We start from the raw sequence: 57,671 nt of genomic DNA, 5'->3' as shown, positions 1-57,671 counted from the left end.
AAGGGATCATTATCGGTAAACAGGGTGCCTTGCTTAAAGAAGTGGGGAAACGTGCCCGCCATGATATTCAAAACCTGTTAGGTTCCAAAATCTTCATGGATCTGTGGGTTAAAGTGAAAAAAGACTGGAGAAATCAGGATCGAGTTCTGCGTGACCTTGGCTTTGGCCGCGACTAATCGTCGGAATTGTATCCAGTAATTGCAACACATAGTTTACCTTGCAAGACTCCATCCTATCTGGTAGAAGCAGACGTCATTTCCGAAGAGAGGATGAAATTCCGATGCGAGATTTTTCGTGGAAGGTTTTTGCGATGACGGGGGATGTGGAATCCTATCTGTTGTATGCCGAGGCATGTAGCTCAGTGGGACAGGAGTCGGAACCTGCAAGGGAAGTGATTGAAGATGAAGAAGCCGAAGGTTAATTGGCTAATTCGGGAATGGTTAGGTGACGAGGCATGCTATACAGGGTGGAAGGGATTGTCATCCGCAGCATGGACTACGGCGAGGGAAACAAAATCATTACGCTTTGCACCGAAAGCGGCGGGAAAGTAGGGGTACTCGTCCGCGGTGCCAAAAAGCCCAAAAGCCGACATGCTGCACTGGTGCAGCCATTTACGTACGGTCAATATGTATATTTTCGTAACACCGGTCTGGGAACACTAAACGCAGGTGAGATCATCGAATCTTATCATGAGCTGCGTGAAGATCTGATTAAGGCCTCCTATGCATCTTATGCTTGTGAACTGTTGGATCGTGTGTTGCAGGATGAAGAGACAGGTACGTTCTGGTTCAAACAGTTGAAAGCCTGTCTTCAGGCGTTGAAGGAAGAGAAAGATCCGGTCGTCATCACAAGCCTGTATGAAATGAAAATATTACAGGCAGCCGGGTACGGACCTCAGCTTGATGATTGCATTTCTTGTGGTCACGAGCGTCCGGATGAGCAATTATTTGTTAGTCCAAGGCTTGGAGGCGTTCTGTGCCGTGCTTGCAAACACTTTGATCCTCCGGCGATGTCCGTGAGTCCGAAGGCGTTGAAACTCTTGCGTCTGTTTGCACAGCTGGATCTGCAAAGGCTTGGTAATATATCGGTTAGCGAAGGCACCCGGGATGAGATCAAAAAGATCATGCGGGCCTTTATGGATCATCAACTTGGCTTGAATCTAAAATCCCGTTCTTTTCTTGATCAAATGGAAAAGTACGGGATTTGAGTCGTCTTGATGTGAAATAAGTAATATATCTTGACTTCGTACTTATTTTTATATATTATGAACTATAATTTCTCTTTTGGAGACATGCATTGAACGAGAAAGTAGGAGACTTGATTTATACATTCAGGAGCAGAAGAGGTCGGTTGACCTTACTAATCTTGTGTGAGCGAGCCGGGGATGGTGGGAGCCGGGTTGAATCGGTCTGTGAAACGGCACTCGGGAGCATGAATGACACGGAAAAGTGGGCTTGAATGAACAGGATCTCTGTTTATATCTAAGCCAAGTAGGGTGGAACCGCGGGAATAGCTCTCGTCCCTATGTCTGTATAACAGGCGTAGGACGAGGGCTTTTTATTGTCTGTACCGTTCTAGGCTTGTTCATCACAAACCATCGAAAAGGAGCATGATTATGAATTTTCAGCAGATGATTCTCACGCTGCAACAATTCTGGGCCGCGCACAACTGTATTATTGTTCAACCATATGATACGGAAAAAGGGGCAGGTACGATGAACCCGATGACCTTTTTGCGTTCGCTTGGACCCGAGCCTTGGAAAGTAGCTTATGTAGAGCCGTCCCGCCGTCCTTCGGATGGTCGTTATGGAGAAAATCCAAACCGTCTCTATCAGCATCATCAATTCCAGGTTATTATCAAGCCTTCGCCAGACAATATTCAGGAGATTTACCTGGAAAGTCTGAAACAGTTGGGTATTGATCCGCTCAAACATGATATTCGGTTTGTTGAAGACAACTGGGAGAACCCTTCCCTCGGCTGTGCTGGTCTTGGCTGGGAAGTCTGGCTGGACGGTATGGAAATCACCCAATTTACGTATTTCCAACAAGTCGGTGGAATCGAGACGAATCCGGTAGCAGTTGAAATCACGTATGGTATGGAGCGTCTTGCTTCATACATTCAGGAAAAAGAAAATGTGTTTGAGTTGGAATGGGTAGACGGAATTACATATGGTGATGTGTTCCGTCAGCCTGAATTCGAACACTCCAAATATACGTTTGAAGTATCTGATGTCAAAATGTTGTTTACGCTCTTCAACATGCATGAAGAGGAAGCGAACAAGGCTATGGCACAGAATCTGGTTTTCCCGGCATATGACTATGTGTTGAAATGTTCCCATACGTTCAACCTGTTGGATGCGCGCGGAGCAATCAGTGTAACGGAGCGTACTGGGTACATTACCCGTGTCCGTAATCTGGCTCGTCAAGTGGCTGCAACATATGTGGAAGAGCGTGAGAAGCTCGGCTTCCCGCTGATCAAGAAAGGGGGAGCTGAGCATGTCTAAGGATCTGTTATTTGAAATTGGTCTGGAAGAAGTGCCTGCACGCTTCATGCGAGCAGCAATTGAACAGCTGCAGGATCGTGTCGTGAAATGGCTGGATGCATCCCGCATTTCTTACGGTGAAGTGAATGCCTATGCCACACCGCGCCGATTGGCTGTTTTGATCAAAGATGTTGCCGAGAAACAGGAAGACGTGGAGGAAGAAGTTAAAGGACCTTCCCGTAAAATAGCACTCGACGACAGTGGTAACTGGAGTAAAGCTGCACTCGGATTTGCCCGTAGTCAGGGAGTTGAACCGGATCAGTTTACATTCAAGGAACTGAGCGGCGTGGACTATATCTACGCGACCAAGAGCAGTAAAGGCGTTGAAACCTCATCTGTGATCGGTCAGGGTTTGCTGGCTATACTGCATGCCATGACGTTCCCGAAATTCATGCGTTGGGCTTCGTATGATTTCAAATTTGTGCGTCCGATTCGCTGGATTGTTGCTCTGCTGGGCAGCGATGTTATTGAATTGGAAGTTGCAGGTGTGAAGTCTGGCAATGTAACACGTGGACATCGTTTCCTCGGAAAAGAGGCGATCATTTCGGATCCCGCTTCGTATGTGGAAGTGCTTCGTTCCGAGCATGTCATTGCGGATATCAAAGAACGTGAGCACATGATTGTATCCCAGATCCAGGCACTGGCTGCCGAGAAGAAATGGGATATTGCGATCAAGGAAGATTTGCTGGAAGAGGTCCTGTTCCTGGTTGAGACACCAACAGTGCTGTTCGGAACATTCGAATCTTCATTTTTGAATATTCCACAAGAGGTACTGATTACTTCGATGCGTGAGCATCAACGTTATTTCCCGGTGCTTGATAATGATGGACAATTGCTGCCATACTTCGTTACGGTTCGTAACGGCGGTAGCGATTCACTGGATGTCATTGCAAAAGGAAACGAAAAGGTACTTCGTGCACGTCTGTCTGATGCCAAGTTCTTCTACGAGGAAGACCAGAAGCTGGAGATTAAGGATGCATTGTCGAAACTGGAAAGTATCGTCTTCCAGGAAGAGCTGGGAACGGTTGGAGATAAAGTTCGCCGTATTCGCAAAATTGCGGATGGTCTGGCTAGCAAGCTGCAAGTACCAGCCGATGTAGCCGAAGCGGTGAATCGTTCTGCGGATATCTGCAAATTCGACCTTGTTACACTTATGGTGGGAGAATTCCCTGAACTGCAAGGTGTGATGGGTGAGGATTATGCCCGTAAAGCTGGTGAAAAAGAAGAAGTGGCCAAAGCGGTATTTGAGCACTATCAGCCACGATTCGCTGGAGATAAATCTCCTGCTTCGCTCGTTGGTGCTATTGTGAGTGCTGCGGATAAAATGGATACAATTGTAGGTTGTTTCTCGATCAATATTATTCCTACAGGATCTCAAGATCCTTACGCGCTGCGCCGTCAGGCAGCAGGGATCGTACAAATTTTGCTGGATCACAATCTTCCGCTGACATTGTCCGATGTATTCGGCGTTGCACTTCAAGTGCATGCTCAGATGAACCTGTTGAAACGTGCGGATGAAGAGGTTCGTAAAGATTTGCAGGACTTCTTCGGTCTTCGTGTGAAAAAACTGTTGTCGGAAACGGTCCGTTATGATGTTGTGGACGCAGTGATTTCTTCCGGATTTGATGATATCAGCGCGGTAGTTCCAAAAGGTGAGGCACTCATGGCAGCTGTCCAAACGGGAGATGCCTTCAAAACAACCGTCGAATCCTTCAACCGTGTCGGTAATCTGGCTGCCAAAGCATCCAATGCTTCGGTACATGCAGAACTCTTCACAGAAGAAGGAGAGCGCCAGCTGCATGCAGCATGGAGCAAAACCAATGAGGAATATCGTCAGGTATTGTCTCAGCATGCTGCTGCTGAAGCGCTCGCGATTGCATCAGCTTGGAAGGAAGCTATCACCGTATTCTTCGATTCGGTTATGGTTATGGCTGAAGACGAGGCTGTGCGTGCGAATCGTCTAGCATTGCTTGCAGCCATTGACCGTGATCTGAAAGCTTTTGCTGATTTCTCCAAATTGGTCTGGTAGTCGGGTCCTTTTCTGCTCTGAGTGGACAGATCTGCGGCAAAGCATAAATTCAGTATTAAAGAAGGATATATGAGGGTATAAATATACGGAACGGATTGTGAAAAATTTATATTTACAGCCGTTCCGTATTTTAGCCTTTGATTTCCATAGACCGGTCAGAAGGATTTTGACTGGCTGGGGTCGTATATTACAATATGCAGCTATTTTATGAAACCGGGTGGTCTGGCTTTGAGTGAGTTGAATGTACGCCACATTGTTGTGGATGGTGATGCTTGCCCGGTCAAGGCTGAGATCGCAGAAACAGCTCTCCAATTCAAAGTTCCTGTATTGATGGTTTCTTCATTTGATCATTTTCTTCAGGGCGGAGAAGGAGTGCGTACCGTTCAGGTAGATCGAAGTGATCAGAGTGCAGACCTTTACATTGCCAATCACATCAAGCCATACGATGTGGTCATTACACAGGATTATGGACTGGCGGCGCTCGCACTTGGCAAACGTTGTTATGTTTTATCATTTCGTGGTCGTGAATTTAATGATCGTGACATTGATTTCATGCTGGATTCCCGTCATACTGCCGCCAAAGCACGAAAAAGAGGACATTATGGAAAAGGCCCAAAGCCTTTCACAGAGCAGGATCGGGAAATTTTTCAACATAAACTGACAAAACTTTTGAAAGATTTGCAGGAGAATGTGTAAGTTTATCGAATAATATTTACGTGTTAAAGAGATGAAGGTGGACCAAGATGAGTACCGGACAAGGCGGTATACCCGAAAGCATTATTGAATCGGTGTTACAGCAGCATGATATCGTCGATACGGTGAGCCGATTTGTACATCTGACCAAACAGGGGAAATATATGAAAGGCCTCTGTCCTTTTCATTCTGAGAAGACGCCTTCGTTTACAGTTACGCCTGAGAAACAAATTTTCTATTGCTACGGTTGCGGCACGGGTGGAAATGCCATCAAATTCAGGATGGAAATCGAAGGGTTATCCTTTCCCGAGGCTGTCAAGACGATGGCAGAAGAAAGCCACATTTCAATGGGGGACTGGCAGGGGCGTGAATCGGCTCATGTTAATCCAGAAACCGAACGTTTATTGGAAGCATATGAGCTTACCGCGAAGCTGTATCATTTCTTATTGAAAAATACAGAGCACGGTAAAGTGGCTATGGAATATTTACGCTCACGTGGGTTTAGCGACAAACTCATTGACCAATTCCAGATTGGCTATGCGCCTAATCGCTGGGATACCTTGGTACAATTTCTGGAAAAGCGCGAATTTCCGCTTGAAGAGATGGAAAAGGGTGGTTTACTGTCACAGCGAAACGAAGGTCAGGGTTATGTGGACCGTTTCCGAGACAGGGTCATGTTTCCGATTAACGGCAGGAGCGGAAAGCCGATTGCATTTGCAGGTCGCATTTTGGGAGACGGGCAACCGAAGTACCTAAATTCACCGGAAACCCGGTTATTTAACAAAAGCCGTGTTCTCTACAATCTGCATCATGCCAAAAATGCAATTCGCAAACAAAGGCAGGCCATATTGTTCGAAGGGTATGGGGATGTTATCTCCGCCTGGGATCAGGATATCCAGAATGGTGTAGCGGCAATGGGTACCGCGCTCACTGAGAATCAGGCATTGATGCTTAAAGGCATGTGTGATGAAGTCATTGTATGTTATGACGGTGATCGAGCTGGACAGGCTGCGGCGCTCAAAAACTTCCCTATACTCGAGGAAGCTGGGTTACAGGTCAAAATTGCTCTGATTCCGGATGGACTCGACCCGGATGATTTTATCCGCAAGCATGGTGGCGAACGGTTCCGAAACCAGATTGTGGACGGCGCCGTAACGACTACAAAATTTAAGCTTATAAACCTTAAAAAAAACCATATACTGCTAGAAGGCGGCGGACAAATCGCTTATTCCAAGGAAGCGGTGAAACTTATTGCTCCATTGTCTTCTCCTACAGAACGGGAAGTATATCTTCGGGAACTGGCTGCGGAAGTGGACGTATCATATGAAACACTGAAGCAGGAGTGTAATGAAGAACGGGAGGCCATGAAAAATAACCTCCAGTATGGGGATAATAACCCGAAAAGGTGGAATAATGGTAGGCAACAAAATAGGCAGGTGCCTACACCCAATCTGTTGCCAGCTTATCACGCTGCTGAACGCAAACTGCTTGCCTGGATGCTTCAGGATGATGAGGCTGCCCAGTACGTGAATGAGCATCTTGGTGAAGCTTTTAACTTGGATGATCATGCAGCTATTGCTGCTTATCTATATGCCTATTATGCGCAAGGCAAACCGTCGGATACAAGCCGTTTTATGTCTTCACTTCATGACGACCGACTGGAAAAGACGGTCAGTTCAATCTCAATGATGGATGGTCCAGGTGAATGGAGTATTCTAGCACTTGACGATTGCATCAGGGAAGTGCTGAAGTATCCGCGTAAGAAAGAGTACGATCTGAAAAAAGAAGAAATGATTGCTGCAGAGCGGGCAGGTGATTCTGTACGCGCGGCACAAATTGTACTTGAAATGATTGCCCTAGAGAGACAGTGAACATCTGAATGTTGGATGTTTCTAGGGAGGAGGGAGTCGAGTTATGGCGAATGATCAGCATACTGAATTAGAAACAGAATTGACGCTGGATCAGGTTAAAGATCAATTGATTGAATCAGGTAAGAAAAGAGCTTCGTTGAACTACAAGGAAATTATAGAAAAACTCTCCCCGTTTGAGCAAGATGCAGAGCAGATGGATGAGTTCTATGAACAACTGAGTGACCTGGGTATTGATGTCGTGAACGAAAATGATGAAGAGGTAACCCTTCGCCCTAGTGAAGATTCCGAGAACAACACCAGAGAGGGAGACGATGAATTCCACTTTGATGATGATCTGAGCCTTCCACCAGGAATCAAAATCAACGACCCTGTTCGGATGTATCTCAAAGAAATCGGTCGTGTACCTTTGTTGTCTGCGGATGACGAAGTGCAGTTGGCCAAACGGATTGAAAACGGGGATGAAGAAGCGAAACGTCGTTTGGCTGAAGCTAACCTTCGTCTCGTGGTAAGTATCGCCAAGCGTTATGTTGGACGTGGCATGTTGTTCCTGGATCTGATTCAGGAAGGTAACATGGGTCTGATCAAAGCGGTTGAGAAATTCGACCACAAAAAGGGTTATAAATTCAGTACGTATGCGACATGGTGGATTCGCCAAGCGATCACCCGTGCGATTGCGGACCAAGCACGTACGATTCGTATTCCTGTGCACATGGTGGAGACGATTAATAAGCTGATCCGGGTATCCCGTCAGCTGTTGCAGGAACTTGGGCGTGAACCGACACCGGAAGAAATCGCTGCCGAGATGGATCTGAGTGTGGAAAAAGTTCGTGAGATTACGAAGATTGCTCAGGAACCGGTTTCCCTGGAAACACCGATTGGTGAGGAAGATGATTCCCATCTGGGTGATTTCATCGAGGATCAGGAAGCATTGGCTCCGGCGGATGCTGCTGCTTATGAGTTGCTAAAAGAACAGCTCGAAGATGTCCTGGATACATTGACTGAGCGTGAAGAGAACGTGCTTCGTCTGCGTTTTGGTCTGGACGATGGACGTACAAGAACGCTGGAAGAAGTGGGCAAGGTATTTGGTGTTACGCGTGAGCGTATTCGTCAAATTGAAGCCAAAGCTCTTCGCAAATTGCGTCACCCTAGCCGCAGTAAACGGCTTAAAGATTTCCTCGAATAACATCACTATGGGAGACTTTCCGCAAGACGCTTTAGCGGCGGCGGGGTCTCCTTTATTTTTAAATTGAACATCTAAATTTCTTGGTTTTGGTAATTCATCCTTGAAATGTTTTATTGGATTTCATTTTATCGCTTTTCGTTGTTCAATGCAAATCAATAAATTAAATGAATGGTGTAGGTGCTTCATGAAACTTTCGAATCGATTACAGCGGATACATGATCAAATTCCCGAAGGCAGTCGCTTGGCTGACATTGGCTCAGACCACGCTTTGCTTCCAGTTGCGGCAGTACGCAGCGGGAAAGCAGCAGGTGCAGTAGCCGGAGAAGTCAACCCAGGCCCTTATGAAGCTGCACGCAAGCAAGTCAGCGATGCAGGCCTGAAGGAACGAATTACAGTACGTCGTGGAGATGGCTTGGATGTCATCTCTGCAGGAGAAGTGGACGTTATCACCATTGCTGGTATGGGAGGAGCACTCATTGCCTCCATTCTGGACCGTGGCCTCTCCAAACTGGATGAGGTCAAGCTTCTTATTTTGCAGCCTAATGTTGGTGAGGATATTCTCAGACGTTGGTTGTTGGAGCATCACTGGGTGGTCGTTGCAGAACAGCTGCTTGAGGAAGATGGCAAAGTGTACGAGATTATTACAGCAATGCCGCAAGAACTCAGTCCGATCGCCAATGAGGAAGTGTATCGCTCACGTCCGCTTGAAGGCGGAGTGGAATTGACATCAGATTTGCTGCTGCGCATGGGGCCTTATTTAACAGACCGTCCAACGGATGTGTTTTTTGCCAAATGGGAGAGCGAAATCGTCAAGCTGCAAAGTGTCGCGCAGTCCATCTCCAAATCTGATCAGGAGTCTTCTCGGGACAAGGCAGCTGAGGTGGAGCGTCTTATTGTGAACTTGAAGGAGGTACTCTCATGTTTGCCAAAGGTCAAACTGTAATTCAATTGATGGAGCAGCTTGCTCCCAAACATCTGGCTGTGCCGGACGATCGGATTGGTCTTCAGCTTGGCAGTTTGCAAAAGGAAATTACGCACGTTCTTATCGCACTTGATGTTACGAACGAAGTTGTAGACGAGGCCATTCGGATTGGAGCCAATCTGATTATTGCGCACCATGCCATCATTTTCCGTCCGGTCAAGTCATTGAATACCGATACACCCATGGGGAAACTGTATGAGAAGCTAATCAAGCATGATATTGCGGTGTACATTAGTCATACCAATCTGGATGTGGCTGAAGGCGGCATGAATGACTGGATGGCCGAGGCCATTGGTATTGAGAGCAAGGAATCACTTGAGGATGTACATACAGATCATTTGTTCAAACTGGCTGTATTTGTACCCCGTACCCATCATGAGCAGGTACTCCAGGCGGTTCTCGAAGCGGGTGCTGGCAGTATTGGGCAGTACAACAAGTGCAGCTTCAATACGGAGGGCACAGGTACTTTTGTACCGGGAGAGGGGACACAACCTTTCATCGGTACAGAGGGGCAGATGGAGCGTGTAGAGGAAATGCGGATTGAGACCATTGTACCGCAGAGTCTGCGCAGCAAGGTTGTACAAGCAATGCTTAAGGCGCATCCGTATGAGGAAGTGGCCTATGACCTGTATGCAATGGATTTAAAAGGCCGTACGCTGGGTCTAGGGCGCTTGGGACCACTCAAACAACCAAAGACACTCGGTGAGCTTGTGGAGGTCGTTAAGGCCCAACTGGATGTGCCATACGTTAGGGTAGTAGGCGATCTCAATCGGCAGATCAAAAAAGCAGCAGTGCTTGGAGGCTCAGGTAGCCGTTATACTCTTCCTGCACGGTTCAAAGGTGCCGATGTCATCGTAACTGGAGACATTGATTATCATACGGCTCACGATGCGCTGATGGCGGGTATGTGTATCATCGACGCCGGGCATAATGCCGAGAAAATCATGAAACCGAAAACTGCGGATTGGCTGCGCTCACGTTTGGAAGACAAACGTTATGACACGCAAGTGACTGCATCGGAGGTAAATACGGAAGTATTCCAATTTATCTAAAAGCACTCGGGTTCAATGCTTCCTGTAAGATTAAGCTTGTTTGTAAACTAAAATGCCTGTATACTATGTAATGTTGTTCGGAAAGCTTGACAGACAATCGCTGGTGGCCTTCGTTGCCACGAGAGGAAAGTCCGGGCTCCACAGGGCAGGATGCTGGATAACGTCCAGTCAGCGCGAGTTGAAGGATAGTGCCACAGAAATGGACCGCCGATGGCCGGATTTTCCGGCACAGGCAAGGATGGAACCGAGGTGTAAGAGACCCCGAGGAACGCTGGTGACTTCGTTCCTGGTAAACCCCATCTGGAGCAAGACCTAATGGGACACAGTCGACTCTTCGGAGAAGGCAGCCTTAGCCCGAGGTGTGTCTAGGTTGGTCGCTTGAGCTGTGCAGCAATGTATGGCCTAGATAGATGATTGTCGCTTGTGGTGGGAGGGTAGTTCCCGTCTGAACCACGAAGAGCACAGAACCCGGCTTACGGTAAGCTTTCCTAACTACAACACAACAGTAACAAGTGCAGTCCACTATCAGTCACGGGCAAACAGAACGTTTGTACCTGATGTGCCAGACTGATCAGAAGGACGCGATTAAACTTCAAAAGAATTCCTGCACTTGCAGGTCATATAAATAAGGCGTCAGACTTCGAGCTTTCTCGGGTCTGACGCCTTATTTTTGTGTTATTTGTTGGGATGAGAAATGGTTCCTAATGATACAGTGGATGACAGTTCGTTACAGTGTAACTACATTATCCGACTGTAATGATGCATGCCAGCGTTGAATGGCACGATCCATACGCTCTACAGCCTCGGGAAGCAGATCTGGATCCGTATGAGTAAAGTTGATCCGCATACGGTTCAGCTCCGGTGTACCCGCGTAGAAAGAATCCCCTGGCACAATACATACTTTTTCCTGAATTCCATAGGTAAACAGATTGCTGGCCAGCATGCCCTCAGGCAGTTGCAGCCATAGGAACATTCCGCCTTGCGGTGAGTTCCAAGAGATACCTTCCCACGATTTTGCAGCCATGAGAGTGGTCATTTTTTTCATCCGTTGTTCATAATCCTGTGAAATATTGCGAATATGGCCGTCCAGATCGAAAGACTCCAGCAGCGCATGAAGTGCTCTTTGGTCGATGCTGCTGGAATGCAAATCTGCCCCCTGTTTGGCGCGGGCAGCTATTTGGATAACATCCGGAGCAGCCAGTATCCAGCCAGTGCGGAGGCCTGGAGCAACTGTTTTGGAGAATGTGCTGGTGTAGATGACATTGGATGGACCCTCATAGGATTCCGCATCCAGTTTCGCCAGTGCAGGGGCATCTAGTTGTTCCGGTTTAAAGCGGATTTCACCATAAGGATCGTCTTCCAGGATCAGTACCCCATATTTCCGGCACAGGTCTACGGCTTGCTGACGTCTGGCGCGACTCCATACTTTACCTGACGGGTTGGAGAACGTAGGGTTAATGTAAACGAGCTTTGGACGATGCAATTGCAGCTGTTCCTCCAGTGATTCAGGCAACATTCCGTCATCATCACAGGCAACACCGTGCGCCTCAGCCTGATAGGAATGAATGACTTGAAGGGCAGCCAGATAGGTTGGTGATTCAACTAGCACGCTGTCGCCTGGATCGAGCAAGATTCGGCACACCAGGTCAATGGATTGCTGGGAACCTGTAGTCAGAAGCATATGATCAGGTGAAGCGGGAATGCCCTTGGATTCAAGACGTTCTGCAATTTTGGCACGTAGTGGTCGGAAACCTTCCGTCTCTGCATATTGAAGAGCCGCTGAACCACCCATGAATACCTTTTCGTATGCGTCACGGATGGCTTCAAGCGGGAATGATGACTGGGCAGGTAAACCGCCGGCTAGAGAAATCATTCCAGGCGCCTGTGCAGCCTGTAACATGTCGCGAACGACAGAGGACGGGGTATTTTGTGCCATTTTGGACCAAGGGATATTCATATTATTCTCATCTCCTGTTATTCACTGTTATACTGATATTATAAACTATAATAGACGGACTGCAGTATAACAGTAAAATGCTGATCATAACAGTTGGGAGGGTGCATGTGTGCATATTGAATTGAAACGGGGAAGCAGCACCAAATTGTATGTTCAGATTGCCCTTACACTTGCTGACCGAATAAGGTCTGGACTAATCGAGCCTGGAACCCGTCTGCCGTCGGTTCGTAAAATGACGAATGATCTGGGCGTCAGCCTCGTCACCGTGTCCAAAGCCTATGCCGAGCTCGAAGCGATACAGTTGGTTACGTGTTCCCAGGGGAAGGGTTGTTATGTACGGGGGGCGGATGAGCTGGAGATAATAGAGGATATGGAGAGGACTCACCGCACTCATGCAAAAAATGAATCCAGCACACCTTGGAACTGGCAGATGGCCCTTGTGGATTATTTGCCCCGAGCTCAGCTCTGGAGACATTTTGATGCATCTCCACAAGTTAGATATGAGCTGCATATGTCGGCAATTCAGCCTGAATTGTTGCCAACGCGAGAGATTATCGATAGTGCGTACCGGCTTTCCTCGGATCATCCAGAGCGCATGGCTGCCTACGGGTCTTTTCAGGGAGATCGCGAACTGCGTCAGACGTTTTCCGGGCATTTTGCGGAAAGAGGTTTGCGGGTAACGCCCGAACGGATGCTGATTACGAGCGGTACCCAGCAGGGAATCGATCTTGTCGCGCGTACGTTTGTTGGTCCTGGTGACGTCGTATATATGGAAGCACCAAGCTATACCGGAGCAATAGATGTGTTTACAAGCAGAGGAGCAAAGATTATTACGGTGCCGATGGATAACGAAGGTATGCGTATAGATCTGTTAACCCGGTTATGTGATACATACCCGCCCAAGTTGATATATACCATTCCTACGTTTCACAATCCTACAGGCATCACGATGAGTGCCAAACGGCGTGCGCAACTGCTTAATCTTGCTCAAAGTTATCATTGTCTCATCCTGGAGGATGATCCGTTCGCCGATCTGTATTTCCGTGATCCTCCCCCTGCTTCCATTAAATCCATGGATGGGACGGGGCATGTGATATATATCAAAAGCTTCAGCAAAGTACTGTCTCCAGGCTGCCGTGTGGCGTGTGCGGTTGCAGACGGAAGTGTGCTCACCCGACTTGTTGCAGCCAAATCCACTGCGGATCTCGGGAGTCCGCTGCTTACACAAAAGGCCTTGCAATCGTTCATACAGCATCAATACAGTGCGTATACAGCGCGATTGAGGGATGAGTTATATTCCCGGCTTCTTGCCGCATCAACGGTACTGGAGGAACATGGTTCTCCCGGGATGTACTGGACTTTGCCTGGTGGTGGACTAAACTTGTGGCTGCAATTGCCTGATGGTTTGGATATGCGTGAACTGCACCGCCAGTCGCTTGCCGCAGGTGTTTCCTTTTTACCTGGCTCTGCCTGTTATGTAGGGGAAACGGATACGGCGAGTCTGAGGATCTGCTTCACGGTTACGAATCAGGAGCTGTTATGTGAAGGTCTACGGGTATTATGCAGGGTTATTAAGAACATTACCCCTCAACAGGGTGGGGCTAAGGCGGACAGGCTCCCGCTTATTTAATTTTTGGAACACGGACATACATCCAATCCACATTGGACCCAGTGCAATACGTTATAGTATCACTTGAAAGGGAGTTGGTTTGAAATGAACCATTTCTGTCCACCGCTTTGTCCGATTGTTTGTGACCCAATCCAGGTTGTTGAAGATTACTACATCCCACAAATCGTACCCGTAATTCACCCGATCGAAGTCATCAAAAAACATCACTGTGTGCCGATCCATCATCACATGTATCCTGTCGTGGTCAAAGAAGAAGATCCTTGTTATGTTTCAAGCCACAACGGTAAGAAAAAATCCGTGAAAAAATCAAGCAAATCCCGCACAACTTCTCGCAAGCGCTAGTCGCAGTGGGTGCCCCGGGGAAATAGGTAAACATACCAAAGAGCAGCATACGCCCCGGGGCGCAGCTGCTTTTGTTTTTTTTATATCCAGTGTACGGTTATTGTTTGATGTACTTTTTCATTGTATTATCCATTTGCTGTCTCACATGTTGTGGCCAGAATTGAAGTGGGGCACTGTTGCCTGAGGCCGCCTCCAATGCTTTAAACACATCGATTTGACCATAACCGAAATACTTGTCATGACCTGGGTCTCCGAGATCTATGACGCTTTGACGCATGAGATCCATGACTTCTGTGTTGGTCAGATCAGGATTGAGTGAGCGAATCAAGCCTGCAAGTGCCGCTACATGGGGGCTTGCCATCGACGTTCCGGACAAGGCTGCATATTGGTTGTTCGGATACGTACTTGCAATGCTGGAGCCTGGAGCCGTCACATCGACGTAATCCCCGTAGTTGGAATAGGAAGCTTTGTTCATGTCCGCATCCGTAGCGGATACCGCAAATACTTCTGGATAAGCGGCAGGGTATCCCGGTCGCTCCGTATTATCGTTACCGGTCGCTGCAATTAATACGATGTCGCGATCAAAAGCGTATTTGATAGCATCATGAAGAAATTGGGCATCTGCGTAGTTACCCAGACTCATGTTAATGACCTTGGCTCCATGATCAGCGGCCCAAATGATGCCTTCTGCCACAGCATAGGTTGTGCCTGAACCCGAATTGTCGAGCACTTTAACAGGTAGTACCTTGTTATACCAGCTCATGCCTGCTACACCTTCGTTGTTATTCACAACAGCGCCGATGATGCCTGCTACATGTGTACCATGGCCTACGTCATCAAGTGGTTTGCTCGCTGGATCGACAACGTTATAACCTTTCAGCAGCTTGCCCTTCAAATCAGGATGAGTCAGATCGACGCCGGTGTCTACTACGGCAACGATAACATCCTTGTTGCCCTTCGTAATATTCCAGCCACGGTTAGTCTCAATGGCGGGCAGGTTCCATTGGTAGTCGGAGAACAAAATATCATTGGGCACGGTTACATCTTTTTGTTCAGGTACGGTTTCATTGGTTAAATACATGTAGTGGGGTTCCATATACAGCGGATTCCATTTACGTTCAAAATAAGCATGTAATTGTTGATAATTCATATTTTCTGACCGAAAAACATACGTGTATCCAAGCTTGCGTGCCGATTGCGTCCGCAGGTCAGATTTAATGATGCGCATATCCCGTTCACCTGGATCCTGACGGAAACGGATGACGATTTCATTTTCGTAAAAATGGCTGGCATTGGCATTATCATGTCCTGTTTTTACAGTGATTTCTTTAAGGGTGTCAGGGTGCACAGACTCGATTTTGAATTTACCTTCACGAGGATAAGGGATCATGCGCAAATTTTTGCGCTGATGCTGTTCCACGGCATTCAGTACATTTTGGCTAAACAGAGCGATGACGGCACGTTCTCCATCCTTGGAGGGCTGCGCCATAACAAAAAACTTTTCCTTGCCGAGAGGAAAGGAAGAAGATTCGAAGCTTTGACGTTTGCTCACAGCTTTCTTGGCCAGGGCGAGAGAATGTTCCAGCTTTTGCTGTTCCATCTTGCTTCCTTTTGCAGCTGTTTTGTCAAAATGCCGACTGCGTGATCCTTTGGTATTCATTACATCAATAGAGCGAATATGATCATGTGTTTGTTGTAGCTCTTTAACGTATTGACTTATTTGCACATCGTTCATTTTGGAGGTCTTCTCAAGCATGATGTTAAGGTGCTGTTTGGCATCCGCACGGGTCAGCAGATCGGTTGACTTTACATCCTGAACTTTAAGACGTTGTTTGCTCGCATGCTCCTCGTGTGGAGAATCGGGCATGGCACTTGGAGCAGGAACAGGGCGATTGGACGTCGGAAGCAAAAGCGTCAAGGCAAGTGCGCCCGCACCTGCGGCAATGGCCCAGTTAACCCATTTCGGTCTGGACATAGGGGATGGAACCTCCTCGTTTATTTTGACAATCATCTTACAGTGCTCTGATTTCATCGTTGTCACTGGATATATCTATCGTTAGGAAAAGCGGCTATTTTTATGCAGGTGAACATCAGGTGAGCTGTGTGTAATGGGCATGTTCAGGGACAGAAAGGGAAAGCCTGATTAAGGGATACCGCTCGTCATCTTTTTATGGTAGGATAGTACCTGAGAATTCAAGGTCAGGGGAGAACCTCCCGTTGGCCGATCTATATGTAAGGACTTATTTAAGGGGGAGCTACCTTTATGTCAGCAGCCAATGTACAGAAAACATGTGAGTCAACTAGGGAAAAGTTAAAACCGGCTATCGATCGGATCGAAAAATTTTTGAATGAAAATGCCTTGCCTGAACTGGATCAGAATCAGACGGAGGAGTCATCAGCCTTCTACAAAGGATTTCTTTCGGATCTCCGTCATTTGCTCGTTTTTTCTGAAGTTTCTTACGAAAAACTTGGCGTTGTGCTGCGTCGTGCCAATTTTGATGTCGATTTTGCCGAAAAGGCTCTCTATAACACATACCATCAAAGCATAAACAGCTTTTTTTATCCTAAAAATGAATGTTACTCCGAAGATGGTAGATATGCTTACACTGGTCAGGATGCGATCCGATTCCGTGATAAGCCGATTCGTGCAGTACGTGATGTCATTCTTGAGATATCGAAAACGTACGAAGAATTGCGCGATGATTTGGCCTTTTATGAAAGTGACTACCTCACGCAGCGTCGGATGCAAAATCAACGCAATCACGCGTAAATACATTTTTTAACTTATATGCGAATTGGACAAAACCGCCCTTGTGGCGGTTTTTTTGCGTGTTCTTTCAACTGGCATCGCGGATAAAGGATCATGTCATCATCTGGCATTTCGTTGGAGAATAGCCGATTTACGGTGCGGAGACAATAGATGTCGAGGTGATAAAAATGAGCCAAGAGAAGCCGATCGTCAAATGCAGTGTTGCTAACTGCCACTTTTGGGGAGAAAACAATTTCTGCCAGGCTGATGCCATCATGATTGACATTGACCAACATGCCACCCGTCGCTTACATGAGGAATTTGCCGGAGAGACCTTTGATTCTGATCATCATGATCATGCCCGTACTTCATCTGCAACTTGCTGTCACACATTCAAACCGAAATGAGCAGTCATTCCCATTTATATGGAGGTGCTTTGCATTGAATAATGACCGTAGAGATGATCACCCGTTGCAACGTCCAAAAACGACTCCGTTAGATGAAAAGCAGCGTCAGCGTGTAGACTATCCAAGACGTAGCCACAGGGAAGAGTATGGTGCAGAGGTAGCGCCCCCAACAGGTTCTATTCGAACAGAACCTACGGAAAGAACCGATCATACCCCTGTGAAGCGTGAAGATGACGACGGTGTCATGAAATCTACTGGCCGAATCTCCGGATATATGGGTCTGGCCTTTGGTATCGCATCCTTATTTATGTGGTCCATTGTCCTTGGTCCAGCTGCAGCGGTACTTGGTTACTATGCTTACGTCAATGGCCGGAAAACGGCGGGTGCGTGGTCCATTGGACTTGGCGCAGTGGCAACACTTAGCTATTTCTTCATGATTCCATTCGCCCGTTAATAAAGCAAAAACATGATCTGATTATCAGTACAAAAAATGATAACCGAACTGGATATGAGTTGGTTATTTGCAGCCTTCTGCTTCCACCTTACTTAAGGGGTGATTGCAGAAGGTTTTTTCGCATATACGCAATGAAGTTGTAAAATCGGTCTATTTTTTTGAAAACAATGGAACCTGCCTGTAAAATAATGTAGAATAAAGTCATAATCTACGTTTACATTATACGGGAGTGAATATAACTCATGCAGATTGATCCGCGCGCGTCGCGGCAGTTGCTGGAACTGCAATTGTCCAATAGTCTCAACGAAACAAATGCATCGGATGGAAACTCCGCTTCAACAGTGGATTTTGCCAGTATGATGGACGGGCTGCTCGGTACGAATTCAAATACTTTGAACAATACGAGTAGCGTAGGCGAAGACGTGAATTCTGCTGCGGTCTCCAAACGATCCAATGACGGTCTGTTGTGGCTGCAACTGGGCAGCATGTATAACCCGGATGCAAGTTCTGTTTCTTCCTCAAACAGTAATGAGGTTTCTTTATCTTCCCTGTTAAATACTGGAGCAGTGGATTCGGGTGCATCTGTACCTACAGATTTTGAATCTTTGATTGCCTCAGCGAGCGCCAAATATGGGGTGCCTGAATCTTTGATCAAGGCGGTTATTGATACAGAATCCGGTTTCAATCCGAATGTAGTGTCTTCCGCAGGTGCCAAAGGACTGATGCAGTTGATGGATGGGACGGCAGCAGGGTTGGGAGTAAGCAACGCTTACGATCCCGCTCAAAATATAGATGGTGGAACCAAATACCTTTCTCTCCAGCTCCAGCGTTTTGGTGGCGAGGTGAAGATGGCACTTGCTGCTTATAATGCCGGACCGGGACGGGTTTCGAGTCTGGGTGTATCGAGTGACGCTGAACTGATGAGTGTACTTAACCGCCTCCCTTCGGAAACACAGGCTTATATCTCCAAAGTGGAGAAAGCACAGTCGAAATATTCGGTATAAATGGTATAGACCAAAGAAATGGCAACACAACAGTACGCCCAGGAAGAGATCAAACGCGGGAACAGCAGTCTTAAATGTGCTTAGTTCCTGTTTGGTCTTTTTGTGTTGAGCGGGGATCGTGTTACAATGCTCACTGTAGATTCCACAACGAACAGACAAGGAGGGGAACCTCATTTGAAATATTTTGATTATGCAGCAACGACGCCTCCTCATCCGGATGTCGTTCGTACAATGGCCGAGATTATGGAGGCGCAATATGGGAATCCGTCATCGATACATGGATATGGTGAGCGAGCCCATCAATTGTTGCGCCGAGCGCGATCTGGTTGTGCCGCCGCAATTGATGTGAAACCGGAAGAAATCGTATTTACCTCAGGCGCAACTGAGAGCAACAATCTTGCCATTAAAGGGGCGGCATTACAGTATCAGTCTCGGGGCAAACACATCATTACAACTGCAACGGAACATGCTTCAGTTTACGAGAGTTTTGTGCAGCTACAGCAGTGGGGATGGGAGGTCACTTGGCTTCCCGTGGATTCCGATGGTCTGGTTAGCGCCCAGCAGGTAGTGGATGCCATAAGATCGGATACGGTGCTTGTGAGTCTGATGCATGTGAACAATGAAACAGGAGCGATACATCCAATTGCTGAAATCGGTGTACGACTGAAAAAGGAAGCACCAAAGGTGCTTTTTCATGTAGATGGTGTGCAGGGTTTTGGCAAGATGGAAGCTAAACCTGCGGCATGGGGCGCGGATCTTTACAGTTTGTCTGCTCACAAGATTCGTGGTCCCAAAGGAGCTGGTCTTCTCTACGTACGAAGTGGAGTCGAGCTAACGCCTTTACTGTCAGGGGGTTCCCAAGAGCAGGGACTAAGAGCGGGTACTGAAAATGTACCTTTGCTTGTGGGTATGGCGAAGGCGATGCGTCTCGCTGCGGAACGTCAGGCTGACTTTGCACAGCGTACAACGATTTTGCGAGATCGTATCATGGAGGTCATAGATACTATTCCCGGACTTGTGTTAAATAGTCGTAAGGAGGGTGCGCCGCACATTGTTCATTTTTCCTATCCTGGAATGAAGGCAGAAGTGGCGCTGCATACCCTTGAACAACTTGGAGTAACTGTTTCTACACAATCTGCCTGCTCTTCGCGATCGGCTGAACCCAGCAGGGTATTGCTTGCCATGGGCAGGGATAATGTTTGTGCTGCTGGTGGATTGCGTATTAGTCTTGGAGATGAACATACAGAAGAAGATGTGGCACTGCTGGAGCAGGCTTTACATCAGATGGTGGCGCAGCTGCGCCCGTTGGAAAGGCGGATGTGATTTTAGATGAAATATGATATGCTGCTTCTCCGTTTCGGAGAGTTTATGTTAAAAGGAAAAAACCGTGCCCGGTTCGAAAAAACAATCATCACCCAGGTACGTTCCCTGCTCAAACCTTATCCAGGTGCAAGTCTGCGGAAGGAGTTTGGACGGTTGTATGTTGATCTGGGTGGCGAATCTCATACAGAGCTGATCCCTGTGCTGAAACGAGTATTCGGCGTTATGTCGATCAGTCCGGTTAAAGTGACCCCATCGGAGACTGACCAAATCGTGGAGACAGCCGTTGCTTTTATGGATGAAAGAGAGTCTGAATTCAAAGACGGTACCACGTTTAAAGTTAATGCACGGCGTGTTTGGAAAGAGTTCCCCAATTCTTCGCATGAAATGAACCATCTGGTAGGTTCTCCGATTCTTCGGAAATTCCAGCAGTTAAGCGTCGACGTGCGTCAACCTGACATTGAACTGCGCGTGGAAATTCGGGATCAGGGTACGTATATCTTCAGTGAGGTGATTCCGGCCGTAGGCGGGTTCCCTCTTGGCACAAATGGAAAAGCGATGCTGTTATTATCGGGTGGCATAGACAGCCCTGTAGCGGCATGGTCTTCGATGCGTAGAGGCCTGGAAGTGGAATGTGTACACTTTTACAGTTATCCGTTCACAAGCCAGCGTGCCAAAGAAAAGGTCATTGATTTGGCGCGTGCACTTGCTGATCATGCAGGCACAATTAAGCTGCATCTGGTTCCTTTTACGGAAATTCAAACTGCATTTACCCAACTGGGACAGGATAACTTGATCATCACACTGATGCGCCGCTCCATGTTACGTATTGCAACCAAGCTGGCTGAACGTGAGCGTGCGCTTGCACTGATTACCGGAGATAGTCTGGGTCAGGTAGCGAGCCAGACCCTGCCAAGCATGAATGTCATTGGACGTGCGACGGATCTGCCGTTGCTGCGACCACTTGTCATGATGGACAAACAGGAAATTATAACTTTATCCAAACAGATCGGGACGTATGATATATCGATTCTGCCATATGAAGACTGTTGTACTCTTTTTGTACCGAAATCCCCATCCACCAATCCGAATCTTCGCATTGTGGACAAGATTGAAGCAACCATGAGTCAACTGCCGGAATGGGTGGAGCAGGCGGTGGAGCAGACAGAAACAATTACGCTTCATGCAGGCGAGAATTTTATGGTAACCAATCAGCAGAATGAAGTTAATGACATGAAAGAAGAGTGGTTCTGAGGAACCGTATTCTGGATTGAATAACATAATAAGGACTATGTTATCTTCTTGAAGAAAAAGGACTGCCGATGTATTATCGGTCAGTCCTTTTTTTATGGTTGTGTTTGATGGGAATCCCATTTAATAAAGCTTAGGAATAGGAGTGCTGCCGTTCTCCACCTGGTTTATTGCTGCTTGCACGTTTGCGATATCCTGCAAATACGACACCAGCAGTAACGAGAACGATAAATAAGATTCTCAGTGCCGGATGCTCAGTGAAGAAAGGTACAAGACGCTGCTCCTCTGTGATCATGTTTGAAGCCGTATACCCAAGCACGATAGCTCCAAGATAAATGATCCAAGGGAAATGGTTAATTAATTTGATAAACAACGTACTGCCCCACACGATAATAGGTACACTGATCAGCAGTCCGAGTATAACAAGCACCAAGTGCTGCTGTGCTGCACCAGCAACGGCGATGACGTTATCCAGTCCCATGGCAGCGTCTGCGATGACAATCGTTCGCACGGCTACCCAGAGAGAACTGCCAGCCTTGATATCGGAATGCTCTTCCCCTTGATCTGCCAATAGCTTGTACGCAATCCAGATCAGGAGTAATCCCCCAACAAGGAGTAGCCATGGCACTTTAAGCAGCCAGAGCACAATCACGGTGGCTACAATGCGAATCAAAAGTGCACCGCCTGTTCCGTAAAGAATCGCCCTTTTCTGCACAGAAGGGTGCAAATTTCGAGCTGCGAGACCAATCACGATGGCATTATCGCCAGCCAGAATTAGATCAATAAATACAACGTTCAACAACGCTAGCCAAAAAGCGGGGCTAAACAGCTCCATACGATGTCACTCCTTCTATATATCCAAACCTGAGAAAGCTTGTTCAACGTTTAAGAATAGCATGGACAACTTTGACATACAAGTTAGAGTGGGGGGATGAGGAGCATGGATACGCTATGGCTGCTGACCGAAATATTAATGATCAATCTGGTTCTGAGTGGGGATAACGCGGTTGTTATTGCCCTTGCAAGCAAGGATTTGCCGGCGAGACAGCGCAAGCAGGCGGTATGGTGGGGGGCTTTCGGCGCTGTTGTTTTGCGTTGTTTGTTAACCTTTGCAGCTGTGCTGCTGTTGGGTATTCCTTTTATTCAGGCGGCTGGTGGTCTGCTGTTGCTCTGGATTGCTGTCAAGCTGCTGCTTCAGAATGAAGATGAAGTACATATTCGTAAGGCGTCCACGACCTGGAAAGCGATCCAAACGATTTTGATTGCTGACTTTGTCATGAGTCTGGATAACGTTCTCGCGATTGCTGCGCTGGCGGATGGGGACTTGGCACTCACGGTCATCGGAATTGCCATAAGTATTCCGATTGTGGTGTGGGGCAGCGGATTAATTGTCGGTTTGTTGAAGCGATTTCCGATTCTGGTGTTTGCCGGTTCAGGTATTCTGGCCTTCACAGCAGGTGAGATGGTGATGAATGATCCGAAGCTAGGACAGTGGCTTGGTGGCTTGGCTGCTGAGGCGCATACACTGCTGCCTGTAGCTATGGCTTGTCTTGTAATCGCGATTGGAGGAGCGCACAAGTTTGTTCGTCGAAACGTGTAAGTCGATTTGAGCAAATGGAAATGTGAATTTTCTGGCGAACTGCCCGTAAAGGGCAGTTTTTTGCTGTATTTATTTGTTCAGAAGAAATGGGTGAACTTGAATAAGTCATAGACCGATCATTTTAGGGTAATACAGGATAATGGAGAGAGGCGAAGTACGACATAAAGTGTAGTTTTTTGCATACACATCGGCTACACTAGAAGAAGGCTGGGAACAGTCAGTCATCATGGTGTGCTTATAGTTTATCTTACGGGGTACATAGCCAAATGTTATAAGAGGTGATTGTAGATGAGGATGAGAAATGAAAAAGCAATCGGAATATTTATTTTTGTTGCAGGTTTAATAATTTTACTTGGTAAACTAGGTGTGTTTGGCTTTATTGGACGGCACTTCTGGCCTTTGCTCATCTTGTTGCCTGGTATTGCTCTTCATGCATTATATTATGCAAGGCTCACGCCATCATGGTCACTCGTTCCAGCAGGAACATTAACCGTCTATGGTCTGTTGTTCGGAATCACGAATACATGGGGCAGCGGATTGATGAGCAACCTGTGGCCTGCTTTTTTGCTTGGAATTGCCGTTGGTTTGCTTGAATATGCACTGGCTGATCATCGAAGACCCGCAATGGTACTTCCGGTGGCATTGGGCGTTGGCATCCTTTCAATTATTTTATTCGGATTTACACTGCTTCACACCGGTATTATCTACGTTCTGGCGGTAATTTTGATTGTAGGCGGGATGTGGTTGCTGTTTGGCCGAGGACGCCAAGGGAGAGGCTGGTAACATTCCCAGTGGTCTTTAAAGCGAAATATCTTGATTTTTACCTATGATCAACTATAATATAAGGGATATAGGCATGCGTCGGGATATCACCGACGCTTATTTTGGGTGAGTAACCTGCGAATTTGCGGGAAGTTTAGTAGATAAGAATTGAAATTGGAAAGGATATGGATACAAACCATGCATTCAAGAGAACACATTCGCAATATTGCGATTATTGCCCACGTCGACCACGGGAAAACAACGCTCGTCGACAAGTTGCTCCAGCAATCCGGTACTTTCCGTGATCACGAAACGGTACAGGAGCGCGCAATGGACTCCAACGATTTGGAGCGTGAACGCGGTATTACGATTCTGGCCAAAAACACAGCTATTACCTATAAAGATTACCTGATCAATATTGTGGATACACCAGGACACGCCGACTTTGGTGGTGAAGTGGAACGTATCATGAAAATGGTTGACGGCGTTTTGCTCGTTGTTGATGCTTACGAAGGATGTATGCCGCAAACGAAATTCGTACTTCGTAAAGCTTTGGAGCACAACCTGACACCAATCGTTGTTGTAAACAAAATTGACCGTCCAGCGGCTCGTCCGACTGAGGTTATTGATGAAGTACTGGACCTGTTCATTGAACTGGGTGCCAACGATCAACAACTTGAATTCCCTGTTGTATATGCTTCCGCATTGAACGGAACATCCAGCATGGATAATGATCCTGCAAAACAGGATGACAACATGATGGCGATTTACAATACCATCGTTAGTCATATCCCACACCCTACCGAAAATGTTGAAGAACCACTTCAATTCCTCGTTACTTTGATGGACTACAATGAATACCTTGGCCGTATTGCCATTGGTCGTGTTAACCGCGGTGTGATCCGTCAAGGACAATCGGTAACGGTTATTATGCGTGATGGTAAGAGCAAAACTGCACGTATCGAGAAACTGTTCGGTTTCCAGGGTCTCAAACGTATTGAGACGGAAGAAGCAGGAGCAGGTGACATCGTTGCGATTGCAGGAATCAAGGACATCAACATTGGTGAAACCATCGCTGATCCGAACAACCCAGAAGCACTTCCAGTTTTGAAAATTGATGAGCCTACACTGCAAATGACGTTCCTCGTGAACAACAGTCCATTCGCAGGTCGTGAAGGTAAATGGGTAACTTCCCGTAAACTTCGTGAGCGTTTGTTCAAAGAATTGGAAACTGACGTATCCCTTCGTGTTGACGAAACGGATAGCCCGGATGCATTTGTCGTTTCTGGACGTGGTGAGCTTCACTTAGGTATCCTGATTGAAAATATGCGTCGTGAAGGATATGAGCTTCAAGTATCCAAACCAGAAGTTATCGTTAAAGAAGTTGACGGTAAGAAAATGGAACCTCTAGAGCGCTTGTTGATTGATATCCCTGAAGAAAGCATGGGTTCCGTAATGGAGAGCCTGGGCGCACGTAAAGCAGAGATGGTTAACATGGTCAACACAGGTAGTGGTCAAGTTCGTCTGGAGTTCCTGATTCCAGCACGTGGTTTGATCGGATATAGCACCAACTTCCTGACATTGACTCGTGGTTACGGTGTAATGAACCATGCATTTGACAGCTACGCTCCAGTAGTATCCGGTCAAGTAGGTGGACGTCACCAAGGCGTGCTGATCTCAACTGAAACTGGTACATCTACGTTCTATGGCATGATGGGCGTTGAGGATCGCGGTACGCTCTTCTTGGAGCCGGGTACTGAAATCTACGAAGGTATGATTGTTGGTGAACATACACGTGACAATGATATCGTTGTTAACATCTGCAAAGAAAAACAACTGACTAACGTTCGTTCTTCTGGTAAAGATGATACGGTTAAAATTAAAACTCCGATTATCTTCTCGTTGGAACAGGCGCTTGAATATCTGAATGAAGATGAATATTGTGAGATTACACCAAAATCTATTCGTCTCCGTAAGAAGATCCTGAACAAATCCGAGCGTGAGCGTGCAGAAAAACAACGCAAAATGGCTACAAAATAACACCTAACTACAACTAAAATAAATGATATAAGTTAACGTTTGATGGAACACATATACACCATCGACGTCGATTACAACCCGCTGAAGTAGTGGAGGATTCGGAATCGATTCTGTAGGAGCGAAGCGTTCGCCTTTATCCCCGGATTTTACCATTGAGAAATGGATCAAAAAAATATGGGGATAACAGCGACCGAAAGAACGATCCGAATCCGAAACGGTCACATGCAGAGTTTTGTAATTTATGTTGTTGGAAGGGTTCCATCAACCAGTTAACTTATATCTAGCATGAACACGAAAGGAGCTGGCTGTGCATGCAAGCATGGTTCGCATCAAACCCGATCGTAGCCTACATCGTCATCTTTGTATTGATTACTTACGTATATAACAAGGTGTTTCGGGTACGTCAGAAATTGCCACTTGGTAAGGAAATCGTTCTCTATATATTGATGGCGATGGGCACATTCATGCTTCTTGTGTTTCAAATCGACAAGTTGCCAATTATTCAATGTTTGCTGGTGGCTGTTGGTTTGATGCTGTTAGTGAGAGTTCGGTATTTTATTGAAGGTCGTCAAAAGAAAAAAGCGGAAGCTGCCGCTCGAAACTCATAAATTCTGTATAGTATAGACCATCCGTTTTCCTTAGGGAAAGCGGTTGTCTTATATATAGGCCAAAACAGATGTGATAAAGGTGTTGAAGATATGAACTCGAATTCGAACGGACTGCCTCCACGGAGACAGGCACCGACTCAATCCGGCGCTTCTGGATCGAAGAACGGCAAAGGTAAGCAACCAAAGAAGAAGAAAAAGATGCGAACCTTTGGCAGACTGATTTTAAGTTTATTGGTTATTGCAATTGTGGTAGGCTGCGGATATCTCTATTGGGTATACAATCAGGTAGCTGATACGGGCATTGACAAGCCAGTACCGGCTGGAATGTCAGCGAAAACCAAACCCATTACGATGTTGCTGCTAGGTACGGATAACCGTCCCGAAACAGGTACGTATCTATCGGATGTGGTTATGGTAGCTTCTCTGAATCCGGAGACCAAGACGGCAACCATTGTATCTTTACCTCGGGATACCCGTATTCAGTTGGATGGATATAAGGCGAATAAATTAAATTCCTATTATCCTAAATTTAAAGCCCAAGAAAAAACCTCTGGCAAAAATGCAGAGGAACAAATGAAAGAAATGATGGGCAAATATCTGAATGTGGATATCAATTATACGACAGTACTGAATTTTCAAGCATTCCGGGATGCGGTTAATGCTGTAGGTGGCGTGGATGTAACAGTGGATAAAAACATGTGTTACAAAGATACGGCCGATGGCACGGATATTAACCTGGTGGCTGGTGCACAGCATTTGGATGGCAAAGAAGCACTTGATTTTGTTCGTTACCGTAAATCGAACTGTAAGCCGAAGACAGATGAATCCAACGATTTTGACCGAAATAAACGTCAGAATCAAGTGTTGAATTCTATGTTGGATCAGTTGAAATCACTGGGAGGCGTAACGAAGATTGGTAAAGTGATAGGCGCTATTGACGACAACATGACAACTGACGTGGAATCGGAGCAAATGAAGAACTTCATTTCAACCTATTGGAATATTTCCAAATCGGATGTGCACTACACACCTGTAACCGGAGAGTGGAGAAGTCCATATGTATATATCAACGAAACTGAATTGGCTAATGCTAAACAGGCGTTGCAGGATACACTTTCAGGCAAAGTAACAGCATCTCCGACAGCTGAGTAACATTGATTCTTTTGGGATTGGAAGCAAGTTTGATGGTATGCTATAATAACATCAACAACGAATCAAGAATTGCATAAAGAAGATTAGGGGGCTGGTTGGATGTCCGAAGCCGTCACACAATTGACTGAATCTCTTTTACAGCAATTCAAGAACGAAACCTTTGTGCTCTTGAGCACCGTGGACATTGAATCTGGAGGTCCGACATCAACAGCAATCTCCTGGATTTATGCGGAGAATGCTTCTACCCTTCGTGTGGCGATTGATCATCGTTCACGTCTCGTGAACAATATGATCGAGAATCCGGCTATTACCGTCACCATTTTTGGAGAAGAGATGGTGTATGCGGTGAACGGACGTGCTTCCGTACGACAAAATCCGTTACTGGATGTTCCGTTTAATATGTGCTGTTTCGACATTTCCATTGAAGCGGTAAGGAATGCCCTTTTTTATGGAGCCCAGCTATCTTCTGTGCCTCAATTTGTCAAAATATATGATCAGCGTGCTGCTGAGAAATTAGATGAGCAGGTTTTTACTGCAATGAAAAAAGCCTAGTGAGAGATCACTGGGCTTTTTGTTGTCTTTTGTCAGAAGAATGCAGCTGCTGCATTTGTTGTTCACGTTCAACATGTTCATCCGGATTTTGACGGACTTTGACATCTTTGGGTAGTTGGGGAATGATCCTGCCCACCATGTCTGCGAGTTCTGAAGCGAAACCGGATATTGGATGACCTTGACGAATATGTTCACCGATTTCCTTAATACGCTCGGTGACATCAGCATCTGCGGTAACAATTGAATCCACACCTTCCGGATCTTTGCGGAGGGCTTCGGCTACTGAGTATTTAATTGTACCTACTCGTGCACGTTCCAGTTCACCGTCAACATCAATGCCAACTACGGCTGTATTTCCAAGAATGACACAGTTGGCATCTTTGACACCTTCCACTTGCTTGGCAAGTGTTTTGAGGTGGGTGACCCTTTTTTCATTTGGCATCCGATCGGCCTTGGTGTTGTCCATGACGTTTTTTTCATGAACCTCACCTGTATTTTCGGTCAGATGGTCCACAGCTGAAGGGTGCAACCGATCTTCCTGAGTATTGAGCATGTGAGATCCTTTCCTTTGGTCTTGCTGAGTTGTAACATTTCCTCCGTAACCTTTGGCATGCTGACCTTGTTGCTGCGAGGCATTACGTGTAGAACTGTTGCAGCCTGTAAGTATAAAGATCAGAAGCAGCGTGCAAACCCAATATTTCATAAATGTTCATCCTTTCCTGGAGTTTTTCAGAATGGTTGACAATTATTTTGTCCTAGTCGAATACATTTATGTATGGGAGCATGATTGTCCATGTCGCTGCTGAAAGATCAAACTTATCCATGCCTTTAACGACGCCGCTTTGGAGGGGATTGAATGAAAAAGATTTTTGTATTGGATACGAACGTGCTTCTGCATGACCCCAATGCCATATTTGCCTTTGAGGAACATGAGGTAATCATTCCCGCGGTTGTACTGGAGGAGATAGACTCCAAAAAAAGAAATGCCGATGAAATTGGGCGTAATGCCCGTAATGTATCGAGACTTCTTGACGGGTTGCGTGAATTGGGACATTTGCACAGTGGCGTCCCTTTAGCTAATGGAGGCAATCTGAAAGTGGAACTGAATCATCGTAGTTTTGTGAAAGTACAGGAAATGTTTGGAGAAGTGTCCAACGATAATCGGATTTTGGCCGTCGCCCTGAATTATCAGATTGAGGAAAATGAGAAAGAGGTCGTTGAACGACAGGTGGTTCTGGTCAGCAAGGATGTGCTTGTTCGTATCAAAGCGGATGTACTCGGTCTTTTCACACAGGATTACTTATCAGATCGCACGGCAGGTCTCAGTGAATTATATCCAGGCTACACTGCCCTCAAGGTTCATCCTTCGGTCATTGATGAGTTTTACACATATCGCTTTCTACCGATCAAACCGTTACAGTTGTCTTATTCGCTTTACCCGAATGAATTTGTAATTCTCAAGGATGAGATGGGAACCAATAAATCGGCTTTGCTCAAAGTAAACACAGAGGGAACGAAGTTGGAACCACTGTTCCTGAGTAATGATAATGTATGGGGCATCAGTGCACGTAACGCGCAACAGCGTATGGCCCTAGAACTGCTCCTGAATGATGATATTCCACTTGTCACGATTACAGGAAAGGCAGGTACGGGGAAAACCTTGTTGGCGCTTGCTGCGGGTTTGCTTAAAGTGGAGGATGACCATAAGTACAAAAAATTATTGATCGCTCGTCCGGTTGTGCCAATGGGGAAAGATATCGGTTATCTTCCTGGTGAGAAAGAAGAAAAACTAAGACCATGGATGCAGCCGATTTATGATAACTTGGAATTTTTGTTTGATACCAAAAAAGCAGGCGACATTGATAAAATTTTGATGGGTCTTGGCAGTATTCAGGTTGAGGCACTCACTTATATTCGTGGTAGGTCTATACCAGGACAGTTTATCATTATCGATGAAGCGCAGAACCTGTCTCGACATGAAGTGAAGACCATTGTATCGAGGGTGGGCGAAGGCAGTAAAATTATTTTGATGGGTGACCCTGAGCAAATAGACCATCCTTATCTGGATTCAGCAAGTAATGGTCTGACGTATATTGTGGAGCGATTCAAGCAAGAGGGAATCAGCGGACATATTATGCTGGAAAAAGGAGAACGTTCCAAGTTGGCTCAGCTTGCAGCAGATTTATTGTAAGGTAACGGAAAGTTATTTCCCGGAAAATGTTTCTATTAAACCGGCTCTTCGAGCCGGTTTTTTTGCTGAAAAAATAAAAATCAGTTATTGCACAGAACTCGATATGCTCGAAGTATGCAAAATATCGGAAAACTGTTTTTTGGCAGGATAGGACAAGAGCACTACTTATTTGTTACAATGAGTGTTGCAGGAAAAAATTAGGGGAGCAAGGAGGGGAAGTTAATGAAGCGTGGACACCAGGTTGTTTTGTTCGCAGTGCTGCTGCTTTCGTTAACGATTCTGTCTCCCAGCTTTGATTTTAGAGGTTCACAGCTTAATCAGGAACGAGATCAGGAAAAAGATGCATTTCCCAACACGTCATCTCGTAGCGAAGACCAACATGCCCCACTAGAGATTGTAGTCTCGATGTCTGAGACCGACTTTAAATCATTTAAAAAGATGGCTAATGAAGTAGCAACTTCTCAACATGTGGAAATCAGTCTTCGGAATTTGGAGCCGGATACATATAAGCGAGTGCTTGATAATAAATTTTCGGTAGGAGAAAGCGGAGATATCATTCTTCTGGATAGCGCGGAAGTTCAATATCATGCCAAAAAAGGACATCTGTATCCGTTGAATGGTACAACACTGTCCAAGTCTTTGGGAGAAACTGTGGTAGGCTTACGAGAAATGACAGAGTGGAATGGTTACCAATGGGGGATGCCGTTTGATTTTGACGCTTATGTACTTGCAGCTCGCTCTCCATTCCTGGACGAAGCCGGTTTGGCAGGTTTACCGAAAAATAAGGAACAGTGGAACAAACTTGTACAACAAGCAACGCAGGATGAAACGGATTTAATAAGCATAAATTTAAATGACCCTCACGCGGTAAGTGCGTGGTTGAATCAGTTTGATCCAGGCATGGCTCCCGACAAAATTAAGAAAGCGCAAACTTCTTCGCAAACGGAGGCGTACCAACAGATCATACAGTTGATAGATCAGATCCAGTCGCATATTAACGTCGAATCAATGAATCCGACGATCTCTTCTTCGGGTGAGCAGACGGGAGTTCCTATGGTAGTAACGTTGCTGTCTCGTTTGTTGAGTGGAGATCAAGGCGTGGCAGGCGAACAGGAATCATCGGAGAAGATAGCTCTCAGTGCGTTAGAACCGCTGAGATCAAGAAGTCTTGTTATCGCAGCTGGATCACTTGAGGCGGAAGAGGCCAGCCGCTGGATTGAAGGGATGACATCCTCTGCCGTGCAATCGGAGTGGTACCAACAGGCTAACTATTTACCAGCAAAGCAACAGGAACTAGATCTTGAGTCACAGAAACTAATAACGAAGTATAATACGACGGATGTAAAATCCTGGTTTCCTGCTGACTCTTCGCAGGCTGTTATGACGGAAAGTCCTATACTAACTTCTGCCTTTCAAAAGAAGATCCAACAACTTCTCGCGGGAGAGATCACGGCTAATCAGTACGTCAAAAGCATTATTGCCTTGCAAAGCTCGTCAAAATGAAATGGCGAGCTTGACTTCAAGTATGCCTTCGCTTGTGGATACCTCTGTGGCTTTGACAAACGACAGAATCTTCTGTGGGTAAAATCCGAGATCGAATTCTCGTTCCAGCATACGACGTGTGGTATCGGGCAGTTCTAACTGATTAAACACAAGTTTATCGACATGAAATCGAATTGAATTCTGAGGTTCATTCTCGACCGTATAATGGCCTTCAATGCTTAATTGCAACTGATCACGCTGCCCGGAAGCAGTGATTCGATCTTTGTCGAACTGAAAGGCGAAGTCTTCAAAGATCGGATTCTGTGATCGAAGAAACGTATTCAGCTCATCTTGTCCAATTCGAATGGTGTACGATGTTCCGGTAGTGGAGATTCCTCCGTTTTGTTCCTGGATAAACTGTGGCAGGTTCTGCATAGCTGATGCCAAAGCTTTAAAATATCGCTTGACCTCGTATATGCCAATGTTCTCCCAATAGATGGTCAACTCATCCATCAATTTCTGCATGGCTGCAGCATCCCCGCTGGCAGCTACTTTTCCGTCCACTTCTTTCTGCAAAGCTAGTACTCGTTCACGTTGATTTTGAAGATTGTTTTTGAGTTCAGACAGTTCTGCAGAGGTCTGATTAATCTGGGCAGACGTTTGCTGCATGGTGCGATATCGATCCTGATACTTGTTCAGTACAGCCTGATCCCTGCCAATAATAATCTGATAGTAATCGTATAGAATGAACAGGTCCTTAAAGGATCTTGCCCCCAGTACCGTCATCAAGAGACTATCACGCTCCCCGGTATAGTAGGATCTTACAACTGCACCCGCTCGGTCTTGCTGAGTATGTATCTGGTCTTCCTGTTCCTGAAGCTGAATGGATAACGTCTGACGCTGTTCGTCTAGCTGTTTTTGTTTGGCTGCAATACGTTCGATTTCATGATCGATTTCGACGATGGATAGGCTTTGTTGCAGTATTTCGCGTGTTTCCTCAGAGGAAGGTTCTCCATAGGCATAAGTCCAAGGTATCTGGATCAAAAATATAATACATACGATGAAGCCAGGAATGCCGTATCGACGTTTCACCTATCATTCTCCTTTCCATATCTACATATGATGCGAACAGGCTTATCTCTTCCAGACAATATATGAAATAGATACGTGAAATATCCGTAGTGGTTACATAACACAAAGAATAGTCATTTAATCTAAAAACGACAAAAAAGCAATCCGACATTAGCCGGATCGCTTTGATGCTGCTGGCGGATTAGAGCGGCAAATCCATTTGGAATACGGTCCAGTAGCTGAACCCTGTGAATGTCACGATCATATAACCCCAGAAGAGCAATATGTACGTACGTTCGGTAAATTTCAAATATCCCAAAATGACAAAAAACGCAGTCTGCAGGAAAAAAAGCAAAGCCATTTCGACCAGGTCTCCCGCAAAAGCCATCAGGCCAATCGCTAGCGTGAAGAACCCGAGTACCCGAAACATGCGCGCCACGGTAAGTCCTCCTCTCCTATGTACGATCATAGATTGTCTACACAACATTATACCGGGAAAGGAAAAAGGTGTAAACAAAATTGGATATGAAAGCGAATTCTTTTTTTGGCCTAAAAGAGTTAAAGTATGGTTTGTTTTGCATATGTAACGTATGAGTACTCATAAATATGGAAATACATTTTAGTATGAAATCAATTCTATGAACTCTATGAGAGGCATAAGAATGAATGAAGCAGCTTTTATACCTAATTCACATACCGGGAAATCGGTTATGGGGACGGTTATTTTAGGATGTTGTTAGGAGGGTATTATAGCATGACTGCAGTGAGACAGGATGCTTGGAGTACAGAGGACGATTTGATTTTGGCTGAGGTTACTTTGCGTCATATTCGGGAAGGAAGTACACAACTAGCTGCTTTTGAAGAGGTTGGCGAAAAAATAGGCAGAACTTCTGCCGCTTGCGGTTTTCGCTGGAACAGCTGTGTACGTAAGAAGTATGAGTCTGCTATTAGCAATGCTAAGGCTCAACGACAAAAACGGAGTTATCTCCGCAAACAACCGGCTTTGCTTGGACCACAAGTAGCGGCTTTGTCCACCCTGGATACAGAAGAAAATCTGTACAAGGCGGATGGTATTTCGGAAGATTCTCTATCCATTGATGCAGTTATACGATTCTTGCGGCAATGGAAGGGAACTGTGCAGGAAAACGGTCGTCAGCTCAAGATGCTTGAGAAAGAGCTTCGTGAAAAAGAGGATGAACTTCATGAACTGCGTTGCGAGAATGATCGTCTGTCTAAGGAAGTGAATGAAGTACAGACTGATTATCGTGTTGTAAACGACGATTATAAAGCACTGATTCAGATTATGGATCGTGCTCGCAGACTCGCATTTCTGACAGAAGAAGAAGAGGAACTCAAAACGAGATTCAAAATGGATGCCAACGGGAATCTGGAACGAATTGAATAAAAGCAAATTGTATCTGATGATCAGCATTAGATTAGGACCCGTCACACCTCCGTTACATAACGGCGGGTATGATGGGTTTTTTGTTTGCTGTTTTTGTTCTATTATAGATAAAAGCAACTATTGGAGCAGAGGTAGGGATGCAGCATGATCATTGACGTTGTAGGATCAGGGTCACTGGGTCTTTTGTATGGAGGTAAGCTTCAGGACGCAGGCAACGAGGTTCGGTTTTGGACCAGAACGGCTGAACAGGCAAATAAACTGAGTATAGAAGGATTTAAGGTCATCGAACGGGAGAAAACCATCCAGATTACACCTGATCATATCCAGGTCAAACCGATTACGGAGTTAACCCGAGTGTGGGAACACTCACCTGGAGATTGGCTACTATTAATGGTGAAACAGACAGCGATACTTGATGTAATACGTGAAATTGGTTCATTGAAGACGCAAGTGCTCAACATCGCATGTTTCCAAAATGGGGTTGGGCATCTGGATCATGTGCAATCCAATATGCCGCATTCCAATATATACAGCGTCATAACTACAGAAGGGGCGAAACGTCAGCAAGATGGAGTCATCCGTGCAGGTATAGGAGAGACCTGGTTGGGCAAAAGTGCAGATGTACGTATCTCACCTCTAACGCCAATGAATCAAAATGACCCCATTCGTTTACAGGGACTTTTGCAGCAGGCAGGATTTGGCTGTACAGTGTCGAATGAAATCGATAAGCTGATTTATAGGAAGTTGTTAATCAATGCTGTCATTAACCCTCTTACCGCGATATGGCGTATTCCTAACGGTGAGTTAATTACAAAGGAAGAGCGAATCGTGTTTATGCGTCAGCTGTACGATGAGGCATTGGCGGTATACAGAGCAAGCGGAATACTTCTTGATGTTGATGTGTGGGAACAAATCCTCTCCGTCTGTCGTTCCACAGCCTCAAATACATCTTCCATGCTGTCGGATGTTCTGCATGGACAACAAACGGAGGTGCAATCCATTAACGGGCAAATCGTAAGCATGGCGTGTCGGTGTGGCCTGTCCGCTCCGATGCATGAAGTACTGCTTCATCTGATTGAAGGTATGCAACCGGAAGGAGTGAGTTAATGGGATTTTTTATTGTGCTGAGCATACTGCCGTTCTTTCCATTTTTTCTTGTGTATTGGATCATGTATGGATGGAAAAAAGATAAGCGTGTGGCGCTGCGCTCGGCAATGGATGTAACAACCTTATTCCTTATATTCTCTGTATCGGCGTTATTCAACTTAACATTTGATTCGAATTTTGGATTTTATTTAACACTAATACTCATACTAATAGCGCTTGGATTCATCGGAGGTGCACAAAATCGGCTCAAAGGTAAGGTCGATAGGGGTAGAATGTTCCGGGCCGTTTGGCGCATGGCTTTTGTCATAATGAGTTTTGGGTATGTTTTGTTTACTATATTTGGATTATTTAGATACTTCATGAAACAGATGTGAGGATACATAACGCAAAAGGGCTAAAAAATGTGTCGATTTTGTCGAAAACTGAAAAAAACATTACTTTCTGAAAAAGTAATGTAGATTTTTTTGACCGGTGGTTGTATAATCTATAAACATATACCACATCAATTTAGGGGGAAAGTGTTAGATGAAAAGGAAAAGTCTATTAGTCCTTTTGACGCTGATTTTGGCGTTCGGTACCGTACTTGCAGCGTGCGGATCGAAAAACGAAGGCACAGGTAACACCGATACTGGTTCTGCAACCGAAGGAAATGGTCTTGCTAAAGATCAAGTCCTGAAAATTAACCTGTCAGCTGAACCTCCTACGTTAGACCCGGCTCAAGCAAAAGACAGCCAAACCAACACTGTTCTGAAATTCTTGTATGAAGGTCTTGTGCGTATCGACCCTGATGGCAAAGAAGCTCCAGGTGTTGCTAAAGACTGGGTTATTTCTCCAGATGGGTTGAAATACACTTTCAACCTGAACCCGGATGCTAAATGGAGCAATGGTGATGCAATCACTGCCGAAGACTTTGTACGTTCTTGGGAACGTGCTTTGAAACCGGAAACAGCTTCTCCATATGCTTACCAATTGTATTACATCAAAGGTGCTGAGGGTTACAACCTGAGCAAAGACGAAACATATAAAGGTACTAAAATCACAGACTTCTCTCAAGTAGGTGTTAAAGCTACTGATGAGCACACGTTGGAAGTAACGTTGGAAAACCCAACACCTTACTTCTTGGGTCTGACAGCATTCTACACGTACTACCCAGTACACAAGTCTGCTGACACGAATGACAAATTCTTCACAGACTACAAAAACATGATCGTTAACGGACCATTCACAATGGATCAATACGCTAAAGGTCAAAAAATCGTCGTGAAGAAAAACGAAAGCTACCATGCAGCTTCTGACATCAAATTGTCTGAAATTAACATGTCCCTGACAAACAGCAGTGCTTCCGAACTGCAAGCTTATAAGTCTGGACAATTGGACTACACAGGCGCACCTAACGGTGAAATTCCTTCCGACCAAATTCCTTCTGTAAAAGCGGAATTGCCGGACGAGTTTAAAGCTACTGGTATTGCAAGTACTTACTACTACCAGTTCAACGTTAATGAAGCTCCATTTAACAATGTTAAAATCCGTAAGGCTTTTGCAATGTCAATCGAGCGTCAATTGATCGTTGACAAAGTAACACAAGGTGGACAAATTCCAGCTTTCGGCTTTGTACCTCCAGGTATCCGCGGTGAAAACGGCGAATTCCGTGATGAGCACAAAGATGACTACTTCACTGAGAACGTAGAAGAAGCTAAGAAATTGCTTGCTGAAGGTATGAAAGAAGAAGGCTACACAACATTGCCAGCAGTAACTTTGATCTACAATACTAGTGACGGTCACGCGAAAATCGCGCTTGCTGTTGCTGATATGTGGAAGAAAAACCTTGGTGTTGACGTGAAAACGGAAAACCAAGAGTGGGGCGTATTCCTTGAGAACCGTCAAAACCAAAACTTCCAAATCGCTCGTGCGGGCTGGTCTGCTGACTACAACGATCCGTACAACTTCTTGGAAATGTGGACTACTGGAAACACAAACAATGATTCCAAATTCAGCAACGAACAGTATGACAAAGATGTTAAAGAGACTGTAAAATCTGCAGATCCAGCTACTCGTATGGCTGCTTTTGCTGACGCTGAGAAAATCCTGATTCAAGATGAAATGGGCGTATTGCCGATCTATTACTACACTAACGTATCTTTGACTAAGCCTTACCTGAAAGGCATACAACTTGATTTCAGTGGAGCTATTGACTTCACTCGTGCATATCTGGAAGAGAAATAAGTTGTTCTGAAGTCTATATGATTACTTCGGGATATATATGTGGAATTCCATATATATCCCGATTTTTTTGTATGTGCACCGATTTTCCTTATAATTCTTGAAATTTCCGATAAATGGATTGGACATTATTCTTGTCTAATTCTACAATCGATTTGTATACAAAATATTGTTTGTGGAGGTGTGCAAGGGTTGGTTAAGTACGTGCTGAAAAAACTGCTATTTATGCTGCTATCGCTTTTCATACTCGCATCAGCAACCTTCTTCCTTATGAAGGCCATTCCGGGTGACCCTTTTACATCCGAGAAAAAAGTATCACCTGAAATCCGGGCACTTTTGGAAGTGAAGTATGGTTTGGACAAACCGATGTATGAACAATACCTGAAGTATATGGGTGGAATCATCAAAGGTGATTTCGGGGTTTCTATGAAATACCTGAATCAAGATGTAACGGGTATGATCACTCAAACGTTTACAGCATCGCTGAAGCTAGGAATCTTTGCGATTATTATCTCAATTGTTGTGGGTGTCTTGTTGGGGCTTATTGCCGCAGTGTACCATCGCAAGTTGATTGATGATATTACGATGATTCTGGCTGTTATCGGGATTGCTGTTCCGAGTTTCTTGCTCGCATCCCTGGTGCAATATGTTTTTGCATTCAAACTCGGCTGGTTTAATGTTATGGGCTTCGATGGCCCGCTCGACTATGTGCTTCCGGTTGCCGCACTGTCAGCATCTCCAATTGCCTTTATCGCACGTTTGACGCGTTCAAGCATGTTGGAAGTGTTGCATGCAGACTACATCAAGACAGCCAAAGCCAAAGGTTTGAAATGGCCTGCTATCATGTTTAAACACGTTTTACGGAACGGTATTCTGCCAGTCGTTACTTACGTTGGTCCGATGACAGCAAATATTATCACAGGTTCCGTTGTTATTGAGCAAATCTTTAATATTGGTGGAATTGGTAAAGTATTTGTAGAGAGTATTACGAATCGTGATTACACGATGATCATGGGGATTACAATCTTCTATGGTATTCTCTTGATGCTTGCACGTTTCCTGACGGATATCGCTTACGTGTTGATTGATCCTAGAATTAAGCTAGAAAGCCGGAAGGGGGCATAACGTTGTCTGGCAAGAATAACAACAATAATGAAACGGCGAACACAGGCCTGGATAGTCAGGCAGCGTTGAAATCGCAAGAGAGTGTATCGCTATTCAAAGACGCTATGTACAGACTTGCAACCAACAAGGCCGCTATGATTAGTTTGGCTGTTCTAGTCCTTGTTGTCATTTTCTCTATGATTGGTCCAACTTCGTTGTTCTCAAGCTATAATTATTATTCCAATGATTTGTTGAATGCCAATGCTGCACCGAGTGCTGAACACTGGTTCGGAACAGATGAACTGGGTCGTGATGTATGGGTAAGAACCTGGGTAGGTGCACGTGTGTCTCTTACTGTAGGTTTGGCTGCTGCTTTGATTGACCTTGTCATCGGGGTAATTTATGGAGCCATTATGGGCTTCTACGGTGGACGTGTTGACGGCATCATGAACAAGTTCTCCGAGATCTTGTACTCCCTGCCATACATGCTCGTTGTTATCCTGTTGCTGGTTGTATTGGAGCCAAGTCTGACAACGATTATCATTGCACTTACCATTACAGGATGGATCAGTATGTCCTGGATTGTGCGTGGTGAGATTATGCAACTCAAAAACAGAGACTTTATCCTTGCTGCTCGTTCCATGGGCGCAAGCACTGGACGTCAACTCTTCCGTCATTTGTTGCCAAATGCTGTCGGACCAATTCTCGTTACATTGACATTGTCCATCCCAAATGCCATCTTCGCAGAAGCATTTTTGAGCTTCCTCGGATTGGGTGTATCTGCACCTAAATCCTCTCTTGGATCTATGATCAATGATGCACTTACAGGCTGGACGCTGTATCCTTGGCGGATGTGGTTCCCTGCAGGTTTGATGGTTATGACAATGCTCGCATTTAACTTGCTTGGTGACGGCTTGCGCGACGCGCTTGATCCGAAATTACGTAAATAGAAATAGGAGGTGGGATTATGGAGCCGATTTTAACAGTCAAAGACCTGAGTGTGTCATTCACGACGCGTTCTGGTGAGTTTGATGCCGTTAAAAATGTGAGTTTTGAACTTGGCAAAGGAGAGACGCTGGGGATCGTAGGTGAATCCGGTAGTGGTAAGAGTGTTACTGCCCAAACCATCATGAAATTGATTCCCTCCCCGCCTTCGAAGGTCAAAAGCGGAGAAATTACTTTTCACGGGCAGGACCTGCTGAATAAGACAGATAAACAGATGGAAGCCATCCGTGGTAAAGATATCGGCATGATCTTCCAGGATCCAATGACTTCTTTGAATCCTACCATCAAAATTGGTAAGCAAATTACAGAGGTACTGCGCAAGCATCAGAATATGTCCAAAAAAGAAGCTGAAAAAAGCGCATTGGAAATGCTCGAACTTGTAGGCATCAAAAATGCGGAGTCGCGTATGAACCATTATCCACACCAATTTTCCGGTGGTATGCGCCAGCGTGCTATGATTGCGATTGCCTTGGCATGTCGTCCATCCCTTCTGATTGCGGATGAGCCAACAACTGCACTCGACGTAACGATTCAAGCACAAATCTTGGATGTTATGAAAGACATGCAGCAAAAGCTTGGAACTTCGATCATGCTTATCACGCATGACCTTGGAGTAGTGGCAGGAATGTGTGATCGTGTTGTCGTTATGAAGGAAGGCGAAGTTGTTGAAACAGGAACAACTGCTGAAATCTTCAGTAATCCTCAACATCCATACACGATTAAATTGCTGAATGCTCTCCCTCGTCTGGACGAGCCTAAAAAAGAAAAGCCTACTCCAGTTGGTATTATCAAAGGTGCCAACAAGCCGCTGGTTCAAGTGAAGAACCTGAAACAATACTTCAACTTGGGCAAAGGCAACATTCTAAAAGCGGTTAATGATGTTAGCTTTGATATTTTTGAAGGCGAAACACTTGGAGTTGTAGGGGAGTCGGGCTGTGGTAAGTCCACAACTGGCCGTACAATTCTGCGCCTTTATGAGCCAACAGGCGGAAATGTTAACTTTAATGGAACGGACATCTACAAGCTGTCTCCGCGCAAGATGAAAGAAATGCGTAAAGATATGCAGATGATTTTCCAGGATCCTTATGCATCTTTGAACCCACGTTTCAACGTTATGGATATCATCGGTGAATCTCTTGATATTCATGGTCTGGCGTCAAGTCGGGCAGAGCGGAAGAGACGCGTTGAAGAATTGCTTGATCTTGTAGGTCTGAATCCTAGCCATGCACTCCGTTATCCACATGAATTCTCAGGTGGTCAAAGACAACGGATCGGGATTGCCCGTGCATTGGCTGTAGACCCTAAATTCATCATCTGTGATGAGCCATTGTCTGCATTGGACGTGTCCATTCAGGCTCAGGTCGTTAATTTGCTTGAAGAACTTCAGCAACGCCTCGGCTTGACATACCTGTTTATTGCACATGACTTGTCCATGGTTAAACATATCAGTGACCGTGTAGCTGTAATGTACATGGGTAAAGTGGTGGAGTTGGCAGAAAGTGAAGAACTTTATGCTAATCCAATTCACCCTTACACCAAAACATTGCTGTCCGCGATTCCTGTACCTGATCCGGAAGTAGAAGCGAGCAAACGTCGCATTTTGCTGCCGGAAGAACAAGCACTTAAGAATGGATCTGGTGGTCCTGCAAATGATCCATACAACCTGCAGAACGCTCAATTGATTGAGATATCCAAAGGTCACTGGGTAGCAGAACCTTACGTATAAAAAGTACAATTTTCATTTGGACTTATCCATGAATATCAAACCGCCGACTTTGTTCGGCGGTTTTTTATTTTTTGATGCACTTTCTTTTGACGAAGAGGGCTCTCATTCGGTACAATCAAGAAAGGCTCTTTGAAGCAGAATAGGAGGCAGACCTCATGAAAGGTATTACCGAGGCACTCCGCAGCGGAACGCGACTTGCAGAAGACTATGTCTGTTCAAGGGATGCTGCGCGTGGCCTTTACCAATATGACATTCGCTGGGAATCGGGGCTTCATACGCGTGCCGAGTGGCTAGACCAATCGGAGAACACACGTATTCCTCGTCAACATCTGGCAGAGTATCTACGTATATATAATAAACGGGTGAACGATCATGGTGCAGTCCATGAATCCATCACACGTCTCGCGGAACAAGAAGCGTTGGTTGTTACGGGAGGACAGCAAAGCGGCCTGCTTACAGGTCCGTTGTTTGTAATTTATAAAGCAGCAAGTGTAGTTGCAGCTGCGCGGGAAGCGGAGAACAGGCTACAACGGCCGGTCGTTCCCGTTTTTTGGATTGCAGGCGAAGACCATGACTGGGATGAAGTGAACCACACATACTTGCCTGACGCCAACGGTGACATGACGAAGATCAAGTTACAAGGGCGGTTTGCAGGCAGGGATTCTGTGAGTTATGTCCATGTGGAAACAGAACAATGGATGACCGTGCTGAAGCAGGTGGAGCATCTGTTACCGGATACGGTGCACAAACCTGGTTTGATGAAGCTGGTTACGGAAATTCATCAGTCGAGTTCGAATCTGAGTGATGCGTTTGCTCGGTTAATCTCAGCATTGTTTGGCAGCAGTGGACTTATTCTAATGGATGCTGCAGATCCAGACTTGCGCAGGCTTGAGCAGCCTGTATTTGAGCGTTTGATTCGTGAAAATGGGACATTACGCCAAGCATATGCACAAGGTGCCTCCGCATTGGAACAAGCCGGATATGCCATGCCAGCTGAAGTCGCGGAAGATGGGGCCAATCTGTTTTACATACATGAAGGGGCACGGTTGCTTCTGATGTTGAAAGACGGCTTGTACAGCGACCGTAAAGGTCTGGTTTCATTTACAGAAGAGCGACTGCTTCAGGAACTGGCTGAACATCCCGAGCGGTTTAGCAACAATGTATTGACCCGGCCATTGATGCAAGATTCCATTTTACCTGTAGCGGCTGTTATCTTAGGTCAAGGTGAGATCGCGTACTGGGGATTGACACGTGAAGCGTTTGGCCGGTTTGGGCTGCAGATGCCTATCTTGCTTCCACGTCTGTCCTTTACCATTTTGGAAGATGTTCATCACAAGCATATGAAGCAGTACGGTCTTTCTTTCCAGGACGTTCAATATCATATGGAAGATAAGAAGGAACAATGGCTGGCACAGCAGGAGACCTTCCAGGTCGATGAACAATTCGAGCGCGTTCAGCAAGCATTTGCCGATCTATATCGTCCATTACTTGATCAGATCACAGAGATCCATCCTGGTCTGGACCGAATTGGAGATACCAATGTAGGTAAGATCAGCGAACAGATGCAATATCTGCAACAGCAGACCCACAAAGCCATCAAAGATAAACACAATGTGAGTCTAAGACACTGGAACGGGATGCAAAACTCACTCTTTCCCATGAACAAACCACAGGAACGAGTACATAACGTACTCTTTTACCTGAACCGTTATGGAACCGAGTGGATCGGACAACTGATTGAAAGTCAGAACGAATTCCGTGGACAACACCAAGTGATCACATTGTAGTGACCTTTTATAATAGAAGGAATAGATAATCGAGGAGGATGAGGAATGACTACCCCTGCATTGCAAAACAGTATCGTTAAGGATATGGGACTCGCTTCGGAAGGTCATCTGAAAATTGATTGGGTAGAAGCACATATGCCGGTGTTAAACCGCATTCGTCGCCAATTTGAACAGGATCTTCCGTTTAAAGGTTTGAAAGTAGCCATTTGCCTTCACCTTGAGGCCAAAACAGCTTACCTGGCGAAAGTCATTCAAGCTGGTGGTGCAGAAGTGACGATTACACACAGCAACCCATTGTCAACACAGGACGATGTTTGTGCTGCTCTGGTGGAAGACGGCGTTACTGTGTATGCCAAACATAATCCGGACCCTGTTGAGTTCAAAGAACTGCAACTTCGTGCACTTGAAGTGAAACCTGATCTGATCATTGATGACGGTGGAGACTTTGCCACTATCATTGCATCTGAACGTCCTGACCTAGCTGCCACCATTCGTGGTGGAGCAGAGGAAACGACAACGGGCATCATTCGTTTGAAAGCTTTGGCGAAAGAAGGACAATTGCGTTTCCCAATGGTTGCAGTCAATGACGCTTATTGCAAATACTTGTTTGATAACCGTTACGGTACAGGTCAGTCTGCATTCGATGGTATCATCCGTACAACTAATCTGGTCGTTGCAGGAAAGAACGTAGTTGTAGTGGGTTATGGATGGTGTGGTAAAGGTGTAGCGATGCGTGCCAAAGGGCTCGGAGCAAATGTCATCGTAACTGAAATTGATCCTATTAAAGCCGTAGAAGCACATATGGACGGATTCCGTGTCATGACGATGGTAGAAGCTGCAAAATTGGGTGATTTCTTCATCGCTGTTACCGGCAATAAAGATGTGATTACTGGAGAGCATTACGATGTGATGAAGGATGGAGCAATTCTTAGCAATGCGGGTCACTTTGACGTGGAAGTAAACAAACCTGAACTTGCTAAACGTTCCGATTCGATTCGTACCGTACGCCGAAACATTGAAGAATATCGCTTCAAAGATGGCCGTAAGATGTATTTGCTGGCTGAAGGACGCCTCGTAAACCTGGGTGCAGCCGATGGACACCCTGCTGAGATTATGGATACAACGTTTGCATTGCAAGCGCTGGGTCTGCGTTATGTGAGCGAGAACTATGCGGAATTGGGTAAAACCGTTGTTAATGTACCTTATGACATTGACCAACAGGTTGCCAGTTACAAACTAGAAAGCTTGAATATTGCCATCGACTCTTTGTCCGCCGAGCAGGAAAAATATCTGGACAGCTGGAAATTCTAAGAGGCATCCATTAATTACAAGCTGATTAAGTGCTTCAAAGGGTTTAAAATGGTTTATTAATGATATGGCTCATATGCGGGTGTACGTGCGATTGCCCGTAAACGGGAAACGTCTTTGATCCTGAGTGACAGGATCAAAGACGTTTTTTTGCGGTTGGAAATTAAAAAAAAGTAAAGCCCGTAAGAAGGGTTTTGATTTTTTTGTGCGAATCTATTATGCTTAGGTGGTGGAAAGTGGGGCAAAGTGGGAGAAACGGGTGAGGAGTGAGTGGGCCAATGTTTATGGGGGAGTTCCAACATAGCATTGATGACAAGGGTCGGGTTATTATTCCGGCTAAATTCCGCGAATCTCTGGGACCGTCTTTCGTTGTCACACGGGGTTTGGACCAGTGTCTTTTCGTGTACCCCATGGAGGAGTGGGGGGTCATGGAACAGAAGCTCAAAGCACTGCCGCTGATGAAATCCGATGCACGTGCGTTTACCCGGTTTTTTTTCTCGGGTGCCACCGAATGTGAATTGGACAAACAGGGCAGGGTAAATTTGCCGGGCAATCTTAGAGAGTATGCCAAGCTGGACAAGGATTGCGTTGTTCTTGGCGTGTCGAACCGGGTGGAGATTTGGAGCAAAGGCATATGGGAGAGTTATTTCAATCAATCCGAAGAAGCATTCAACGACATTGCCGAAAAGCTGGTCGATTTTAATTTTGATCTATAAAGTCAGGAGGGGTGCAGGTTGTTTCACCACATAACCGTACTCAAAGAAGAGGCAACAGAGGGATTAAACATCAAGCAGGACGGTATATACGTGGACTGCACTTTAGGCGGTGGCGGACATAGCTCCGTGATTGCATCCAAGCTCGGTCCAGGGGGACGTCTGATCGCACTGGATCAGGATGATTGGGCTTTGGATAACGCGCGTGAAAAATTGGCTCCATATGGAGAGCGGATTACATTGGTGAAAACCAATTTCCGTGATCTCGAACAGGTACTGAAAGAACTGGATGTACCGATGAAAGATGGCGTGCCACAGGTAGATGGCATTTTGTACGATTTGGGGGTATCATCGCCGCAATTTGACGAAGGAGAACGTGGATTTAGCTACAATCACGATGCTCCGTTGGATATGCGTATGGATCAGGACGCATCTCTTACCGCCAAAGAGATTGTTAACGAATGGCCGGAAGAGGAGATTGCCCGCATTTTGTATCGCTATGGTGAAGAGAAATTCTCTAGACGAATTGCGCGTGTCATTATTGAAAAGAGGAAGCAATCCACTATTGAGACTACTGGCGAACTGGTGGAATTGATCAAAGAAGGGATTCCGGCGGCGGCTCGTCGTACCGGAGGACATCCTGCAAAACGCAGCTTCCAGGCATTGCGAATTGCGGTTAATGATGAGCTGGGCGCGTTCGAAGAAGCGTTACATCAGGCCGTTCGGTGCTTGGCACCAGGCGGACGTGTATCTGTTATTACTTTTCACTCACTTGAGGACCGAATTTGCAAACAGATTCTTAGCAGTTATCTGGAGAAATGTACATGCCCTCCCGATTTTCCGTTGTGTGTTTGCGGCGGTAAGGGTACCATGCGTTTAGTGAACAGAAAGCCGCTGATTCCAACGGAAACGGAACTGGCCGAAAACTCCCGTGCTCGTTCAGCGAAGCTGCGCGTAGCCGAGAAACTGTAAATCAAGAGCGGAGGAGAGAGTCGGAGTATGGCATATACACGTGGTAATCTGGCAGTGAAAGAAAAAGCGTCCCAAGAACGTGTGACCCAGCAGCGGTACAAGGAAACCACCAAAGTGGTAACCCGTCGTACCGGTCTTCCGGCACGCGAGAAATTTTTGTATTTGATTACTCTGGTCGCAGTCATTGTTGTGGGTGGTGTAATGATGTCGCGTTACGCTCACATCTATGATCTGAATAAGCAGGCACAGACGACGTTGTCTGACGTGAGAAAAGCAGAGAAAACGATTGCAGATCTGCAAGTGGAAAAAGAAAAACTGAACAATCTGGTCATCGAGAATGCTCGCAAACTTGGTTACGTTGAGGCTTCCGGCAAGGATGTCATTTTTGTACCTCGCTCAACAAGTACAACGAACTCGACAGGTACTGAATCGTCCTCGGATACAGCAAATAAGTAGAACATTTTGTATCAATCCATACAAAGTGCTGAAGCAAAAGAGGTGTACCGATGGTAAAAAGAATAAAGATGCGCACGCTGCTTATAGGGGGATGTATTACCCTCTTTTTTCTTGTATTAATAACCCGCATATTCTTTATTCAGGTTGTTAATGGCGGTATTTGGCAGGAGCGAGCAGCTGGTTTGGTCGAACGTGAACAAACCATCAAGGCCAGTCGCGGGACAATCACAGACCGCAATGGTAACATCCTGGCCACAGATGCACCTGCTTACACGGTATCTGTAAACCCGGAGATGATTAATAAACTTGGGATTGAAGATGTGGTTATTAACAAATTATCTAGTTTATTGGGTAAAAGCGAGAGTGAAATGCGCGCACTTGTAACAGCCAAAAAGAAAGATGGGACATTCTTTCAACAACGTGAAGTGCGCAGTGAAGGGTATAAAATTAGCCCTGAACTCGCTGCTAAAGTAGACGAATTTCGCGAAAAACTTCAGGATGACTACAAGGCTAAAAACGCGATTGTCATGACACAGGAGTCGAAGCGATTTTATCCAGAAGAAACGCTCGCCTCTCATCTGCTGGGATACATGAGCCGTGATGGCAAAGCGGTTAACGGACTTGAAGTCTCCTATGATGAACAGCTTACAGGTACAGATGGTTATCTGAACTACCAGAAAGATGCCAAAGGGTACAAGCTGCCCGATTCCCAGGACAACTATCTTCCACCGCAGAATGGAAGTAACTTGAAGCTGACGATTGATGATACAATTCAGTACTACATCGAAGATGCAATGAAAGAAGCGGTAGCCCAGTACAATCCACTGAGCATGACTGTTATTGCAGCAGATCCCAATACGATGGAGATTCTTGGTATGGCCAATTGGCCGACCTTTAATCCTAATACGTATGGGGAAACGCCGGATCAGAAAAATTTTATCAACCATGCGATACAATCCATCTATGAACCAGGGTCTACTTTTAAAATTGTTACTCTGGCGGGTGCGGTTGAAGAGAAGCTGTTTGATCCGAATGCTACGTTTGAATCCAAGCGAGTCTATATCGGTGGCTACCCAATTAGTGATAACGGTCACGCCTATGGCCGGATTTCCTACTTGGAAGGTGTTAAACGTTCAAGTAACATTGCGTTTGTTAATCTGGGCTATAACATGCTTGGCGGTGAACGTTTACGTCATTACATAGACCAATTCGGTTTTGGTAAAAAGACGGGCATTGATCTGCCGAGTGAATCGGCTTCACCAATCAAGCCGCTGGTTTATAAATCGGAAATTGCCACAGCAGCATATGGTCATGGTCTTGTACAGGTAACGCCAATCCAGCAGGTAGCAGCCATTTCGGCCATTGCCAACGGTGGCAAACTTATGGAACCGCATCTGGTAAAGGAAATTATTAACCCGAATGACGGTACATCAGAAGTAATCAAGCCGAAGGTCGTTCGTCAGGTCATTTCCAAGGAATCTTCCAAACTGGTGAGCGGGTATCTGGAACAGGTTGTAGCAGACCAAACGATTGGTACAGGGCGCAATGCTTATATCGAAGGATACCGTGTGGCTGGTAAAACGGGTACAGCAAGAAAAGTTGTGAATGGGACATACAGTAAATCCAAAGACGTCGTTTCGTTTATCGGATTTGCACCTGTAAATAATCCCAAAATCGCGATGTTAATTGTGATTGACCAGCCTGATGGTTCCAATATTGGCGGAGGTACTGCAGCTGCTCCGGTATTCAAGAAGATTGTGAGCCAGACCCTTCAATACATGGGAGTTCCCAAAGATACAGTAAAGACCACTGACAAAAAGTCAAAAACAACGCCGGTCGTTCAATCTAAAGCTCCTGATCTGTCAGGAAAGACAGCCAAACAGGCTAGAAGCCAACTTTTGAACGCAGGAATTGCCTATGAGACGCTTGGTCAGGGTGAAAATGTCATTCGCCAGTATCCTGTGGCGGGTGCAGCCATGAATCCTGGCCAACGAATCTACCTTTTGACCGAAGAGAGCAGCAAAATGAAGATCCCTGATCTGACTGGCGAATCTCTACGAGATGCACTTGAAGTGCTCTCCCTCATGAAAGTGAGCGTAACCGTTAAAGGTGAAGGATATGTGGTGAAGCAAACGGAGCAGGTGGCAGGCGAACAGAGAACGGTTGAGCTTGTGCTGCAGACGGCCAAAGCGGCAGTTACCGGTATAGCAGATGAAGCTCCCGAGTCTTCTGATCCAGCATTAGGGGACGAGACTATCAATCAGGGAGCAGCTGATGGAACGGGGAACACCGAAGAAACGGGCAAAACGGATACTACAAATCCACCTTCAAATGAGACAAAATCGTCTGGTAACACTTCGGACGGGGCTTCGCTTCCATAGAGATCACAGACAGCTTGTTCTAACCCCCGGTTGTCCTGAATATTCATGAATTGAACACAATCATGATTTTGGGACGAGTGGGGGGATCTTTTCGTGAAGGGGTCAAGCGTAAATCTGCGGCGCAGGTTGTTATGGAGTTTAGTGATTTTAGTTCTGTTATTCTCAGCCTTGGTGATCAGGCTTGCTTATGTACAGTTAGGGAAAGGACCGGAACTATCTGCGAAAGCGGAAGAGTCTTGGCGGCGGAATATTCCTTATTCAGCCAAACGGGGAGAGATCTTGGATCGAAATGGAACCTCTCTCGCCTACAATATAACCACACCAACCATTATGGCGATTCCTGCCCAGGTCAAGGAAGCGGAGACAACAGCAAGAGCACTGGCTCCTTTGCTGGGGATGACCGAAGAGAAAGTGCTGGCAACCATCAAGAAAAGAGAACTAATTGTACGACTACAACCCGGTGGCCGCAAAATTACGATGGAGAAAGCTCAGCACATCCGTGATTTGAAGCTTCCGGGTATCGTTGTTGCTGAGGATAATAAACGCTTTTATCCTTATGATGATCTGGCGGCTCATATTCTTGGTTTTACGGGTATTGATAATCAGGGCTTAACGGGTGTGGAGAAAAAGTATGATGATAAACTGAACGGTTTGAATGGCAGTGTGTCCTACTTGTCCGATGCGGCCGGAAGGCTTATGCCGGGCTCATCTGAGAAGTATGTGGAACCGAAGGATGGTCTGAACCTGAAGCTGACTATTGATAAATCGATTCAGTCCATCATGGAACGCGAGCTGGATCAGGCTATGGTCAAGTTCCAGGCCAACTCGGCGCTTGCCATTGCAATGAACCCTAAGACGGGTGAAATCCTTGGCATGGCCAGTAGACCCGGATACGAACCAGCCGATTATCAGCAATATCCGGCCGATGTATACAACCGGAATTTACCGATCTGGATGACGTACGAACCGGGTTCAACGTTTAAAATTATTACGCTCGCAGCAGCACTTGAAGAGAAAAAAGTAAATCTGACGCAGGATCAGTTCTATGATCCCGGATTTGTTGAAGTTGGAGGCGCTCGCCTGCGTTGCTGGAAAAAGGGCGGCCATGGAAGTCAGACCTTCCTCCAAGTCGTGGAGAACTCCTGCAACCCTGGATTTGTTGCACTGGGTCAGAGGCTGGGCAAAGAATCATTATTCTCCTATATTAAAGACTTCGGTTTTGGCACCAAAACAGGCATAGATCTGAGTGGTGAGGCCAGCGGGATTCTGTTCAAACTGTCACGGGTCGGTCCTGTGGAGCTTGCGACCACTGCTTTTGGTCAAGGGGTATCCGTTACGCCGATTCAGCAAGTAGCGGCTGTGTCAGCAGCTATTAATGGTGGTAAACTATACAAGCCATATGTTACAAAGGCTTGGGTTCATCCCGAAACGGGTGAAGTGATGGAAGAGGCCAAGCCGGAACTGGTTCGTCAAGTCATCTCGGAAGATACGTCCAAGCAAGTACGTGAAGCACTTGAGAGTGTCGTCGCCAAGGGTACGGGACGTCCAGCGTTTATTGATGGATACCGGGTTGGCGGAAAAACGGGTACGGCCCAGAAGGTAATCAATGGACGTTACTCCTCTACCGAGCATATTGTATCCTTTATCGGTTTTGCTCCAGCGGATGATCCGCAGATTGTTGTGTATACTGCGGTGGATAACCCGAAAGGAATTCAGTTCGGCGGCGTGGTTGCCGCACCGATCGTACAGAACATTCTGGAGGATGCGCTGCATTATATGAATGTTCCGGTTCGAAAGGATCAGGTAGCCAAAGAATACAAGTATGGAGAGACCAAAATCGTGACGGTTCCCGATCTGACAGGAGCTACGGTCGAAGACCTGTATGAGGATCTGAATATGAACTTTATGCTGGCCAAATCCGGCAGTGGGAAATATGTCATTAACCAGGCTCCAAAGCCAGGAGCACGGGTTGATCAGGGTTCTACTATACGAATCTATATGGGTGATGTTCTGAATGATATTCATGATCATACCAAGGAGGAAGGACAAGAGCCCTGATGGGGCTCTTGATCCCCACCGCAACAAAATGCACTGAGTTGCGTTTCATTAATTGGCTGTGTTTACGATATTAATGATTACAGAGAACTGTTGAAATTGAAGTAAACTTGGAAAAAGTGAGGTTATTCATGTGCTTTTAAAACAACTTTCATCAATGCTAACAACCGCCCGTGTCATTGGCGAACCAAATACAGAATGTCAAAACCTACAGACAGATTCTCGCCAGGTACAACCGGGAGATCTGTTTATCTGTCTTCCAGGACATACGGTTGACGGACATAACTATGCTGAGAAGGCTGTAAACGCTGGGGCTGTCGCTCTGGTTGTGGAACGAGAGCTGGATCTGCCTGTTCCGCAGTTGCTGGTAAAAGACAGCCGTTTCGCCATGGCTGTACTGGCAGATTCCTTTTTTGACTCGCCAAGCCGCAAGATGAATATGATTGGTGTAACGGGAACCAACGGAAAAACAACGACTACCTATTTAATTGAAAAAATCATGAGTGACTTTGGTCAAAAAACAGGATTAATCGGGACCATTCAAATGCGCTATGACGGGCGCACATACCCGATGTCAGGTACTACACCGGAAGCACTTGATCTACAGCGCAGTCTGAATGATATGGTTCAAGCAGGCACGGACTGTTGTGTTATGGAAGTTTCATCCCACGCTTTGGAGCAAGGTCGGGTGAAGGGGACGGAATTCCGTACGGCTGTATTTACCAATTTGACGCAGGATCATCTGGATTACCATCATTCCATGGAAGAATATCGTGGAGCGAAAGGACTGTTCTTTGCACGGTTGGGTAACGGATATACCGAGGATGCTTCCAAGCGCAAATTTGCAGTAATCAACGCAGATGATCCCGCTGCAGCTTACTTTATATCTGTAACGGCAGCTGAAGTCATTACATACGGCATGGAGGAAAATGCGGATGTACGCGCATCCCAGATTTCAATTACCTCGCAGGGGACTTCTTTCCATGTAGACACATTCAGAGGCAGCACTGATATTCGTTTACGGATGGTAGGCAAATTCAATGTGTACAACGCAATGGCTGCCATCGCTGCCGCTCTGGTTGAAGACATTCCGCTGGAGGAGATCAAACGTAGTTTGGAGACGGTACCTGGCGTAGATGGACGTGTTGAGGCTGTTGACGAAGGACAGCCGTTTGCAGTCATTGTTGACTATGCTCATACCCCAGATGGCCTGGAGAACGTATTGCGGACGGTGAAGGAATTTGCTGAAGGCCGTGTGATCTGCGTATTTGGATGTGGTGGTGACCGAGATCGTACGAAGCGGCCTCTAATGGGTAAAATTGCAGCGAAGTATAGCGATATCGTATTTGTTACTTCCGATAATCCGCGGACAGAAGATCCCGATCTGATTCTCAAGGATATTGAACAGGGCTTGATTGAAGATGCCATTCAACCTGACCGTTATACGATGATTGTGGATCGGCGCCAGGCGATTCATGAAGCTATTGAAATGGCAAGCCCTGCCGATGTAGTATTGATTGCGGGCAAGGGGCATGAGACCTATCAAATCATCGGCACAACCAAGACGGACTTTGACGATCGGATCATAGCGAAAGAAGCGATAAGGGGCAAATCCAATTGATAAAAAGAACATTGGCACAATTGGCCGAGATGTGTGGAGGAACACTAACTGACATTGCTGCTTATGGTGATGTTGGTGTTGAAGGTGTATTTACAGATTCGCGTAAGCCCGTTCAAGGCAGTCTCTTTATCCCGCTTGTTGGCGAAAGGTTTGACGGACATGAATTTGTGCAAACCTGTGTAGAGAAGGGCGCTGCCGGAGCTTTATGGCAAAAGGATCATGGAGCTGCACCTCAAGGTGCTGTGATTATTGTGGAGGATACCCTGGTTGCATTGCAGGAGCTTGCGTCCTCCTATTTAAAAGAAAACAAGGCCTCCGTTGTAGGCATTACAGGCAGCAATGGTAAAACAACAACAAAGGACATTGTGGATGCCATTCTGTCTACCACGTTCAAAGTGCATAAGACCCAAGGCAATTTCAATAATCATATTGGTTTGCCGCTTACCGTACTTAGCATGGAACCAGACACTGAGATCGTAATTCTGGAGATGGGCATGAGTGGCCGAGGAGAGATTGAAGAATTATCTTTAATTGCCCAGCCGGATGTCGCAATCATCACGAATATTGGTGAATCCCATCTACTTCAACTGGGATCTCGATTGGAGATTGCTCGGGCAAAAGTTGAAATTGCTGCTGGCATGAAACCAGGTGGATTGCTGATATACAACGGCGACGAACCGTTGATTGAGCAGGTTCTGGCGGAGCCAGCGACTAAGCTGCCTGAAGGACTTCAACGGTATACATTTGGCTTGCAGACGGATAACGATGATTATCCTACTGGAATTATGAATGCACAGAGTGGGGTTGCGTTTACAACCAAGCAGTCTGGAGAGGATGCTCTTACACTGCCATTATTGGGGACACATAATGTGGTCAACTGTCTTGCTGCATTAGCGGTTGCCCGTCATTTTGGAGTGGCTGCTGAACAGATTGTAGCAGGACTGTCACGTCTGAAATTAACCGGCATGCGCATCGAGATTATTAACGGGGTCAGTGGTTTGACCATGCTCAATGATGCTTACAACGCTAGTCCAACCTCCATGAAAGCCGCTGTGGATGTGCTGGAGGGCCTTAAGGGGTATCGGATCAAAGTTGCCGTGCTCGGTGATATGCTAGAACTAGGGCCTCAGGAGCATGAGCTCCATCGGGGAATCGGTGAATATATTACACCCGACAAAATGAATATGGTGCTGGCTTATGGCCCTTTATCTGCGAGTATCGCAGAAGGAGCAAGACAAAACATGCCAGCAGAAGCCGTACACACTTTTGAGAGCAAGGAAGAATTGACCCGATATCTACTGAAGAATCTCCAATCCAGAGATGTTGTCTTGTTTAAGGCCTCCCGAGGCATGAAGCTTGAGGATGTGGTCGAAGCGCTAAAAATAGCTCCATTACAGAATAGAGTAGACTAGAGGGGTGAACCCATGGATTTTCAGGTATTACTGTTAACAATCGGTGTTTCATTTATTTTGGCGGTGATTGCCGCACCGCTCTTGATTCCATTGCTGCGTCGAATGAAGTTCGGACAGCAGGTTCGGGAAGATGGGCCACAGAGCCATCTGAAAAAAAGCGGAACACCTACAATGGGCGGAGTAGTTATTTTACTCGCGTTCACATTGGCCTTTTTGAAATTTTCAGCGGTCAAAAATACGGACTTTTACGTCCTGCTGGTGGCTACACTCGGCTTCGGTCTGATTGGTTTCCTGGATGACTACATCAAGATTGTATTCAAACGTTCACTGGGGCTGACGGCTAGACAAAAGATGATTGGTCAGTTGTTCTTCAGTGCAGTGATGTGCTACTTGCTGATTCAGAATGGACACAGCACAGCCATATCGATTCCAGGTACATCAGTCTCCTTCGACTGGACGGGATGGTTCTACTATCCGTTTGTGGTATTCATGATGCTTGCCATCACGAATGCAGTTAACTTTACCGATGGTCTGGACGGCTTGCTGTCCGGCGTGAGCGCCATCGCATTTGGGGCATTTGCCATTGTGGCGATGCAGGCAACATCCATGCCAGCAGCGGTATGTGCGGCGGCGATGATTGGTGCGGTACTTGGATTCCTGGTATATAACGCACACCCGGCCAAAGTGTTTATGGGAGATACAGGCTCACTCGGAATTGGTGGTGCGATTGGTGCCGTCGCCATTGTGACGAAGACAGAACTTCTTTTTGTCATCATTGGCGGTATTTTCGTCATCGAAATCCTGTCCGTTATCATTCAAGTAGTATCTTTCAAAACTCGTGGCAAACGCGTATTCAAAATGAGCCCGATTCATCATCACTTTGAACTGAGTGGCTGGTCGGAATGGCGAGTTGTCATTACTTTTTGGGCGGTAGGTGCCATTTTGGCCGCTCTTGGACTTTATCTCAACAAGGGGTTGTAAACAATGAATCATCCTGAATCATATCGTGGACAACAAGTGGTCGTGCTTGGACTGGCCAAAAGCGGCGTGCAGGTCGCCAAAGTACTGGATCGTGCCGGCGCAATCGTTACAGTTAATGATAAAAAAGAGAGAGAACAGTGTCCCGAAGCATCCGAATTGGAGGCTTTGGGAATTTCTGTTGTATGCGGGGGACATCCGGACGACCTGATTCATAGTGATGTGAAGCTTGTAGTCAAAAATCCGGGCATTCCTTATCAGGCACCTCCTGTGCAACAGGCACTTGCCTTAGGCATAGAAGTGGTGACTGAGGTGGAGGTAGCTTACCATCTATGCGCTGCGCCTATGATCGGGATCACGGGCTCTAACGGGAAAACAACCACAACAACGTGGGTAGGCAACATGTTGGAGCTTGCCGGTTTGAAACCAATCGTTGCCGGTAATATTGGAACGCCATTGTGTGAGGCGGCAGAGCAGGCTTCTGCGGATAACTGGATGGTGGTGGAGCTTAGCAGTTTCCAACTGAAAGGCACATCCGATTTCCGTCCACGCATTGCAAGTTTGCTAAACGTGGCGGAGACTCATTTGGATTACCATGGGGACATGGATGATTATGTGGCTTCTAAAGCCAAATTGTTCTCCAACCAGCAACCGGAGGATGTAGCTATCCTGAACTGGGATGACCCGGTATGTCGCGGACTGGTTCCTTATATTAAAGCAAGACTGCTCCCATTCTCGCTGACAGAGAAGCTTGAAGCAGGGGTATATGCCGATCCTCCATACGTGGATGGGGAAGAGGATGATGTGAAGCGCCAGGTGATCTATGCAGACGGTGAGGGCAACCATCATGTCATTATTGATGTGGAAGACATCGGAATACCAGGACGATTTAATGTGGGAAATGCCTTGGCAGCAGTAGCTATTGCTGTATCCGCTGGAGCCGATCCATCTGTGCTTGCTGCGCCTCTGGCTGACTTCAAGGGGGTTGAACACCGTCTTGAATATGTACTTGAACATAATGGAGCGGGCTATTACAACAATTCCAAAGCGACCAACTCCAAAGCAACCGTAATGGCGCTGAACTCCTTCAAGGAACCGGTCGTGCTCATTGCCGGAGGACTGGATCGTGGTTCAGACATGATGGAATTGCTGCCATTATTCCAGGAGCGCGTGAAAGCTGTGGTTGCTCTTGGAGAGACACGAGAGAAAATTGCCAAGGTCGCGGAACTGGCGGGATTAAAGCAAATTAAGGTCGTCGATAATGAGGAGGACGCTGCTCGGACGTTAACCGCTGCCGTGCAGGAAGCTTCACAGTTTGCAGCCCCAGGTGATGTGGTCTTGTTATCACCGGCGTGTGCAAGCTGGGACATGTTTCCTTCCTATGAAGAGCGGGGACGCATTTTTAAAGAGGCGGCGCATAACTTGTAAGTAGGGGGGTGGAAAAGCCCCTACTTCCATGCAAGGGGTGGCCTCCTGATGAAACAGACGCGACCGGCGCCGGATTTCTGGCTCCTAATTTGTATTCTGGCATTGCTTGCCATCGGCATTATTATGGTATACAGTGCGGGCTCGGTGCTTGCTTTTCATGACTACGGTGATTCATTTTACTTTGTCAAAAGACAGCTGCTGTTCGCCGGACTTGGACTTGCTGCCATGTTTGTTACGGCAAATGTGGACTACCGGGTCTGGAGAAAGTATGCAAAGCCTATACTGATTGCCTGTTTTATAATGCTGATTGCGGTGCTGATTCCTGGCATCGGAGTGGTTCGCGGAGGGGCACGAAGCTGGTTGGGCATTGGCTCGTTCGGCATACAACCTTCAGAATTCATGAAACTGGGTATGATCCTGTTTCTCGCTCACTGGTTAAGCAAGGAACCTGGCAAAATCAAAACGTTCACGACGGGGCTTCTGCCACCGCTCGGCTTGATTGGTTTGGCCTTTGGTATTATTATGCTTCAGCCCGATTTGGGGACAGGCACCGTGATGATGGGTGCATCGATGCTGATTATTTTCACAGCAGGAGCACGGATGAAACATCTATCACTGCTTGCCCTCGGCGGTATAGCAGGGTTTGCCGGACTGATTGCGGCAGCTCCCTACAGATTGCAGCGAATAACGGCTTTTTTGGACCCGTGGTCTGATCCACTTGGTGCCGGATATCAGATTATTCAATCTTTATATGCGATCGGCCCTGGAGGACTTGCGGGCTTGGGGCTGGGTATGAGTCGACAAAAATACAGCTACGTACCCGAGCCACAAACGGATTTTATTTTTTCCATTTTGGCAGAAGAGCTAGGCTTCATTGGTGGAATGATTGTATTATTGCTGTTTCTGGTCCTGGTGTGGAGAGGGATGCGCGTAGCGATGACGGTACCGGATGCTTTTGGCAGCCTTCTGGGTGTAGGCATTGTGGGTATGGTGGCTGTGCAGGTCATTATCAACATTGGTGTCGTGATCGGGCTTATGCCGGTTACGGGGATTACGCTCCCGCTCATCA

51 protein-coding genes and 1 other RNA gene (2 of these 52 cut by a window edge) are annotated in these 57,671 nt (G+C 46.2%); 46 read left to right on the top strand and 6 right to left on the bottom strand.

Annotation, left to right across the window (positions count from 1 at the left end):
- The 11 genes from era to rnpB all read left to right on the top strand — a co-directional run.
- Positions 1-176, top strand: partial view of a GTPase Era gene (gene era / locus CRO25_RS20205; RefSeq protein WP_063567025.1) — the 3' portion only. 724 nt of this gene lie to the left of the window's left edge; only the last 176 of its 900 coding nucleotides appear in the window; its start codon lies beyond the left edge, outside the window; its stop codon occupies positions 174-176.
- A 104-nt stretch (positions 177-280) separates the two neighbouring features.
- Positions 281-421 carry a YqzL family protein gene (locus CRO25_RS20200; RefSeq protein ID WP_079696207.1) on the top strand — a complete coding sequence of 47 codons (141 nt, stop codon included), beginning with the start codon at positions 281-283 and terminating at the stop codon, positions 419-421.
- Between the two features lie 33 nt (positions 422-454).
- Positions 455-1,207, top strand: coding sequence for a DNA repair protein RecO (gene recO, locus CRO25_RS20195; RefSeq protein WP_063567024.1), 753 nt, complete (start codon positions 455-457; stop codon positions 1,205-1,207).
- 408 nt (positions 1,208-1,615) lie between these two features.
- Complete coding sequence (gene glyQ, locus CRO25_RS20190; protein ID WP_063567023.1) at positions 1,616-2,503, top strand: glycine--tRNA ligase subunit alpha; 888 nt, start codon at positions 1,616-1,618, stop codon at positions 2,501-2,503.
- Entirely contained in the window at positions 2,496-4,571 is a 2,076-nt protein-coding gene (glyS, locus tag CRO25_RS20185; RefSeq protein WP_079696206.1) for a glycine--tRNA ligase subunit beta, read from the top strand. Before glyQ ends, glyS begins: the two co-directional genes overlap by 8 nt.
- A gap of 207 nt (positions 4,572-4,778) precedes the next feature.
- The gene (locus tag CRO25_RS20180) at positions 4,779-5,267 is read left to right on the top strand and encodes a DUF188 domain-containing protein (protein ID WP_063567021.1); all 489 of its coding nucleotides are present in this window, start codon (positions 4,779-4,781) and stop codon (positions 5,265-5,267) included.
- A gap of 47 nt (positions 5,268-5,314) precedes the next feature.
- Positions 5,315-7,135, top strand: coding sequence for a DNA primase (gene dnaG, locus CRO25_RS20175; RefSeq protein ID WP_079696205.1), 1,821 nt, complete (start codon positions 5,315-5,317; stop codon positions 7,133-7,135).
- Positions 7,136-7,178: 43 nt separating this feature from the next.
- Positions 7,179-8,318, top strand: coding sequence for an RNA polymerase sigma factor RpoD (gene rpoD / locus CRO25_RS20170; protein ID WP_053781258.1), 1,140 nt, complete (start codon positions 7,179-7,181; stop codon positions 8,316-8,318).
- 184 nt (positions 8,319-8,502) lie between these two features.
- On the top strand, positions 8,503-9,261 hold the full coding sequence (locus CRO25_RS20165; protein ID WP_063567019.1) for a class I SAM-dependent methyltransferase: 759 nt from the start codon (positions 8,503-8,505) through the stop codon (positions 9,259-9,261).
- The gene (locus CRO25_RS20160; protein ID WP_072734500.1) at positions 9,237-10,352 is read left to right on the top strand and encodes a Nif3-like dinuclear metal center hexameric protein; all 1,116 of its coding nucleotides are present in this window, start codon (positions 9,237-9,239) and stop codon (positions 10,350-10,352) included. The genes CRO25_RS20165 and CRO25_RS20160 overlap by 25 nt, the downstream gene beginning before the upstream one ends.
- 81 nt (positions 10,353-10,433) lie before the next feature.
- Positions 10,434-10,843: RNase P RNA component class A (gene rnpB / locus CRO25_RS20155), an RNA gene on the top strand.
- Between the two features lie 236 nt (positions 10,844-11,079).
- Here the strand turns inward: rnpB and CRO25_RS20150 are convergent.
- On the bottom strand, positions 11,080-12,309 hold the full coding sequence (locus tag CRO25_RS20150; RefSeq protein ID WP_079696204.1) for a PLP-dependent aminotransferase family protein: 1,230 nt from the start codon (positions 12,307-12,309) through the stop codon (positions 11,080-11,082).
- A 109-nt stretch (positions 12,310-12,418) separates the two neighbouring features.
- Between CRO25_RS20150 and CRO25_RS20145 the strand changes: the two genes are divergently transcribed.
- Together CRO25_RS20145 and CRO25_RS20140 are read left to right on the top strand one after the other, a co-directional pair.
- Entirely contained in the window at positions 12,419-13,939 is a 1,521-nt protein-coding gene (locus CRO25_RS20145) for a PLP-dependent aminotransferase family protein (protein ID WP_079696203.1), read from the top strand.
- Positions 13,940-14,023: 84 nt separating this feature from the next.
- Entirely contained in the window at positions 14,024-14,281 is a 258-nt protein-coding gene (locus CRO25_RS20140) for a hypothetical protein (RefSeq protein WP_064636406.1), read from the top strand.
- 97 nt (positions 14,282-14,378) lie between these two features.
- Here the strand turns inward: CRO25_RS20140 and CRO25_RS20135 are convergent, their stop codons facing one another.
- Positions 14,379-16,256, bottom strand: coding sequence for a S8 family peptidase (locus CRO25_RS20135; RefSeq protein WP_072734497.1), 1,878 nt, complete (start codon positions 16,254-16,256; stop codon positions 14,379-14,381).
- A 288-nt stretch (positions 16,257-16,544) separates the two neighbouring features.
- Here CRO25_RS20135 and CRO25_RS20130 point away from each other — a divergent pair, with 288 nt between their 5' ends.
- The 6 genes from CRO25_RS20130 (at position 16,545) to thiI (ending at position 21,469) form a co-directional block, all read left to right on the top strand.
- On the top strand, positions 16,545-17,051 hold the full coding sequence (locus CRO25_RS20130; protein WP_063567014.1) for a YpuI family protein: 507 nt from the start codon (positions 16,545-16,547) through the stop codon (positions 17,049-17,051).
- Positions 17,052-17,218: 167 nt separating this feature from the next.
- Complete coding sequence (locus CRO25_RS20125; protein WP_064636410.1) at positions 17,219-17,437, top strand: DUF1540 domain-containing protein; 219 nt, start codon at positions 17,219-17,221, stop codon at positions 17,435-17,437.
- A gap of 34 nt (positions 17,438-17,471) precedes the next feature.
- On the top strand, positions 17,472-17,891 hold the full coding sequence (locus tag CRO25_RS20120) for a hypothetical protein (RefSeq protein ID WP_371121652.1): 420 nt from the start codon (positions 17,472-17,474) through the stop codon (positions 17,889-17,891).
- 242 nt (positions 17,892-18,133) lie between these two features.
- Positions 18,134-18,895, top strand: coding sequence for a lytic transglycosylase domain-containing protein (locus CRO25_RS20115; protein ID WP_079696202.1), 762 nt, complete (start codon positions 18,134-18,136; stop codon positions 18,893-18,895).
- A gap of 174 nt (positions 18,896-19,069) precedes the next feature.
- Entirely contained in the window at positions 19,070-20,218 is a 1,149-nt protein-coding gene (locus CRO25_RS20110) for a cysteine desulfurase family protein (RefSeq protein WP_079696201.1), read from the top strand.
- A gap of 6 nt (positions 20,219-20,224) precedes the next feature.
- The gene (thiI, locus tag CRO25_RS20105) at positions 20,225-21,469 is read left to right on the top strand and encodes a tRNA uracil 4-sulfurtransferase ThiI (protein ID WP_079696200.1); all 1,245 of its coding nucleotides are present in this window, start codon (positions 20,225-20,227) and stop codon (positions 21,467-21,469) included.
- A gap of 130 nt (positions 21,470-21,599) precedes the next feature.
- Here the strand turns inward: thiI and CRO25_RS20100 are convergent, their stop codons facing one another.
- Positions 21,600-22,301 carry a TerC family protein gene (locus tag CRO25_RS20100; protein ID WP_063567010.1) on the bottom strand — a complete coding sequence of 234 codons (702 nt, stop codon included), beginning with the start codon at positions 22,299-22,301 and terminating at the stop codon, positions 21,600-21,602.
- Positions 22,302-22,406: 105 nt separating this feature from the next.
- Between CRO25_RS20100 and CRO25_RS20095 the strand changes: the two genes are divergently transcribed.
- The 6 genes from CRO25_RS20095 to CRO25_RS20070 all read left to right on the top strand — a co-directional run bounded on the left by CRO25_RS20095 (position 22,407) and on the right by CRO25_RS20070 (position 28,180).
- Entirely contained in the window at positions 22,407-23,066 is a 660-nt protein-coding gene (locus tag CRO25_RS20095) for a TerC family protein (protein WP_063567009.1), read from the top strand.
- A gap of 288 nt (positions 23,067-23,354) precedes the next feature.
- A complete protein-coding gene (locus tag CRO25_RS20090; protein ID WP_063567008.1) occupies positions 23,355-23,849 on the top strand; it encodes a hypothetical protein in 495 nt (164 codons plus the stop codon).
- A 177-nt stretch (positions 23,850-24,026) separates the two neighbouring features.
- Positions 24,027-25,868, top strand: coding sequence for a translational GTPase TypA (gene typA, locus CRO25_RS20085; protein WP_063567007.1), 1,842 nt, complete (start codon positions 24,027-24,029; stop codon positions 25,866-25,868).
- Positions 25,869-26,179: 311 nt separating this feature from the next.
- On the top strand, positions 26,180-26,476 hold the full coding sequence (locus CRO25_RS20080) for a YlaH-like family protein (RefSeq protein ID WP_053781242.1): 297 nt from the start codon (positions 26,180-26,182) through the stop codon (positions 26,474-26,476).
- 90 nt (positions 26,477-26,566) lie between these two features.
- Complete coding sequence (locus CRO25_RS20075) at positions 26,567-27,628, top strand: LCP family protein (RefSeq protein ID WP_079696199.1); 1,062 nt, start codon at positions 26,567-26,569, stop codon at positions 27,626-27,628.
- Between the two features lie 99 nt (positions 27,629-27,727).
- Positions 27,728-28,180, top strand: a complete 453-nt coding sequence (locus tag CRO25_RS20070) for a pyridoxamine 5'-phosphate oxidase family protein (RefSeq protein ID WP_079696198.1) — start codon at positions 27,728-27,730, stop codon at positions 28,178-28,180.
- Positions 28,181-28,187: 7 nt separating this feature from the next.
- Here the strand turns inward: CRO25_RS20070 and CRO25_RS20065 are convergent, their stop codons facing one another.
- Positions 28,188-28,883, bottom strand: coding sequence for a YhcN/YlaJ family sporulation lipoprotein (locus CRO25_RS20065; protein ID WP_064636421.1), 696 nt, complete (start codon positions 28,881-28,883; stop codon positions 28,188-28,190).
- A 153-nt stretch (positions 28,884-29,036) separates the two neighbouring features.
- Here CRO25_RS20065 and CRO25_RS20060 point away from each other — a divergent pair, with 153 nt between their 5' ends.
- Together CRO25_RS20060 and CRO25_RS20055 are read left to right on the top strand one after the other, a co-directional pair.
- Positions 29,037-30,371, top strand: a complete 1,335-nt coding sequence (locus tag CRO25_RS20060; RefSeq protein WP_024628438.1) for a PhoH family protein — start codon at positions 29,037-29,039, stop codon at positions 30,369-30,371.
- 222 nt (positions 30,372-30,593) lie between these two features.
- Positions 30,594-31,874, top strand: a complete 1,281-nt coding sequence (locus CRO25_RS20055) for an extracellular solute-binding protein (RefSeq protein WP_072734493.1) — start codon at positions 30,594-30,596, stop codon at positions 31,872-31,874.
- Here CRO25_RS20055 and CRO25_RS20050 read toward each other — a convergent pair.
- Both CRO25_RS20050 and CRO25_RS20045 read right to left on the bottom strand, forming a co-directional pair.
- Positions 31,866-32,945 carry a hypothetical protein gene (locus CRO25_RS20050; RefSeq protein ID WP_079696197.1) on the bottom strand — a complete coding sequence of 360 codons (1,080 nt, stop codon included), beginning with the start codon at positions 32,943-32,945 and terminating at the stop codon, positions 31,866-31,868. The two genes, CRO25_RS20055 and CRO25_RS20050, sit on opposite strands and share 9 nt — an antisense overlap.
- A gap of 181 nt (positions 32,946-33,126) precedes the next feature.
- A complete protein-coding gene (locus CRO25_RS20045; RefSeq protein ID WP_053781237.1) occupies positions 33,127-33,363 on the bottom strand; it encodes a DUF2626 domain-containing protein in 237 nt (78 codons plus the stop codon).
- Between the two features lie 315 nt (positions 33,364-33,678).
- Here CRO25_RS20045 and CRO25_RS20040 point away from each other — a divergent pair, with 315 nt between their 5' ends.
- The 19 genes from CRO25_RS20040 to spoVE form a co-directional block, all read left to right on the top strand.
- The gene (locus tag CRO25_RS20040; protein WP_063567002.1) at positions 33,679-34,329 is read left to right on the top strand and encodes an RsfA family transcriptional regulator; all 651 of its coding nucleotides are present in this window, start codon (positions 33,679-33,681) and stop codon (positions 34,327-34,329) included.
- 144 nt (positions 34,330-34,473) lie between these two features.
- Positions 34,474-35,436, top strand: a complete 963-nt coding sequence (locus CRO25_RS20035; protein WP_079696196.1) for a ketopantoate reductase family protein — start codon at positions 34,474-34,476, stop codon at positions 35,434-35,436.
- Positions 35,436-35,810 (top strand): DUF3397 domain-containing protein, encoded by a 375-nt coding sequence (locus CRO25_RS20030; RefSeq protein WP_063567000.1) that lies wholly within the window; start codon positions 35,436-35,438, stop codon positions 35,808-35,810. Before CRO25_RS20035 ends, CRO25_RS20030 begins: the two co-directional genes overlap by 1 nt.
- Before the next feature lie 151 nt (positions 35,811-35,961).
- Positions 35,962-37,659, top strand: a complete 1,698-nt coding sequence (locus CRO25_RS20025; RefSeq protein WP_079696195.1) for a peptide ABC transporter substrate-binding protein — start codon at positions 35,962-35,964, stop codon at positions 37,657-37,659.
- 189 nt (positions 37,660-37,848) lie between these two features.
- Positions 37,849-38,781 carry an ABC transporter permease gene (locus CRO25_RS20020; protein ID WP_063566998.1) on the top strand — a complete coding sequence of 311 codons (933 nt, stop codon included), beginning with the start codon at positions 37,849-37,851 and terminating at the stop codon, positions 38,779-38,781.
- A 47-nt stretch (positions 38,782-38,828) separates the two neighbouring features.
- Positions 38,829-39,710, top strand: a complete 882-nt coding sequence (locus CRO25_RS20015; RefSeq protein WP_371121656.1) for an ABC transporter permease — start codon at positions 38,829-38,831, stop codon at positions 39,708-39,710.
- A 17-nt stretch (positions 39,711-39,727) separates the two neighbouring features.
- The gene (locus tag CRO25_RS20010) at positions 39,728-41,491 is read left to right on the top strand and encodes an ABC transporter ATP-binding protein (protein WP_063566996.1); all 1,764 of its coding nucleotides are present in this window, start codon (positions 39,728-39,730) and stop codon (positions 41,489-41,491) included.
- Positions 41,492-41,646: 155 nt separating this feature from the next.
- Positions 41,647-43,278 (top strand): bacillithiol biosynthesis cysteine-adding enzyme BshC, encoded by a 1,632-nt coding sequence (bshC, locus tag CRO25_RS20005; RefSeq protein WP_064636428.1) that lies wholly within the window; start codon positions 41,647-41,649, stop codon positions 43,276-43,278.
- A 45-nt stretch (positions 43,279-43,323) separates the two neighbouring features.
- On the top strand, positions 43,324-44,589 hold the full coding sequence (locus CRO25_RS20000; protein WP_063566994.1) for an adenosylhomocysteinase: 1,266 nt from the start codon (positions 43,324-43,326) through the stop codon (positions 44,587-44,589).
- Between the two features lie 275 nt (positions 44,590-44,864).
- Entirely contained in the window at positions 44,865-45,302 is a 438-nt protein-coding gene (mraZ, locus tag CRO25_RS19995; RefSeq protein ID WP_017687291.1) for a division/cell wall cluster transcriptional repressor MraZ, read from the top strand.
- Positions 45,303-45,320: 18 nt separating this feature from the next.
- Complete coding sequence (rsmH, locus tag CRO25_RS19990; protein WP_079696193.1) at positions 45,321-46,271, top strand: 16S rRNA (cytosine(1402)-N(4))-methyltransferase RsmH; 951 nt, start codon at positions 45,321-45,323, stop codon at positions 46,269-46,271.
- A gap of 27 nt (positions 46,272-46,298) precedes the next feature.
- Complete coding sequence (locus tag CRO25_RS19985; RefSeq protein WP_072734486.1) at positions 46,299-46,727, top strand: hypothetical protein; 429 nt, start codon at positions 46,299-46,301, stop codon at positions 46,725-46,727.
- A 50-nt stretch (positions 46,728-46,777) separates the two neighbouring features.
- Positions 46,778-49,108: a penicillin-binding transpeptidase domain-containing protein gene (locus CRO25_RS19980; RefSeq protein ID WP_079696192.1), complete on the top strand. Its 2,331-nt coding sequence runs from the start codon at positions 46,778-46,780 to the stop codon at positions 49,106-49,108.
- Positions 49,109-49,201: 93 nt separating this feature from the next.
- Positions 49,202-51,166 (top strand): stage V sporulation protein D, encoded by a 1,965-nt coding sequence (locus CRO25_RS19975; protein ID WP_053781224.1) that lies wholly within the window; start codon positions 49,202-49,204, stop codon positions 51,164-51,166.
- A 130-nt stretch (positions 51,167-51,296) separates the two neighbouring features.
- Positions 51,297-52,784, top strand: a complete 1,488-nt coding sequence (locus CRO25_RS19970) for a UDP-N-acetylmuramoyl-L-alanyl-D-glutamate--2,6-diaminopimelate ligase (RefSeq protein WP_063566989.1) — start codon at positions 51,297-51,299, stop codon at positions 52,782-52,784.
- The gene (murF, locus tag CRO25_RS19965; RefSeq protein WP_079696346.1) at positions 52,784-54,196 is read left to right on the top strand and encodes a UDP-N-acetylmuramoyl-tripeptide--D-alanyl-D-alanine ligase; all 1,413 of its coding nucleotides are present in this window, start codon (positions 52,784-52,786) and stop codon (positions 54,194-54,196) included. The genes CRO25_RS19970 and murF overlap by 1 nt, the downstream gene beginning before the upstream one ends.
- 12 nt (positions 54,197-54,208) lie before the next feature.
- Complete coding sequence (mraY, locus tag CRO25_RS19960; protein WP_063566988.1) at positions 54,209-55,177, top strand: phospho-N-acetylmuramoyl-pentapeptide-transferase; 969 nt, start codon at positions 54,209-54,211, stop codon at positions 55,175-55,177.
- A 3-nt stretch (positions 55,178-55,180) separates the two neighbouring features.
- Positions 55,181-56,602, top strand: coding sequence for a UDP-N-acetylmuramoyl-L-alanine--D-glutamate ligase (gene murD, locus CRO25_RS19955; protein ID WP_072734483.1), 1,422 nt, complete (start codon positions 55,181-55,183; stop codon positions 56,600-56,602).
- A 48-nt stretch (positions 56,603-56,650) separates the two neighbouring features.
- Positions 56,651-57,671, top strand: partial view of a stage V sporulation protein E gene (gene spoVE, locus CRO25_RS19950; RefSeq protein WP_063566986.1) — the 5' portion only. Its footprint extends 77 nt past the window's final position; only the first 1,021 of its 1,098 coding nucleotides appear in the window; the start codon lies at positions 56,651-56,653; its stop codon lies off the right edge, out of view.

Source organism: Paenibacillus sp. RU5M (assembly GCF_900221055.1).
Classification (GTDB): Bacteria; Bacillota; Bacilli; order Paenibacillales; family Paenibacillaceae; genus Paenibacillus; species Paenibacillus marchantiae.
This window is presented reverse-complemented; position numbering and strand designations above follow the sequence as displayed.

What these genes read in the sequence shown, in the direction of transcription:
- CRO25_RS20055 (WP_072734493.1), top strand. Translation starts at nt 30,594, where the DNA reads ATGAAGCGTGGACACCAGGTTGTTTTGTTCGCAGTGCTGCTGCTTTCG.
- mraY (WP_063566988.1), top strand. Translation starts at nt 54,209, where the DNA reads ATGGATTTTCAGGTATTACTGTTAACAATCGGTGTTTCATTTATTTTG.
- CRO25_RS20165 (WP_063567019.1), top strand. Translation starts at nt 8,503, where the DNA reads ATGAAACTTTCGAATCGATTACAGCGGATACATGATCAAATTCCCGAA.
- CRO25_RS20080 (WP_053781242.1), top strand. Translation starts at nt 26,180, where the DNA reads ATGCAAGCATGGTTCGCATCAAACCCGATCGTAGCCTACATCGTCATC.
- CRO25_RS20035 (WP_079696196.1), top strand. Translation starts at nt 34,474, where the DNA reads ATGATCATTGACGTTGTAGGATCAGGGTCACTGGGTCTTTTGTATGGA.
- CRO25_RS20000 (WP_063566994.1), top strand. Translation starts at nt 43,324, where the DNA reads ATGACTACCCCTGCATTGCAAAACAGTATCGTTAAGGATATGGGACTC.
- CRO25_RS20070 (WP_079696198.1), top strand. Translation starts at nt 27,728, where the DNA reads ATGTCCGAAGCCGTCACACAATTGACTGAATCTCTTTTACAGCAATTC.
- CRO25_RS20010 (WP_063566996.1), top strand. Translation starts at nt 39,728, where the DNA reads ATGGAGCCGATTTTAACAGTCAAAGACCTGAGTGTGTCATTCACGACG.
- CRO25_RS20135 (WP_072734497.1), bottom strand. Translation starts at nt 16,256, where the DNA reads ATGTCCAGACCGAAATGGGTTAACTGGGCCATTGCCGCAGGTGCGGGC.
- typA (WP_063567007.1), top strand. Translation starts at nt 24,027, where the DNA reads ATGCATTCAAGAGAACACATTCGCAATATTGCGATTATTGCCCACGTC.
- murD (WP_072734483.1), top strand. Translation starts at nt 55,181, where the DNA reads ATGAATCATCCTGAATCATATCGTGGACAACAAGTGGTCGTGCTTGGA.
- recO (WP_063567024.1), top strand. Translation starts at nt 455, where the DNA reads ATGCTATACAGGGTGGAAGGGATTGTCATCCGCAGCATGGACTACGGC.
- CRO25_RS20200 (WP_079696207.1), top strand. Translation starts at nt 281, where the DNA reads ATGCGAGATTTTTCGTGGAAGGTTTTTGCGATGACGGGGGATGTGGAA.
- rpoD (WP_053781258.1), top strand. Translation starts at nt 7,179, where the DNA reads ATGGCGAATGATCAGCATACTGAATTAGAAACAGAATTGACGCTGGAT.
- CRO25_RS20025 (WP_079696195.1), top strand. Translation starts at nt 35,962, where the DNA reads ATGAAAAGGAAAAGTCTATTAGTCCTTTTGACGCTGATTTTGGCGTTC.
- CRO25_RS20130 (WP_063567014.1), top strand. Translation starts at nt 16,545, where the DNA reads ATGTCAGCAGCCAATGTACAGAAAACATGTGAGTCAACTAGGGAAAAG.
- CRO25_RS20075 (WP_079696199.1), top strand. Translation starts at nt 26,567, where the DNA reads ATGAACTCGAATTCGAACGGACTGCCTCCACGGAGACAGGCACCGACT.
- CRO25_RS20065 (WP_064636421.1), bottom strand. Translation starts at nt 28,883, where the DNA reads ATGAAATATTGGGTTTGCACGCTGCTTCTGATCTTTATACTTACAGGC.
- CRO25_RS20060 (WP_024628438.1), top strand. Translation starts at nt 29,037, where the DNA reads ATGAAAAAGATTTTTGTATTGGATACGAACGTGCTTCTGCATGACCCC.
- dnaG (WP_079696205.1), top strand. Translation starts at nt 5,315, where the DNA reads ATGAGTACCGGACAAGGCGGTATACCCGAAAGCATTATTGAATCGGTG.
- CRO25_RS19980 (WP_079696192.1), top strand. Translation starts at nt 46,778, where the DNA reads ATGGTAAAAAGAATAAAGATGCGCACGCTGCTTATAGGGGGATGTATT.
- CRO25_RS20030 (WP_063567000.1), top strand. Translation starts at nt 35,436, where the DNA reads ATGGGATTTTTTATTGTGCTGAGCATACTGCCGTTCTTTCCATTTTTT.
- bshC (WP_064636428.1), top strand. Translation starts at nt 41,647, where the DNA reads ATGAAAGGTATTACCGAGGCACTCCGCAGCGGAACGCGACTTGCAGAA.
- CRO25_RS20040 (WP_063567002.1), top strand. Translation starts at nt 33,679, where the DNA reads ATGACTGCAGTGAGACAGGATGCTTGGAGTACAGAGGACGATTTGATT.
- thiI (WP_079696200.1), top strand. Translation starts at nt 20,225, where the DNA reads ATGAAATATGATATGCTGCTTCTCCGTTTCGGAGAGTTTATGTTAAAA.
- CRO25_RS20095 (WP_063567009.1), top strand. Translation starts at nt 22,407, where the DNA reads ATGGATACGCTATGGCTGCTGACCGAAATATTAATGATCAATCTGGTT.
- CRO25_RS20100 (WP_063567010.1), bottom strand. Translation starts at nt 22,301, where the DNA reads ATGGAGCTGTTTAGCCCCGCTTTTTGGCTAGCGTTGTTGAACGTTGTA.
- CRO25_RS20115 (WP_079696202.1), top strand. Translation starts at nt 18,134, where the DNA reads ATGCAGATTGATCCGCGCGCGTCGCGGCAGTTGCTGGAACTGCAATTG.
- glyS (WP_079696206.1), top strand. Translation starts at nt 2,496, where the DNA reads ATGTCTAAGGATCTGTTATTTGAAATTGGTCTGGAAGAAGTGCCTGCA.
- CRO25_RS20160 (WP_072734500.1), top strand. Translation starts at nt 9,237, where the DNA reads ATGTTTGCCAAAGGTCAAACTGTAATTCAATTGATGGAGCAGCTTGCT.
- CRO25_RS20125 (WP_064636410.1), top strand. Translation starts at nt 17,219, where the DNA reads ATGAGCCAAGAGAAGCCGATCGTCAAATGCAGTGTTGCTAACTGCCAC.
- mraZ (WP_017687291.1), top strand. Translation starts at nt 44,865, where the DNA reads ATGTTTATGGGGGAGTTCCAACATAGCATTGATGACAAGGGTCGGGTT.
- CRO25_RS20140 (WP_064636406.1), top strand. Translation starts at nt 14,024, where the DNA reads ATGAACCATTTCTGTCCACCGCTTTGTCCGATTGTTTGTGACCCAATC.
- glyQ (WP_063567023.1), top strand. Translation starts at nt 1,616, where the DNA reads ATGAATTTTCAGCAGATGATTCTCACGCTGCAACAATTCTGGGCCGCG.
- CRO25_RS20180 (WP_063567021.1), top strand. Translation starts at nt 4,779, where the DNA reads ATGAAACCGGGTGGTCTGGCTTTGAGTGAGTTGAATGTACGCCACATT.
- CRO25_RS20090 (WP_063567008.1), top strand. Translation starts at nt 23,355, where the DNA reads ATGAGGATGAGAAATGAAAAAGCAATCGGAATATTTATTTTTGTTGCA.
- CRO25_RS20150 (WP_079696204.1), bottom strand. Translation starts at nt 12,309, where the DNA reads ATGAATATCCCTTGGTCCAAAATGGCACAAAATACCCCGTCCTCTGTC.
- CRO25_RS19985 (WP_072734486.1), top strand. Translation starts at nt 46,299, where the DNA reads ATGGCATATACACGTGGTAATCTGGCAGTGAAAGAAAAAGCGTCCCAA.